Source organism: Lactobacillus sp. M0396, assembly GCF_016101625.1.
Classification (GTDB): Bacteria; Bacillota; Bacilli; order Lactobacillales; family Lactobacillaceae; genus Lactobacillus; species Lactobacillus huangpiensis.
Map to the genome: position 1 here is coordinate 1 of NZ_JACFQE010000007.1, position 57,671 is coordinate 57,671.

At 34.5% G+C, this 57,671-nt stretch carries 47 protein-coding genes, 2 tRNA genes and 1 pseudogene; 41 read left to right on the plus strand and 9 right to left on the minus strand.

The window, feature by feature from the left end; all coding sequences use genetic code 11:
• The first annotated feature begins 216 nt into the window (after positions 1-216).
• From H3T43_RS08185 to H3T43_RS08200, 4 genes are read left to right on the plus strand one after another with little or no spacing between them, the layout of a single operon-like run.
• The gene (locus tag H3T43_RS08185) at positions 217-1,227 is read left to right on the plus strand and encodes a PTS sugar transporter subunit IIB (protein ID WP_198213875.1); all 1,011 of its coding nucleotides are present in this window, start codon (positions 217-219) and stop codon (positions 1,225-1,227) included.
• A gap of 17 nt (positions 1,228-1,244) precedes the next feature.
• Positions 1,245-2,054 carry a PTS mannose/fructose/sorbose transporter subunit IIC gene (locus H3T43_RS08190; RefSeq protein WP_034980532.1) on the plus strand — a complete coding sequence of 270 codons (810 nt, stop codon included), beginning with the start codon at positions 1,245-1,247 and terminating at the stop codon, positions 2,052-2,054.
• A gap of 27 nt (positions 2,055-2,081) precedes the next feature.
• Complete coding sequence (locus H3T43_RS08195; RefSeq protein ID WP_034980545.1) at positions 2,082-2,996, plus strand: PTS system mannose/fructose/sorbose family transporter subunit IID; 915 nt, start codon at positions 2,082-2,084, stop codon at positions 2,994-2,996.
• 6 nt (positions 2,997-3,002) lie between these two features.
• Positions 3,003-3,365 carry a DUF956 family protein gene (locus H3T43_RS08200; RefSeq protein ID WP_198213877.1) on the plus strand — a complete coding sequence of 121 codons (363 nt, stop codon included), beginning with the start codon at positions 3,003-3,005 and terminating at the stop codon, positions 3,363-3,365.
• 42 nt (positions 3,366-3,407) lie between these two features.
• Here the strand turns inward: H3T43_RS08200 and H3T43_RS08205 are convergent, their stop codons facing one another.
• Positions 3,408-4,097, minus strand: coding sequence for a B3/4 domain-containing protein (locus tag H3T43_RS08205; protein ID WP_198213879.1), 690 nt, complete (start codon positions 4,095-4,097; stop codon positions 3,408-3,410).
• A gap of 134 nt (positions 4,098-4,231) precedes the next feature.
• Positions 4,232-5,602, minus strand: coding sequence for an amino acid permease (locus H3T43_RS08210; RefSeq protein WP_198213881.1), 1,371 nt, complete (start codon positions 5,600-5,602; stop codon positions 4,232-4,234).
• A 186-nt stretch (positions 5,603-5,788) separates the two neighbouring features.
• Here H3T43_RS08210 and H3T43_RS08215 point away from each other — a divergent pair, with 186 nt between their 5' ends.
• Positions 5,789-6,337 carry a GNAT family N-acetyltransferase gene (locus tag H3T43_RS08215; RefSeq protein WP_046324362.1) on the plus strand — a complete coding sequence of 183 codons (549 nt, stop codon included), beginning with the start codon at positions 5,789-5,791 and terminating at the stop codon, positions 6,335-6,337.
• Positions 6,338-6,374: 37 nt separating this feature from the next.
• Here H3T43_RS08215 and galE read toward each other — a convergent pair whose 3' ends face one another.
• Positions 6,375-7,367 carry a UDP-glucose 4-epimerase GalE gene (gene galE, locus H3T43_RS08220; RefSeq protein ID WP_034980556.1) on the minus strand — a complete coding sequence of 331 codons (993 nt, stop codon included), beginning with the start codon at positions 7,365-7,367 and terminating at the stop codon, positions 6,375-6,377.
• A 140-nt stretch (positions 7,368-7,507) separates the two neighbouring features.
• On the opposite strand from galE, the gene H3T43_RS08225 reads away from it, so the two are divergent.
• The 7 genes from H3T43_RS08225 (at position 7,508) to H3T43_RS08255 (ending at position 14,485) form a co-directional block, all read left to right on the plus strand.
• Positions 7,508-8,266 carry an NADPH-dependent oxidoreductase gene (locus H3T43_RS08225; protein WP_046324363.1) on the plus strand — a complete coding sequence of 253 codons (759 nt, stop codon included), beginning with the start codon at positions 7,508-7,510 and terminating at the stop codon, positions 8,264-8,266.
• Between the two features lie 67 nt (positions 8,267-8,333).
• Positions 8,334-8,406 (plus strand) — tRNA-Thr (locus H3T43_RS08230).
• A 183-nt stretch (positions 8,407-8,589) separates the two neighbouring features.
• Positions 8,590-8,883 carry a HigA family addiction module antitoxin gene (locus H3T43_RS08235; RefSeq protein ID WP_046324379.1) on the plus strand — a complete coding sequence of 98 codons (294 nt, stop codon included), beginning with the start codon at positions 8,590-8,592 and terminating at the stop codon, positions 8,881-8,883.
• 198 nt (positions 8,884-9,081) lie between these two features.
• Complete coding sequence (locus H3T43_RS08240) at positions 9,082-11,850, plus strand: DNA methyltransferase (RefSeq protein WP_198213883.1); 2,769 nt, start codon at positions 9,082-9,084, stop codon at positions 11,848-11,850.
• A 276-nt stretch (positions 11,851-12,126) separates the two neighbouring features.
• The gene (locus H3T43_RS08245) at positions 12,127-12,837 is read left to right on the plus strand and encodes a uracil-DNA glycosylase family protein (protein ID WP_198213884.1); all 711 of its coding nucleotides are present in this window, start codon (positions 12,127-12,129) and stop codon (positions 12,835-12,837) included.
• Positions 12,838-12,875: 38 nt separating this feature from the next.
• Complete coding sequence (locus tag H3T43_RS08250) at positions 12,876-13,628, plus strand: hypothetical protein (RefSeq protein WP_198213885.1); 753 nt, start codon at positions 12,876-12,878, stop codon at positions 13,626-13,628.
• 119 nt (positions 13,629-13,747) lie between these two features.
• On the plus strand, positions 13,748-14,485 hold the full coding sequence (locus tag H3T43_RS08255; RefSeq protein ID WP_198213886.1) for a BspA family leucine-rich repeat surface protein: 738 nt from the start codon (positions 13,748-13,750) through the stop codon (positions 14,483-14,485).
• 126 nt (positions 14,486-14,611) lie between these two features.
• On the opposite strand, the gene H3T43_RS08260 is transcribed toward H3T43_RS08255, so the two are convergent.
• Both H3T43_RS08260 and H3T43_RS08265 read right to left on the minus strand, forming a co-directional pair.
• Positions 14,612-15,376 (minus strand): MerR family transcriptional regulator, encoded by a 765-nt coding sequence (locus H3T43_RS08260; RefSeq protein ID WP_198213887.1) that lies wholly within the window; start codon positions 15,374-15,376, stop codon positions 14,612-14,614.
• A gap of 131 nt (positions 15,377-15,507) precedes the next feature.
• On the minus strand, positions 15,508-16,470 hold the full coding sequence (locus tag H3T43_RS08265; RefSeq protein ID WP_198213888.1) for a D-2-hydroxyacid dehydrogenase: 963 nt from the start codon (positions 16,468-16,470) through the stop codon (positions 15,508-15,510).
• Positions 16,471-16,779: 309 nt separating this feature from the next.
• Between H3T43_RS08265 and H3T43_RS08270 the strand changes: the two genes are divergently transcribed.
• The 18 genes from H3T43_RS08270 (at position 16,780) to H3T43_RS08350 (ending at position 33,933) form a co-directional block, all read left to right on the plus strand.
• Entirely contained in the window at positions 16,780-17,631 is an 852-nt protein-coding gene (locus tag H3T43_RS08270) for a zinc ribbon domain-containing protein (protein ID WP_198213889.1), read from the plus strand.
• 14 nt (positions 17,632-17,645) lie between these two features.
• On the plus strand, positions 17,646-19,046 hold the full coding sequence (locus tag H3T43_RS08275; RefSeq protein ID WP_198213890.1) for a zinc ribbon domain-containing protein: 1,401 nt from the start codon (positions 17,646-17,648) through the stop codon (positions 19,044-19,046).
• A gap of 336 nt (positions 19,047-19,382) precedes the next feature.
• Positions 19,383-19,571, plus strand: coding sequence for a hypothetical protein (locus H3T43_RS09455; protein ID WP_223898755.1), 189 nt, complete (start codon positions 19,383-19,385; stop codon positions 19,569-19,571).
• Complete coding sequence (locus H3T43_RS08280) at positions 19,558-20,487, plus strand: phosphate/phosphite/phosphonate ABC transporter substrate-binding protein (RefSeq protein WP_198213892.1); 930 nt, start codon at positions 19,558-19,560, stop codon at positions 20,485-20,487. Before H3T43_RS09455 ends, H3T43_RS08280 begins: the two co-directional genes overlap by 14 nt.
• 297 nt (positions 20,488-20,784) lie before the next feature.
• Positions 20,785-21,540 (plus strand): DeoR/GlpR family DNA-binding transcription regulator, encoded by a 756-nt coding sequence (locus H3T43_RS08285; protein ID WP_198213894.1) that lies wholly within the window; start codon positions 20,785-20,787, stop codon positions 21,538-21,540.
• A gap of 24 nt (positions 21,541-21,564) precedes the next feature.
• A complete protein-coding gene (gene lacA, locus H3T43_RS08290; RefSeq protein ID WP_198213896.1) occupies positions 21,565-21,993 on the plus strand; it encodes a galactose-6-phosphate isomerase subunit LacA in 429 nt (142 codons plus the stop codon).
• 14 nt (positions 21,994-22,007) lie between these two features.
• Positions 22,008-22,583, plus strand: coding sequence for a galactose-6-phosphate isomerase subunit LacB (gene lacB, locus H3T43_RS08295; RefSeq protein ID WP_034980588.1), 576 nt, complete (start codon positions 22,008-22,010; stop codon positions 22,581-22,583).
• A gap of 335 nt (positions 22,584-22,918) precedes the next feature.
• A complete protein-coding gene (locus H3T43_RS08300; RefSeq protein ID WP_187155061.1) occupies positions 22,919-23,407 on the plus strand; it encodes a PTS sugar transporter subunit IIA in 489 nt (162 codons plus the stop codon).
• 11 nt (positions 23,408-23,418) lie between these two features.
• Entirely contained in the window at positions 23,419-23,733 is a 315-nt protein-coding gene (locus tag H3T43_RS08305; protein ID WP_034980623.1) for a PTS fructose transporter subunit IIB, read from the plus strand.
• 20 nt (positions 23,734-23,753) lie between these two features.
• A complete protein-coding gene (locus H3T43_RS08310; RefSeq protein ID WP_198213898.1) occupies positions 23,754-25,172 on the plus strand; it encodes a PTS transporter subunit IIC in 1,419 nt (472 codons plus the stop codon).
• A 24-nt stretch (positions 25,173-25,196) separates the two neighbouring features.
• Entirely contained in the window at positions 25,197-25,442 is a 246-nt protein-coding gene (locus tag H3T43_RS08315) for a hypothetical protein (RefSeq protein WP_198213899.1), read from the plus strand.
• Positions 25,443-25,530: 88 nt separating this feature from the next.
• Entirely contained in the window at positions 25,531-28,938 is a 3,408-nt protein-coding gene (locus tag H3T43_RS08320; RefSeq protein ID WP_198213900.1) for a beta-galactosidase, read from the plus strand.
• Between the two features lie 233 nt (positions 28,939-29,171).
• Positions 29,172-29,888: a GntR family transcriptional regulator gene (locus H3T43_RS08325; protein WP_198213901.1), complete on the plus strand. Its 717-nt coding sequence runs from the start codon at positions 29,172-29,174 to the stop codon at positions 29,886-29,888.
• Positions 29,889-29,913: 25 nt separating this feature from the next.
• Positions 29,914-31,080, plus strand: a complete 1,167-nt coding sequence (locus H3T43_RS08330; protein ID WP_198213903.1) for an SIS domain-containing protein — start codon at positions 29,914-29,916, stop codon at positions 31,078-31,080.
• A 163-nt stretch (positions 31,081-31,243) separates the two neighbouring features.
• Positions 31,244-31,732, plus strand: coding sequence for a PTS sugar transporter subunit IIB (locus H3T43_RS08335; protein WP_198213905.1), 489 nt, complete (start codon positions 31,244-31,246; stop codon positions 31,730-31,732).
• A 10-nt stretch (positions 31,733-31,742) separates the two neighbouring features.
• A complete protein-coding gene (locus H3T43_RS08340) occupies positions 31,743-32,666 on the plus strand; it encodes a PTS sugar transporter subunit IIC (RefSeq protein WP_198213907.1) in 924 nt (307 codons plus the stop codon).
• A complete protein-coding gene (locus H3T43_RS08345) occupies positions 32,653-33,471 on the plus strand; it encodes a PTS system mannose/fructose/sorbose family transporter subunit IID (RefSeq protein ID WP_198213909.1) in 819 nt (272 codons plus the stop codon). The genes H3T43_RS08340 and H3T43_RS08345 overlap by 14 nt, the downstream gene beginning before the upstream one ends.
• Positions 33,472-33,531: 60 nt before the next feature.
• Complete coding sequence (locus tag H3T43_RS08350) at positions 33,532-33,933, plus strand: PTS sugar transporter subunit IIA (protein ID WP_198213911.1); 402 nt, start codon at positions 33,532-33,534, stop codon at positions 33,931-33,933.
• Positions 33,934-33,991: 58 nt separating this feature from the next.
• Here the strand turns inward: H3T43_RS08350 and H3T43_RS08355 are convergent, their stop codons facing one another.
• Positions 33,992-36,010, minus strand: a complete 2,019-nt coding sequence (locus tag H3T43_RS08355; RefSeq protein WP_198213913.1) for a hypothetical protein — start codon at positions 36,008-36,010, stop codon at positions 33,992-33,994.
• A 270-nt stretch (positions 36,011-36,280) separates the two neighbouring features.
• Here H3T43_RS08355 and H3T43_RS08360 point away from each other — a divergent pair, with 270 nt between their 5' ends.
• From H3T43_RS08360 to H3T43_RS08370, 3 genes are all read left to right on the plus strand, one after another.
• Positions 36,281-41,110 carry an SLAP domain-containing protein gene (locus tag H3T43_RS08360; RefSeq protein WP_198213915.1) on the plus strand — a complete coding sequence of 1,610 codons (4,830 nt, stop codon included), beginning with the start codon at positions 36,281-36,283 and terminating at the stop codon, positions 41,108-41,110.
• Positions 41,111-41,397: 287 nt separating this feature from the next.
• Positions 41,398-44,187 (plus strand): TIM-barrel domain-containing protein, encoded by a 2,790-nt coding sequence (locus H3T43_RS08365; RefSeq protein ID WP_198213916.1) that lies wholly within the window; start codon positions 41,398-41,400, stop codon positions 44,185-44,187.
• 144 nt (positions 44,188-44,331) lie between these two features.
• Complete coding sequence (locus H3T43_RS08370) at positions 44,332-45,327, plus strand: tagatose 1,6-diphosphate aldolase (protein WP_187161120.1); 996 nt, start codon at positions 44,332-44,334, stop codon at positions 45,325-45,327.
• A gap of 53 nt (positions 45,328-45,380) precedes the next feature.
• Here H3T43_RS08370 and H3T43_RS08375 read toward each other — a convergent pair whose 3' ends face one another.
• Complete coding sequence (locus H3T43_RS08375) at positions 45,381-46,142, minus strand: MurR/RpiR family transcriptional regulator (RefSeq protein WP_109585928.1); 762 nt, start codon at positions 46,140-46,142, stop codon at positions 45,381-45,383.
• 122 nt (positions 46,143-46,264) lie between these two features.
• Here H3T43_RS08375 and pfkB point away from each other — a divergent pair, with 122 nt between their 5' ends.
• From pfkB to H3T43_RS08390, 3 genes are all read left to right on the plus strand, one after another.
• Positions 46,265-47,194: a 1-phosphofructokinase gene (pfkB, locus tag H3T43_RS08380; RefSeq protein WP_198213917.1), complete on the plus strand. Its 930-nt coding sequence runs from the start codon at positions 46,265-46,267 to the stop codon at positions 47,192-47,194.
• 1 nt (position 47,195) lies between these two features.
• Positions 47,196-49,112, plus strand: coding sequence for a fructose-specific PTS transporter subunit EIIC (locus H3T43_RS08385; RefSeq protein ID WP_198213918.1), 1,917 nt, complete (start codon positions 47,196-47,198; stop codon positions 49,110-49,112).
• Positions 49,113-49,794: 682 nt separating this feature from the next.
• A complete protein-coding gene (locus H3T43_RS08390) occupies positions 49,795-50,484 on the plus strand; it encodes a hypothetical protein (protein WP_198213919.1) in 690 nt (229 codons plus the stop codon).
• 97 nt (positions 50,485-50,581) lie between these two features.
• Here H3T43_RS08390 and H3T43_RS09640 read toward each other — a convergent pair.
• Positions 50,582-50,695, minus strand: a pseudogene (locus H3T43_RS09640) (IS3 family transposase); the annotation flags it as partial.
• Between the two features lie 1,633 nt (positions 50,696-52,328).
• Between H3T43_RS09640 and H3T43_RS08400 the strand changes: the two are divergent.
• Together H3T43_RS08400 and H3T43_RS08405 are read left to right on the plus strand one after the other, a co-directional pair.
• Positions 52,329-53,567, plus strand: coding sequence for an ABC transporter permease (locus H3T43_RS08400; protein WP_198213920.1), 1,239 nt, complete (start codon positions 52,329-52,331; stop codon positions 53,565-53,567).
• Positions 53,564-54,241 (plus strand): ABC transporter ATP-binding protein, encoded by a 678-nt coding sequence (locus tag H3T43_RS08405; protein ID WP_198213921.1) that lies wholly within the window; start codon positions 53,564-53,566, stop codon positions 54,239-54,241. The genes H3T43_RS08400 and H3T43_RS08405 overlap by 4 nt, the downstream gene beginning before the upstream one ends.
• A 465-nt stretch (positions 54,242-54,706) precedes the next feature.
• Here H3T43_RS08405 and H3T43_RS09645 read toward each other — a convergent pair whose 3' ends face one another.
• Entirely contained in the window at positions 54,707-54,823 is a 117-nt protein-coding gene (locus H3T43_RS09645) for a hypothetical protein (RefSeq protein WP_223897530.1), read from the minus strand.
• A gap of 982 nt (positions 54,824-55,805) precedes the next feature.
• On the opposite strand from H3T43_RS09645, the gene H3T43_RS08410 reads away from it, so the two are divergent.
• The 3 genes from H3T43_RS08410 (at position 55,806) to H3T43_RS08420 (ending at position 57,622) form a co-directional block, all read left to right on the plus strand.
• Entirely contained in the window at positions 55,806-56,864 is a 1,059-nt protein-coding gene (locus H3T43_RS08410; protein WP_198213922.1) for an SEC10/PgrA surface exclusion domain-containing protein, read from the plus strand.
• A gap of 81 nt (positions 56,865-56,945) precedes the next feature.
• Positions 56,946-57,461, plus strand: coding sequence for a GNAT family N-acetyltransferase (locus H3T43_RS08415; protein ID WP_198213924.1), 516 nt, complete (start codon positions 56,946-56,948; stop codon positions 57,459-57,461).
• A gap of 89 nt (positions 57,462-57,550) precedes the next feature.
• Positions 57,551-57,622: transfer RNA gene (locus H3T43_RS08420), tRNA-Gln, on the plus strand.
• Positions 57,623-57,671: the final 49 nt, after the last annotated feature.

Below are 57,671 nucleotides of genomic sequence, written 5' to 3' on the forward strand. Positions count from 1 at the left end.
ACTGTTAATCAAGATGTCGTCAGTTCGAGTCTGACAGCCGGAGCGAGCAGAGAGGAAAGAGAACCTGCGGGTTCTCTTTTTTTGTCTATTTATTAAGCATAAAGTGTTAGTCTTAGTATATTAGAAAAATGTTAGGCAATGGTTAGAAAATGTGACACAGAGCCTGTTTCACGGTACAATATTAACGGATACATTTTATCTAAAGGAGGAAATCTCATGGTAGGAATTGTTTTAGCCAGCCATGGTGGATTTGCCGATGGAATTGCGCAGTCTGCGCAAATGCTGTTTGGCGAACAAGACAATTTTGCTCATGTCATTTTGAAGCCCGATGAAGGGCCTGATGATATAAGAAGCAAAATGGAAACAGCAATTACTTCATTTGGAAATCAAGATGAAGTTCTGTTAATAGTTGATTTATGGGGAGGTACGCCATTTAATCAAGCAAATGCTTTGCTTGAAAAACATCCAAATTGGGCGGTTGTTACTGGTATGAATTTACCAATGGTTGTAGAAGCACTAACTCAGAGGATGACAAATCCTGACATTACCGCTCATCAAATTGCCACAGCGATTGTTGAGCCGGGTAAGGATGGAATAAAAACTAAACCTGCTGAATTAATGCCAAAAGGTTCTACAGAAACGAAAAAGGGATCAAATTCTGAAAATAAAGAGAGTAAGAAATCTATTCCTGAAGGTACTGTCGTTGGTGACGGTCATATTAAGTTTGTTTTAGCTCGGATCGATTCCCGATTGCTACACGGACAAGTGGCAACTGGCTGGATACCAACCATGCACCCTGATCGAGTTATCGTTGTTTCTGACAGTGTAGCAAAAGACGAAATGCGTAAAAGCATGATTCGTGAAGCTGCTCCTGCTGGTGTCAAAGCGCATACTGTTCCGTTGAAAAAGATGGTAGAGATCGCTAAGGATCCCCGTTTTGGTAACACCCATGCCTTACTGCTTTTTGAAAATCCAGAAGATGTTTTAAAAGTCATAAAAGCAGGCGTTGACATTAAGACAGTCAATGTTGGCTCAATGTCCTATAAAGTAGGCGATGTCAATGCTAACAATGTATTGTCCATGAATCAAGAAGATGTTGATACTTTCCACGAACTTGCAAAAATGGGAATCAAGTATGATGTGCGTAAAGTTCCAACTGATAAAGAGGGCAATATGGAAGCTATTTTAAATAAAGCTCAAAGTTTGCTTGATGAACAAAACAAGTAAGAGAATAGGAGTAAAAAATGAACGCTATTCAAATGATTTTAGTTGTCATAGTTGCCTTTCTTGCAGGTATGGAGGGCATCTTGGACCAATGGGAATTCCACCAACCATTGGTTGCTTGTACACTAATCGGCCTGGTAACCGGTAATCTGGTTTTAGGTGTTATCTTAGGTGGATATTTACAAATGATTGCCTTAGGCTGGGCTAACATTGGTGCTGCTGTTGCTCCTGATGCCGCTTTAGCTTCAGTAGCTTCGGCTATTATTTTGGTGCAAAGTGGACAAGGAACAAAGGGTATTGGTATGGCTACAGGTATTGCGATGCCATTAGCTGTTGCCGGACTCTTTTTGACCATGATTGTGCGGACTATTTCTACTGGTATTGTGCACATTATGGACGCAGATGCCAAAAAAGGTAATTGGCGTAAAATTAATATGTGGCAATGGATTGATGTTTGCCTGCAAGGATTGAGAATCGCTATTCCGGCTGCCTTGCTGTTAGCTATTCCAGCATCGACTGTTAAATATTGGCTGGGCTTAATGCCGGCATGGCTTAGTGATGGTATGTCAATAGGTGGTGCCATGGTTGTTGCCGTTGGTTACGCAATGGTAATCAACATGATGGCTAGTCGTGAAGTTTGGCCGTTCTTTGCTATCGGTTTTGCTTTGGCAGCTATTAAAGATCTAACTTTGATTGCTTTGGGTGCAATTGGTTTAGCAATGGCGCTCATGTACTTAGCTTTAGAGTCAAAAGGTGGCAATAACGGCAGTTCAAGTTCTGATAATGAGGGTACCGGCGATCCACTCGGCGATATCATAGATGACTATTAGAGTGATATTTAAGAGGAGGATTTTATAATGGCTGATAAAAAAATAAAATTAACTAAAGCCGACCGCTTCAAAGTTATGTGGCACTCACAATTTTTGCAAGCTTCATGGAACTACGAAAGAATGCAGAACGGTGGGTACGCATATTCACTTATTCCTGCTTTGAGAAAACTTTATCCTAAAAAAGAAGATATGGCAGCTGCTTTGCAGAGGCACCTGGTCTTCTTTAACGTTCACCCTTATCTAGTATCACCAATTCTAGGTGTTACTTTAGCCCTAGAAGAGGATAAGGCTAATGGAGCTAAAGTTGAAGATGAAGCTATTCAAGGTGTTAAGGTTGGAATGATGGGACCTTTAGCAGGTGTCGGTGACCCTGTATTCTGGTACACTGTACGACCAATTGTTGGCGCCTTAGGTGCCTCAATGGCTATTCAAGGCAACATTTTAGGACCAATTTTGTTCTTCGTTATTTGGAACGTAATTAGGTTAGCTTTCATGTGGTACACACAAGAATTTGGCTACAAAGCCGGTTCTGCAATTACTAATGATATGTCAGGTGGTCTGTTGCAAAAGGTAACCCGTGGAGCTTCCATGATGGGTATGTTCGTTTTAGGTTCCTTGATTGAGCGCTGGGTTAACATTAAGTTCACTCCGATTGTTTCAAAGACACCTGTACAAAAGGGTGGCTATATTGATTGGGGTTCACTTCCAGCTGGTGCTAAAGGGATTCAGCAGGCACTAATTGACCAAGCTAATGGCTTATCTTTAACCAAGTTTAAAATTACTACTTTACAAAACAACTTGGATAGTTTAATCCCTGGTTTAGCTGGACTGCTTTTGACTTTCCTATGTATGTGGCTGTTAAAGAAGAAAGTTTCACCGATTGTAATTATTATTGCCATCTTTGTTGTTGGTGTCGTTTTGCATGTTCTACATGTGCTTTAATCTAAAATGGTTGAATCAAGAAATACTAAAGTTGATTTAACGGCAAATGCGACTTGGTTTCGTTCGTTTTCAACATATGGTAAAGTAATGGTCGGAGATAAGGCATTTGAATTTTATAATGATCGCAATATCTCTGATTATGTCCAAATCCCGTGGCAAGAAGTTACCTATGTAGTTGCGGATGTTTATTTTCACGGACGTTATATACCACGTTTTGAAATTCGCACCCGTGCAAATGGAAAATTTATTTTCACAACACGAAATAATAAAAAAACTTTGCGCGCTATTCGTGAATATGTTCCTGCTAATAGAATGCGGCAGGCGCTGGGATTATGGCAAAAAATCAAAATAAGAATAATGCATAAATAAAAAAGTTCCTAGACAAAATTAATTGTCTAGGAATTTTTTTACTTAATTCTTGGTTTTAATACTTATTTCTCCAACAACACCTAATTCACCAGCAACTTTCTTTTGTAAAGCTTGAATTGCTTGATCAGCTCGTTCTTTTTGATCATCAGTTACTGCTTCCATGATTAAAATCGCATTAGTAGTATCTTCGGTCAACATGGTTCTCTTGCCATCGCGCCAGTTAAGTGAACGGCACACTGCACCACTATCATCATAATAAATCACTTCACCTGCTCTAGGAGGATCGCTTTTTTCAGCACCAAGTGGGTAAAAGTCTTCATTTCCTGTTGCTACGCCCAGGTGCATTTGACCTGCAATTTGATCAAGATCTTCACCACCACACGGAACAGCATATTCTAAAGAGACACTATTATAAATATCAACCAGAGGATTTATAGGATCAAAAGTCTTGTCCTGAGAAACTCGCTTCAAAAGAGCCTCAATTGATGCTCGTGCACCTTTTTTCTTCTTAAATTTGGTGAGCACATCTCGCCATTCGGCAACAACAGTATTGTCTTTAAAATCTTTTTCTGTTAAATATTGTTTAGCTTCTTCTTCAGCTTGATTGAGCATTATTTGATACTTTTCCGATTTGTCAGGGATGTGGTTATTAATGCCACTAACAACTAATGTGTAAATTTTTGCCTGTGGAAAAATTGACCAAAAAGAGTTATCAATAATTAGTTCCTGCATGAGTTACCTCCAAAAATAAAAACACCTAGCAAACTCTACTAAGACCTAAAGAGTTCGCTAAGTGCTCTCGCCCGGTGGCGATATTTCTTAATTTTTTAAATTTTAATATAAAAAGCCAGCAAATGCAAATACAATTATGCCATTTTTTCCTTGTGCCAAATTTTAGACAAGGTTGACAAGACTATAAAGATTAACAGTGCTGAAATCATAGAAATCCTGTTTTCAGGTAAGATTAACAACAATATGATCATTAAAATAAAAAAGATCAGTGTTATGTAGTCCAAAAAAGGGAAACCAGGCATTTTAAAATCTGTTAATTCTTGTGCTGGCGTTTTTTTGCGGTAGGAAATGTGGGTTAAAAGCATCAGACACCAGATAATTAAAAACATACTGGTAGATGTAGATGAAATAAAATTAAATGCCTCATTCCCAATAATTATAATAACTAAGGGAGCCAAAGCCATTAGGCAAGCGGATAAAGTCAAAGCATTCTGTGGCAGCTGTCTTCTTAGGTGACCAAATGTCTGGTTAAATTTTCCCTTACCGTTAAAAGTAACAGAAAATAGCAATCTGCCTGCACTGTATAAAATACTGTTAGTCGAGGAAACAGCAGCAGAAATAACCACAAAATTGATAATTGAGCCGGCATTGCGGATGCCAGTTGCAGCTAATGTCTGTACAAAAGGACTAGAGTTAGTTGCTACTTTATTCCATGGAATCACCACTAAAATAGCGATGATAGCAAGCACATAAAATAAAATTATTCGTAGTGGAACCTCATTAATAGCCTTTCTAATTGTTACCTTGGGGTTTTGCGCCTCTGCAGCAGTTAATCCGACTAGTTCAACTCCAACAAAGCTAAAGATAACCATCTGAAAACCGGAAAAGAACCCGGTGCTGCCTTTAGCAAAAAAGCCACCATGTGTGGATAAGTTAGTAAGAGTAACGGGTCCAAAAGAGGTTTTTCCACCAGTTATTAACAAATAGGCTACTAAAATCACGAATGCAATAACGGTCACAATTTTAATTATGGCAAAACTAAACTCCAGATTGCCAAAAAGCCGTGCAGAAAGCAAATTGATAAATAATAGAATTGCGATGGTGACTAAGCCAGGTACCCATGTAGGCAAATGGGGAAACCAGTATTGAAAATATATTCCCAAGGCTGTCATTTCTGCCATACCCAGAGTTACCCAGCTGATCCAGTAGAGATAACCTGAAATAAATCCAGTGTTTTTACCCAAGTACTTTTCAATAAAATCAATATAGGTATGCTTGGATAAGTCTGAAACTATGAGCTCACCTAAAGCCCGCATTAGTAGAAATAAGAAAATACCGACAACGACATAAATTAAAATGACACTGGGACCGGCTCGTCTAATACTATTACCTACGCCTAGAAATAAACCAGTACCAATTGTCCCACCCAGGGCAATCAATTGAATATGCGCGTTAGTCAAGGTTCGTTCGTAACCAGAACCGTTATTTTCCTCTTCTTCGCTCATTAAATCACTCCAAATACTTAAAAATTAGTTACATTATTAAATTATAGCATTATACATAAGCGTATGTTTTTAACAAAACCAAAATTTCGCTAAATTGTAAATTTTGTTATGTTAAAAAGGGCTTTATTTAAAGACAAATTGTAGTATCATATATTTTATTAAAAATAAATTAAGGAGGAAGATTTAATGTTTACCATTGGCCAATTTACTGTTAATAACTTGGATATTAGTTTGGTATTACCGGAAGTCAGTCATGCGGAAGCTTTATACGAAATTATTGTCCATGACCGTGATCAGCTGGCACATTTTTTACCTTGGGCAGGTAAGATTGCGAGTGTCAAAGATGAAGTTGATTTTATTAAGGCAATGCGAGTTGACACCGCTAATTATAAGAAACTGGTACTAGTTGTTCTTGTCAATGGCAAACCAGCGGGAATGGTTGACCTGCACAATATTAAGTTAAAAAATGAAAGCGGCGAAATTGGCTATTGGCTGGGGCAAAAATATCAGGGTAACGGAATCATGACTCAGGCCGTTAAAAAGTTAGTAGACGTGTCATTCAACCAGTTTGGATTACACAGTATTAAATTACTGGCAGATCATAATAATAAACCTAGTAGAGCCATTGCAGAGAGGCTGCACTTTGAATATGTGGCTAGGCTTAAAGATGAAGTTAAGTATCACGGTAAGTTCTGTGATATGGAGTTATATATCACATTTAATTCTAAAAACTAATCAAAAAAATTGCTGGTAAAATTTACCAGCAATTTTGTTATTTGTCTTCGTATCCTTGAGGATGAGTTTGGTGCCATTTCCATGCACTTGCCATTACATCTTCAGCGCTCTCGTGTTGTGGCTCCCAGCCTAAAATAGTTCTGGCTTTGGTTGAATCGGCAACTAAACTGTCAGGGTCACCTGCACGTCGTGGTCCCATAGTATATGGAATTTCAATATTGGTAACTTTACGAGCCGCTTGTAAGATCTCTAAGTTGGAATAACCATGAGCAGTTCCTAGGTTGAACACATCGGATTTATTGGTTTTAATTAAGTACTCTAAAGACAGCAAGTGTGCGTCGATGAGATCTTCGATTTGAACGTAATCTCTGACATTAGTGCCATCTTTAGTGTCGTAGTCATTACCAAAAATAGTAAATTTACCATCGCCACTGACAGCACTTTTTAAAATATTAGGAATTAAATGCGTTTCCGGAGAGTGATCTTCTCCAATTGACCCATCACTTGCAGCACCAGCAACGTTGAAATAGCGCAGTGCAATTGATTTGATACCATCAGCTTTATCTGCCCAATGCATGATTTTTTCCATCATTACTTTGGTTTCACCATAAGGGCTAATCGGATTAAGAGGTGAATCTTCAGTAATTGGCAATTTCTTAGGGATGCCGTAAGTTGCGGCACTTGAAGAAAAGACGAGGTAATTGACACCGGCATCTTTCATGGCTTCTAGGAGTGCGATCATACCTGAAACGTTATTATCATAGTATTTTAGTGGGTTTTGTACAGATTCAGGCACTAAAGAATATGCAGCAAAGTGCATAACTGCCTCAATTTTTTCTTGACGCAATATTTGGCTAACTAAAAACTTGTTTTCAATATCTCCATGGTAAAACTTGGCTTTAGGGTTGACTGCTTTTCTGTGTCCAGTGTACAAAGCGTCTAGGACAACAACATCATTATTTTGTTCAATTAATTTTTTAACAGCTACCGAGCCAATATACCCGGCACCGCCGATAACTAAAACGCGCATAAATTCCTCCAATTATTATATGGTAATGATCTTCTGTCTAAATTTTAGCACAGTCTGTTAATTTAAAAGACAATTATTGACAGTAAAATCATTTTGCAATACAGTTACTTTTAGTAAGATAGTTAGAAAGAAGTATCAAAATGATTCATAATTCCACAATTAACCAGCAAATTAATCATCGCTCTATCAGAAAATTTAAAGATCAAACACTAAGTGCAGAACAATTAAATACTTTGTACACCGTTTTTCAACATACAGCGACCAGCATGTTTATGCAAAATGCGACAATGCTTCATATTACTGATGAAAGTAAAAGGGCAAAAATCAGGGAATTGTGCGGACAAAAATATGTTGGTGCTGAAGGAGATTTGTTTATCTTTGTAGTTGATTTATACCGCAACCAACAAATTCGCCGCCAATTAGGTAAAGATGACGGACGTGTTCATACCACTGACATTTTCTTTCAGGGGATGGATGACACATTACTTGCTTGGCAAAATGTGGCTAATGCTGTTGAAAGTATGGATCTAGGCTATGTGCCTCTTGGCACCATTAATGATCATCCGTTAAAAATGCTAGACGTATTAGACTTGCCTAAGCTGACATTTCCAGCGTTAGGGATGCAAGTGGGTATTCCTGATCAAGAGCCGCAATTGAAACCGCGCTTGCCACTAGCATTTACAACTTTTGAAAATGAGTATCCGCGTGATTTTAAAGTGGTAGACTTGAAAGACTATGACCAAGTCGTTACCACTTACTATGACTTGCGGGATGCTAATAGACGTATTGATTCTTTTACCAAGCAAATAACTGGTGACAAGTTAAACGATAAGAGAATTGATCGTGACGAGTTGCCAGAATTGTTGCACAAGCAAGAGCTTTGCCTAGATTGGAAATAAAATAAAAGTCGCGCATTCGATTGCACGACTTTTTTTGTTTTGGTATAATTTAAACGTTGTGAAAGTTGCTGATTTAGCTCAGTTGGTAGAGCGTTTCCCTCGTAAAGAAAAGGTCGCCAGTTCGATTCTGGCAATCAGCATTTTTAAATTTCAGATAGTTCAAAACCTTTCAAAGAAGTCCTAATGGGTGAGCGCTTGAAAGGTTTTTTATATTGCACCTGTATTAAATAGATTTGGATAATCAGGTAAAACTTCAGAATAAAAACAAAATATTTTTACAAATGTAGAAATTGTTGATTATCACTAATCGAGAGTTTAATAAAATGAGTAAAATTACGAAACCCACAATTGGAGAAATACTAAAAGAAGAAATTATGAAGCCGTTGCAAATTTCTGCATATAAACTAGCAAAATTAATAGGTGTGCCTACTTCAAGAATTCAAAACATATTGCATGATAGAATTGGAATAACAGTCGATACTTCTATTAGGTTAGGTAGAGTATTTGGCGTGAGTGACAAATATTTTTTAAATTTACAGGAAGATATAGATTTTTGTAATGCTAAGATAAAAAAGGGTAAAGAATACGATCAAATAAAAAAGTACCAATCTGCATAGCTGTTTTATCCGTTGATATGTTTGAAATTTGAAATAGTCTTTTAAAATAATTGTAGGTATATAGTTATATTTCTTAGTAGGTAAAAGTTTCCTGAAATTAAATATAAAAACTGAATTTGGTCCGAATTTTTATATTCTAATAGAAACGCTATTTTGTATAATAGAATTAATTACTAGATTAGTTACAAGGATAAAATAATGGATGTTGCAACACAAAAGAAAAATGCAAAAAAATTTATTAATGATTGGAAAAATCGTGGGCGTGAAAAGCAAGATAGTCAGTCATTCTGGTTAGCATTGTTACATAATGTGTTAGATGTAGAAAAACCAGAAAATTTTATTCATTTTGAGGAAAAGGTGCATCTTGAACACGATAGTTTTATTGATGCATATATTGATCAGACTCATGTGATGATTGAGCAAAAGGGTAGTAATAAAAACTTAGATAAGCCAATCAGACAATCTGATAAAACATCTCTCACTCCCTTTCAACAAGCACAGAGATATTCTGCTGGATTGCCATATTCAAAACGACCTAGATGGATTGTAACTTGCAATTTTAAGGAATTTCGAGTTTACGACATGGAACATCCTAATTCTGAACCTGATAAAATTGAGCTAAAAAATCTTGAGAATGAATATTATCGCTTGGATTTCTTAGTTGATAAAAGTAATCAAAATTTGGAAAAAGAAAAACAAGTTTCAATAGAAGCCGGGGAATTAGTTGGCCAAATTTATGATGAATTATTAAAGCAATACAAGGATCCTGACAGTGAATTTTCTCAAAAAAGTATTAATCAGCTTTGTGTGAGAATTGTTTTTTGTCTTTATGCAGAAGATGCCGGAATTTTTGGTCGTAGAAATATGTTTCACGATTACCTAAAGGATTTTGACGCTCATCACTTTCGATCAGCATTAATCAATCTTTTTAAAGTTTTGGACACAAAAGTAGAAAATAGAGATCCTTATTTAGCTGATGATGAACCTGTACTTGCAGAATTTCCTTACGTTAATGGCGGGATGTTTTCAGATGAGAAAATTGAAATACCTTCTTTTACTGATGAATTAAGAGACTTATTACTTAATAAAGCTAGTAATGAATTTGATTGGTCTGAAATAAGTCCAACTATTTTTGGAGCAGTTTTTGAATCTACTTTAAACCCAGAAACTAGACGTCAAGGTGGAATGCATTATACTTCTGTTGAGAATATACATAAAGTGATAGATCCCTTATTTCTTGACGATTTAAAAGATGAATTCAATGAAATTAAGAAAACTAAGCAGCCAGCAACACTAAAGAAAAAAGCGAAAGCTTTCCAAGATAAAATTGCTAACTTAACCTTTTTCGACCCTGCCTGTGGATCTGGTAATTTTTTGACAGAAACATATTTACAACTTAGAAAGCTAGAAAATGAAGCAATTAAGTTAATATATGGTGATAATGTTCAGTTGGATGTAGGACAACAAATAGTAGAAGTTACTATTCAAAACTTTTATGGAATAGAAATAAATGACTTTGCTGTATCTGTGGCAAAAACTGCTCTTTGGATTGCTGAAAGCCAAATGTTAGAAGAAACAAAAGAAATTGTTTATGCTAATTGGGATTTTTTACCTTTAAAGACTTATTCGCATATTCATGAGGGAAATGCACTAACAATGGATTGGAATGTAGTGCTGCCCAATTATGCTTGCCATTATATTATGGGAAATCCTCCGTTTATAGGTACTAAGTACGAAAATAAAAACCAAAAAACAGATATAAATAATTTAAATCATAATTTAAAAGGAATTGATTATGTTTCAGGCTGGTACTATAAAGCAATTGAATATATTCAAGATACTAAAATCGAATGCTGCTATGTGTCGACCAACTCTATAACTCAAGGCCAACAAGTTGCTATATTATGGTCAATACTTTTAAAATTAGGCATAAAGATAAATTTTGCATATAGAACTTTTATTTGGACTAGTGAGGCAAGCCAAAAGGCTCATGTTCATTGTGTTATTATAGGTTTTTCTTTGTTTGATAGGAAAAAGAAATTTTTATACGAAAATGGCTTAGTTTCTAATGTGTCCACAATTAATCCATATCTTGTGGATGGTCCAAATATATTGATTAAGTCAAGAAGCAAACCTCTTTCAAATGTATTAAAGATGATAAAAGGGAGTCAGCCTACGGATGGTGGAAATTTAATTTTAAATGAATCAGAAAAATCAGAATTAATTAAAAGTGAGCCTAAGTCCAAAAAATATATAAGAAGGTATATGGGTGCGAATGATTTAATAAAAGACAAGTGTAGATATTGTTTATGGTTAAAAGATTGTACACCAAATGATTTAAAAAATATGCCATTAATTTTAAAAAGATTGAAATTAGTACAAAGTTCAAGATTGAATAGTAAAAAGGCAGCAACACAAAAATGGGCGAAATTGCCATCATTGTTTACTGAAGATAGGCAACCAAATAATGATTATTTAATGGTGCCAGTAGTTTCTTCTGAGCAAAGAAGATATATACCTATGGCTTTTGTGAGTAAGGATGTTATAGCAAATACTAACGCACAGATGATTCCCAATGCTGGTTTATATGAATTTGCTATTCTTGAATCAAATATGCATATGGGCTGGATGAGAACTGTAGCTGGAAGAATGAAAAGTGATTATGCCTATTCTGCTAAAATAGTCTATAATAATTTTCCTTGGCCGAGTCCTACTGATAAACAAAAGGAAAAGATAACAAATACCGCACAAGAAATTTTAGACGCTCGTGCTTTATATCCTAAAGATTCACTTGCCGATTTATATGATCCATTAACTATGCCACCTGAACTTCTAAAGGCTCACCAAAACAATGATCGTGCAGTAATGGAAGCGTATGGGTTGCCAGTTAAGACTACAACAGAAAGTGATGCTGTCGCCTTTTTATTTGATTTATATAGCAAACTCATTAAAAGTAAAGATAATTAATACCTAACTATTTTACCTTTTACAAAACTTTAGCTCAAAAAAAGAGTGATTGTTTGAATTATCAAAGATTCAACAGCTTGCAAGTCAATACTGAGTAGAAAGTAAAGGATTGATCCATAATGATGGGTTAATCCCTTATTTTTCTTTAGCCCCGTATTTAAAAAGATCAATGCTATGGTAAACAACATACTTTTTCAAAATTATCCGTAATTATGCGAACATATGTACTATAATTTGCTTATATAATTTTGTAACTTTATATGATAGCAGGCATTTATGAAACAAAAACAAACTTTTTCAGATAAAGTTTTTCAATTTGATCAGGAATTAGGTAATGTAAAAATTAATTTACCTGAACTATATAAAATAATTAATCCTTATAGTGGCAGAAATAAAAAGCAAGTTTTACAAATGGTTCAAATTTTCTATCAAAAATATTTCAATGATAAAAACAAGCGGCGCTTAATACTGGGCAGTTCTCCGGCGAGAAGAGGATCGGCAATAACTGGAATTCCCTTTGAAGATGCTTTAAATCTCCAAAAAGAAACAGGAATCTCAATAGCAAATTTTCATGTTAATAATGCAGCTTCTAATTTTTTGAATAGAGTCATATATGAATACGGTGGTAGGCACAAGTTTTATCATAATTTTTATCTTAACTTTGTTTGTCCCTTAGGCATTTGCAAGATCAATTCCAAGGGTAACCAAGTAAATTGCAATTATTATGAAAACAAACAAGTTGAAGAAATGGTAACTCCTCTTATAATTTCTGCGCTTAAAACGCAAATTAGCTTTGGAATTGATACTTCCGTTTGTTACTGCATAGGCAGTGGTCAAAATTATCAAGAACTAAGCAAAATTAATAAAAATTGGGGGTTTTTTCAGAAAATAGTTCCGCTTGAACATCCACGTTTTATTACACAATATCATCCAGAAGATGAAAAGAAATATTTGCATAAATATCTGAATGCTTTGATGGGTAAATAATAAGCGTTAGTCCGAAAAATAAGTGAGGTTATCAATTTATGTCCGAAGTAATTCTTAAAAAAGCAAGAAAAATTTATCAAATGTACCAAAATGGTGATTTAGGTGATACTACTTTACCTGAAGATAGCAACCCGCACCTAGATCCAAGTACCAATGAAAATGCGCTCTATTTCACGTTGCCAATGGCTTTAAATTATCAGAGAAATTCCTATACTTTGTGGGAAAATGCCTTGAAGACATATGAAGATACCGAAACTAGTTTTGTTTTTATACCGGCAAAAGTTATTACTGCTGGGTATGGAGCAGTGCAAAAAGGTTTGACTAAGTATCGGCTTGCTTTGCAAAAGAACAAGCAGACAGACATTTGGCTTAAATTATGTCAAACGTTTATAGAGCTTTCTGATGGTAGTGTTATTAAATTCACTAACAGCTTGGATAATGATGTGAATAAAATAAGGCATTTTATGCAAAAAGATGCCAAGAAAAAGTTCCCGTATTTGTCTGGTAATAAGCTTTGTAACTATTGGCTGTATGTCCTCAGTAAATACACTGCAATTCCCTTAAAAAACACTAATAATATTTATATTGCTGCAGACAGGCATGTAATCAGAGCAAGTTACAAATTAGGCTTAATTACTAAAGAACAAATTGAAAGTTCTAAAATGCAAATTTATGTGATTAGTGCTTGGGCAAAAGAACTGCAGGGAACAGAATTTGTGCCAACCGACTTGCAAAATTCATTGTGGTTATGGAGCCGGAATGATTTTAAAGATTTGGATTCTTGCAATTGAGAGTGAAACTTGGTATGAATTAATTAGCTTTATGTTCTTTCTTATTGAAAATAAGTGCATAAAAGATATAAAATTAGTTATGGTTAAAGAAATAGTTTTTTTATGAAGGAAAGAAAAAAATGAAAGTCAATCATGATATCAAAAAAATTACCAGTAAATTACTAGTTAGTTCTGTAATTGCAGGCATTTTGAGTGGGGTTGCTATTAATGTGATTCCTGAGAAAGCAAATCTTGTTCAAAATGTTCAAGCCAAAAAGAAAAAACGCGCAAAAGGAAAGAAGAAGGTTAGGAAGGCAACAACTAATCAGGAAACTGCCAATATTAATAAAAATATTAATATTAGCAAATACTCTAAAGACAATGATTGTATTTTGAAGTTCGATCCTAGCACTAAAACATTGCATATTAAAGAAGGAGAAAATAGCGATGTACTAGGGAGTACCTCAATTTATGATACGGTTTATAATGCGGGTAAACATATTTCTAAAAGAAATATATTTAAACCAACTGATATTGAACATATAAGTATTGATAGCGATATAGCATTATCAGATTATTCTTCATATTTATTTGCCAGATTGTATAATTTACAGGACATTACTGGTCTTGATAAGGTAGACACAGGAACTGTTAGAGATATCAGTTATATGTTTTTCAAAGATAAAAAATTGACCCGGCTTGACCTAAGTAGCTGGGATGTGAGTTCAGTATACTCCTCAGATAATATGTTTTCTGGAGATACATCTTTGACTGAAATTAATTTGACAGGCTGGGGAGATACTTTGTCTGATTTTGCATTTGATGGCCTTGATACCACAAAAGTCAAAATTATTGGTTTTGATGACGATGACGATTAAATCGCATGTAAAGTTGTTTTACATATAAATAAATTGCTTAAACAAAAAACCTTTCAAAACAATTCTTAACGAATTTGTATTTGAAAGGTTTTATTTTGCAACTAGTTTTATATAAATTAAAGACCTTCACGCATAGTAGTCAATGATTGCTTTCAATATTCTCGCAGCGTCAGGGTTGCCTGTGGCTTCTTCATAATATTTGCTAAAACGTAGGTCACACACATACATTTGGGCGAGATTCTTGTGCGCCACTGCCGAATATTGGCCTTTAGGCCAAATTGTCAGTAAATATTCTTTATGTAAGTCGAAAAGGTGCTTGGCAGCATCTTGTTTGACACCAGCAGTATTATCAAAGTTCTTTAGTTCAGTTAAAATTTCAGCACTTAGTTTTTTGAAATGTGATAATTCATCTGCAGATAAAGAATTGAACTTTTCATTACTAAGATCTATTTGAGCGTCACCATATTTTTTCCTAATTTCCCTACCGTATTGTTTTTCATTTTTGCTAATTATTTCTGTTTTTAATGTGGCAAATTTTTCCGTATCAGTCATTTGTGCTTCTCCCTTCATTGTTGCAAGTGTCTTGTCTAAATTCCTAATCAAATTATCTAGATATTGTTGCTGAGCGACTATTTTGTCCCGCTGGTTTCGTAAAACTTGATATTGAGTTTCCGGTGAAGTCTGCATCACCTGTTTTATTTGTTCCAGTGGCAAGTCAAATAGCTTTAAAAATAGAATTTTTTGCAATTGGTCAACTTCGCTTTTCTCATAATAGCGATAATTGTTTTCGGGATTCCTACGCGCTTTTAAAAGTCCCTGTTTATCGTAATATCTTAAAGTTCGTGATGAAATGCCAGCTAGTTTTGCTAGTTCATTGATAGAATACGACATGTTTAAAATCTCCTCACTTGCAAAATTAAGTATATTGGTTGACGCAGCGTTAAGGTCAAGCACGGAAAATGATTTTTGAGAATAAAAAAGCCAGTAACTCAATCAAGATTACTGGCTTTTAACTATGATATTTAATTTACGACATTTAATTTTTCACCATTTAGAAAAGCCTGCAGATTTTCAACGACAATTCCAAGCAAACGATTGCGGGTTTCGCGTGGTGCCCAGGCAATATGAGGGGTAATGTAGCAGTTATTAGCAGAAAGAAGTGGACTGTCAGCAGGAATTGGCTCTTTTTGTGCAACATCAATTCCAGCTGCAGCAATCTTACCTTCATTTAAAGCATCGGCGACATCTTTTTCATTAATTAAACCGCCGCGAGCAGTATTAATTAAAATGACGCCATCTTTCATTTGACTAATTGCTTCTTGGTTTATCATTTCAGTGGTTGACGGTGTTTGTGGTACGTGTAGACTAATAATATCTGCTTGCCGATAAAGTTGATCAAGTTCAACCTGCTTAACGTAATCAGGTAAATCTGATTTAGGACGATGGTTCCAAAAAATCACATTCATAGAAAAGGCATGACCAATTTCTGCCACTTTTTTTGCTATATGACCGAAACCAATAAGTCCTAAAGTTTTACCGTTTAGTTCCATTAACGGTTTTGCCCAAAAAGTAAAATCAGGATTGCTGCTCCAGCGACCTTCATGGACTAATTTGTTATGTAAGCCAACTTGGCTTGTAATTTCAAGTAGCAATGCAAAAGTAAATTGGGCAACTGCATCAGTACCATATGTAGGAATGTTAGTAACGGGTATGCCAGCTTCTCGAGCTGCGGTCGTATCGACAATATTGTAACCGGTAGCAGTCACGCCAATGTATTTAACGTTGGGAGCGGTCTCAAGCACATGTTGGTCAAGTGGAGTTTTATTAGTTAAAACAATTTCAGCATCGCCAATACGTTTTAAAATTTCATCATCATCGTCCACTGGGGTACGATCGTAAAAGGTGCATTCACCTAGTTTTTCAAGAGGTGACCAATCTAAGTCTCCTGGATTTAAGGCATAACTATCTAAATTAACAATTTTCATAATATAACCTCACTTTTAATATATCTATACCTTATAGTTTACTACATATTATTGCTGTAACTATACATTATAAGATTATAGTATGATGGTGATTAAAAGAGCATTTGACAGTGTTTATAAATAATTCTAAAATTACTCTGTATTATGCATTTTAGTAATATCTCACTATTACTGACAATGAGCAAATTAAATAGTGGTGGTATGTTATTTCTTTATGGATTTTATGTCATGCAATAATCTATAAATAGTGGTATAAAATTAAAGTAGTAAATAAATATATAAAATAGTGGAATTAAGAAGGAGTTATCAATGAAAAAATGTCCTCAATGTGGCGCCTTAATGGGAAAAGACGTCAATTTTTGTACGTCTTGCGGTTATGATTTGCGTAATGTTAGTATACAAAAGGTAGAAGAGGCGCCTACTAATCCAGTTGAAAATACTGCCCAAGTAGAGCCAAAACAGACCGAACCTCAGCCTCCAGCTGCCAGTGAGCCAGTTAATTACGGAGATCAATTTCAAAATTACTGGCAATGGTGTGTTGATTCCTGGCGTAATCCAGGTACTAGTAGTCCTAATGTGGCAAGTTGGTATGGTTGGTTGACCATTTTGATTGAAGATGCCTTTGTGGTGTTGGGTCTATATTATTGTGCCAATACTATTGTTAGTACTTTGATTAACTGGGCCAACCGCATGGGAGCCAACATTAATGGCTGGGAGAATTTTCATGTTCCCTTTAACATTATGCTGGAAATATTTGTGGTGCTGGTGATATTTGAAGCAATAGTCATTGGCGGCTTTTATGCTGGTTATCGGTATGTCTATGACAGACAGCTGGGCTTTTTTGAGTTTATTAATCGTGGTGCCCATGCGTTCAACTTCAATTTGCTTATTTCTGCCGCATTCTTTTTACTAATGCTTTTAGGACTAAATAGTATTAAATTCGTAATTGCCGTATTTATCATAATGCTAGCTTTATTCTTTGCTGGCCAGCATATTATATTATTTGGCGATCAGGGAGCAGTGCATGATAAGATTTTTGGCTTCTTAATTGCTTTTGCCATTATCTTTGTATGTCTGATGATTTTAGATTCAATTATTTATAGTTCTATGGTCCATTCAATCATCAATCAAATTATGTCAATGCAAAATGGTTCAATGTAGATAGAGTGAAGGAAATGAATGATAAAAAATTTTGTCCTAATTGTGGTAAAGAGGTAAAACCGAATGCGGAATTTTGCCCTAACTGTGGTCAAAAATTACCTCAGACCCTGCATAGTAGAAAAGAATATCGCAGTCAGCAGAAAAATACTGCCGCGCAGTCAGTTGTCAATCAGCCACAAGCCATGGCAAGCTCAGTCCATCATCCCATGAAAAAAAGAAATAAGGTCTTGCTAATCTGCTTGGGAGTTTTGATTGTTGCATTTGCGGCATTTTATGCTTGGGGTTCTAATCATTATCAAAGAAATAATCAGATTAATCAGATTGCAGCCAGTTTGAAAAATCCTCATTCTGATTTATCCCAATTCGTAGTTTCTGAAAATCCTAATGCTCGTGTGACAACGGCAGCTCTAAAGCCAACTCAGGAATATTATGCGGAACACTACGTTGAAGCAGATAAAATGGCTGATGCTTTTAAATACGGTAATGAATATGAAAATGTCAGCTTGGTTCAAAGCGGCCGTTACTTACTTTTATTCCCTAAATATTGTTTGCAATTAAAGACTTATACACCGCAGATTAAAACCAATCACGCCAATTCTACTATTTATGTCAACAATAAAAAATTTGGTGGTGTTGACGGAAGTGGTGAGGACTATTATAAAAAAATTGCTCCTTTATTTCCGGGTAAATACCACATTGAAGTAAAATCAGTTGCGTCTGGCCACCAGTTGTCTGCCGATAAAAGTACCACTATTTTTTCTAATAAAGAAATTAACATGAATATTAAAACTGTTAATTTCATGATTAAAAGTATCCCTTCTGCCACGATTTACATTAATGATAAAAAAGTGGGCAATCTTGATAAAAAGGGCACGAAAGTGTTTAAAGATTACCCTGTAACTGATGATATGAAGATCTATGTGGTTACTAAAGTTGATGGTAAATCTATCAAATCAGAAACTGTTGATTATGATGAAATGGGCTTTGAAGATGACGATGATAGCAGCAGTAATGTCATTAAGCCCGAATGGCCTGGCTTAATTAGTAAAGATGATGCTGAAGAGCTTTTAGAAAATGATTTTACTTCCCCAGATGAAGATGACTTTGTTGGTGGTGCTGAAAATAAAGGCTATCAGGAACTACATTCTCAAAATTCCGGTTTTGATAAGGATGACGATATCAATGAATATAATATGGAATGCTCTGTAGTTTCGATTACTCCAGCGCCAAATAATTGTAGCAGCGTAACTTACAAGATTACTTACACTTTTGAACACGATGATTTTGAACATAAGCAAGTGATGCTATACACTGGCGGACTTTTCAAACAAACTGGCGACAGCGATGACAGCAGTCAAAAGATTAAATCAATTGGCAACGGCAAAATAATTAGTGATAAAAAATACGATAATTAACGGTTTATAAAAAGTAAATACTTTAAGCTTGTTTTTTTATTGGATAAGAGAAATATATTAATATTTTATTAATCTTTATTATAAACGGAAGGTGACATTTTTATAAGCACTGCGAATTAAAGTATAGCTGGAATGGCATATCACGATGATAGCGGAACAATTTCAAGAATTTAGGATCTTAACTGTAAAGTTGAATTAAATTATTAACAATTATAAAAAGCGCTTTCTAAATTAAAATGAATAAAAGAACAATTTTTGATAATGAAACTACTGTAATAACTCTCAATATTGTGCTATTATTTTCTTAGACTAAGAAAGAGAGGCAGATTTCTCCATATGCATGTATTAACTCAAAATTATGAGCAACTTGTTATGGGGAAAGTGCGGCTTTCTTATCTAAACAATAAGTTGTTGCTGTTTTTTAATATGATCATGAACAGACCTGGCATTATCACCTTATGTGAAATGCCGGGTCTTTTTGATTGCAATATTTCCAGTTTAGGAGGAAATCATGCCAAAATTTAAAAAGTTTTTAGTAGGCGCTATTGCAGTTTTGGGTACTGCTTTTCTTGCTGGGTGCTCTAACTCAACTAAAAAGCAGGCTGATAGCGGAACGCCAAAGTCTCTCAATGTGCAGTTCGTACCTAGCGTTTCTGCCAATACGCTTGAAACTAAGGCCAAGCCATTAGAAAAAATGCTGTCAAAACGGCTGGGTATTCCAGTTCACGTTTCAGTTTCAACAAGTGGCAATGCATTGGTAGAAGCAATGAAATCTAAAAAAGTCGATGTCGGTTTTTTGCCGGGTGATGACTACGTGCAAGCACATAAACAGCATGCAGCTGATGTTTTATTACAGTCAGAGCGGTTTGGTTTGACTAGACCAGATGGCAACTGGACTAAAAAATTAGTTCATACTTTCCATTCTGAAATCTTAGTCAGAAAAGATTCTGGTATTAAGAGCTGGAAGGATCTTAAAGGTAAGAAAATTTCCATTCAAAGCCCAACCTCAACGTCTGGTTATATTTTTCCAGTAGCTGAATTAAAGGAAAAAGGACTAGATGTCCCTCGTAGCTGTAAACTAGTTACTACAACTGGACACGATCAAGCAGTTTTAAACGTTTTAAATAAAGATACAGATGCAGCTTTTGTCTTTGAAGATGCCCGTAATAACGTTATTAAGGACAACCCTAAGATTAAGTCCCAAGTAGTACCAATTTATTACACAACTGAAATTCCTAATGATACTATTTCTGTCATTCCAAGTTTGTCTAAATCATTCCGGGAAAAGTTAGCTAATGCGTTTATTGCAATTGGTAAATCTAAAGAAGGTAAAAAAGTTATAGAGCGGGTTTATTCTCATGAAGGATATGTCAAAGCCAAAGATAGTGACTATGACACTGTTCGCAAGTATGAAAAAATCGCTGAGTCAATTAAAAAGTAATTAAGCTTATAAATAATTACTAAAAAGTGCATCTTTTGTTGTTTGAACAGGAAAAGATGCATTTTTTGTGGTTAAAATATAGAATTAATATAGTTAAGAATAAGTTTTTATAATAATTTGCAATTATTGCTTTAGCAAATAGGAAAAGATTGTTTTAATGATTTTAATTAAAAAGCAACTTTTTAAGTTTATATCAAGTTATCGAACAGTTTCAAACATTGACAAACAAAAGAGAACAACTATAATAAAAAATGAACTAAGTTAGTTGCTTAATCTAGTTTAAGAAGTAGGATACTAATGTTAAAAAGTGAAAGACTGAAAACTATTTTACAAGTAGTAAAAGCCCAGAAATTTGTCACGGTTGATGAATTGGCCCAGGCTTTAAAAGTTTCTGACATGACAATTAGACGAGATCTTAATGAACTGCATAAAGCAAATAAAATTTTGCGTATTCACGGTGGTGCACAGTTATTGTCTGATCAAATCAGGACTGAAAAAAGTTATCAGCAAAAACGTGAAATTCATAGTAAAGAGAAATATGAAGTAGCAAAAAGGGCTTGTAATTTGATTCATGAAAATGATTCAATTTACGTTGGTCCTGGAACAACTTTAGAATTGCTGGTTGCTAATTTAAAAGTTAAGCATCTCAGGATTGTTACTAATTCATTACCTGTATTTGAAGCTGCCAAAAATAATATGAATGATTACGATTTAATTATGGTTGGTGGCTCATACCGAAGAATCAGTGGTGCTTTTGTAGGTGCTTTGGCCAATAATGAACTGAAAACTATGTCATTTTCTGTGGGTTTTGTTGGTGTCAATGGCATTAAAGATACTTCCTTGACGACTGCTAACTTAGAAGAGGGTCAAACCGAAGGTATTGGATTAGATCATTCACAAATTAAATTCGTGGCTGCAGATTATACTAAATTGGATCATAGTGATTTTCATCAATTTTATGATTTGAGTAATGTGGATGGTTTAATTACTAATCGGGGGATTGAGCCCGAGTTGGAAAAGCATTACAGTCAATTTACGACTATTTATAAATAGTTTTGTTTGAGAGGAGATTTGACTATGAAGGTTGTCATTGGTAGTGACAAAGCGGGTTTTGCTTTAAAGGAAAAAGTAAAAAAATACTTGGAAGCATATCGTTATGATGTTTTAGATGTTACTCCGGAACCCGCTGAGGATTTTGTTGAATCTAGTTTAAAGGTAACACATGAAGTATTAGATAATGGCATTAAAAAAGCTATTATGTTTGACGAATACGGAGTTGGCTCAGCAATGGCGTCAAATAAGGTTAAAGGCATGGTTACTGCAAATGTCAATGAAGAAAGAACCGCACATATGACTGCTATGCACAATGGCGCAAAGGCTATTGCTTTAGGTAGTGGTATTGTGGGTGAAAAATTGGCTTATTCCATCGTACAGCATTATTTGGATACTGAATATGCTGGTGGTCGCCATCAAGTTCGCTTGAATATGCTTGAAGAAATGATTTAAGGGGGGACTTAGTAATGTTAGATAATGATAGACCACAGCCAGAATTTGTTGATCCAAAGATTGATAAGCATTTAGTTATTGCTTTAGGAAATGATCATATTGTTACGTCCGTTAAAATGGCCATTTCGGATCATTTAAAAGATGAAGGATACCAAGTCATTGATGAAGGTACTCATGATAATACCAGAACCCACTATCCAATATTTGGTAAACGTGTAGCTGAGGATGTTGCCGATGGTCGCGCGGATTTGGGCATTGTTCTTTGTGGTACCGGTATTGGTATTTCAACTGCTGCAGATAAGAATGAGGGAGTTCGTGCAGCTATGGTTGGTGATGTTGCTCAAGCTGAATATGCTCGACGTGAATTGAATGCCAATGTTTTAGGCTTTGGTGGCATAGTTTTAGGACGTGACTTTATTTTTGACATTGTAGACTCATTCTTAAATGCCAAATATGAGTCTACTCCCGAAAGACAAAATCTAATTGCCAAAATAGACGGTATTGCCAAACCAAATCCTGACCAAAAGGATAACGTACACTTCTTTGATGAAGAAAATAAGAAGTGGGCTGAAGGCGTATACCACGACTAATATGTTAAATAGTATAAAGATATAGAATTATAATTTAATCGCACATAAAGCCATGATTTGAAGGTCATGGCTTTTTCTTGCTTGAAAATAAGGGAAAAAATTATGAGAAATAAATTGATGATTATGACAAAACATCGCTCGAATAACTACCTGAAGTCAAATAGTCCATTTAAACTGGTTAAAAATAGATAATCAGTTTGTTTTTTATCATATTTTTTAAAAAAGCGTTTGCATTTTTCTTTACCATTAAATATAATAGCAATAGACAAGCGAACAAAAACTAACATATTCAAACAAAAGCGAAAAACTTGTCTATTGTTAAGGAGGCCTAATTTGTGAAAGAAAATAACTTGTTCTCTGCGAATGCAGTATTTGTAAGTGATGCGTCGGATCCAACCACAATTTTTAAAGAAGTTTCAGATAAATTACTTGCTCTTAATTTGGTCAAAGACGGCTTTTTCAATGGAATTAGCCAGCGTGAACAACAATATCCGACTGGCATAGATACTTCGCCAATTGCAAAGGAATTGCCAAATATTGCTGTACCGCATACTGAAGGTGAGTTTGTTAATACATGTTTGATAGTACCTGTTGCTTTAAAAGCACCAGTACCCTTTAAAAATATGATTGTACCTGATCAAAGTTTGCCAGTAAAATTTCTGTTTATGATCTTGAATAATAATCCAGAAGGACAAGCAAACATTTTAGCACAAATTATGGACTTTCTTAGACTCACACCAGTTTCAAAGTTACAAACATTATTCAATCTTACCAAAACTGATAAAATTTATCAGTTCTTAAGTAAGAATTTTAGTCAACAGTAGGAGGGCTTTTTATGAGCAGAGAAGTAAAATTTATAGCTGCATGTGGTGCTGGGGTAAACTCATCCCACCAAATTAAGGATGCAGTTGAAGAAGAAATGAGAAAGCGTGGTTATAACGTTAAAGTTGATGCCTATATGATAAAAGATGTCAATGAAGATCTTTTATCACATTATGATGGCTATTTAACAATTGCCAAAACTGATCTTTCCTTTAAACCAAAAATTCCGTTAATTGATGCAGGAGCAATTTTGTATCGTATACCAGCTATGGCTAAACCAGTTTATGACAATGTAGAAAAAGTTGTTAAAGAAATTAATGCTGAATAAGATTTCAAGAGGAAATAAAAATGAATGGGATAATTAGTTTCGCTAACTCACTTTTTAAACCTTTAATTGATATGGGTGCTGCCACAATAATGTTAATTGTTTTAACATTAATTGCAGTACTCTTTCGTGTCAAGTTTACTAAGGCCTTAGAAGGTGGCTTGAAATTAGCTATTGCTATCACAGCGATAGGTAATGTTATGAATATGTTGACTACAGCATTTCAAAAACCAATGTTGCAATTCGTTAAGCACACTGGCATTCACATGGATATGCAAGATATGGGTTGGGCACCACTTGCTACTATAACTTGGGGTTCACCATATACCTTGTTTTATCTGTTAGTTTTAATTATTTTGAATGTTGTTCTGTTGGTATTAAACAAGACAAACACTCTTGACGTAGATATCTTTGATGTTTGGCATCTGGCATTTGATGGCTTATTCTGTGTTTATGTTGGTGCTCCTCTTTGGTTATCAACATTATTGGTACTTTTCATTGGTACAATGAAAATCATTAACTCCGACTTAATGAAGCCAACATTTAATGACTTATTAGATGCCCCTGAAGGTAACCCAATGACTACTACGCACATGAACTATATGATGAATCCTATCATAATGGTATTCAATAAGTTCTTTGATAAATGTTTGCCATGGCTTGATAAGTTTGACTTTGATTCTACTAAATTGAACGAGAAAATTGGTTTTTGGGGTAGCAGATTTGCTATTGGTGTTTACCTTGGTGTGTTCGTTTCCTTGCTAGCAGGTAATAACTTTGCAACTGAGCAGGGATGGAAAGATATGTTTACACTATCATTTATTGGTGGTTCATGTATTGAATTGTTCTCTGTAATTGGTTCATGGTTCATCGCTTCCGTTGAGCCTTTGTCTCAGGGTATTGCTGATTTTGCCACTAAGAAGTTCTCCGGTCGTACCTTTAATATTGGACTTGACTGGCCATTCTTAGCTGGTCGTTCTGAAATTTGGGCTGCCGCAAATGTATTGGCTCCAATTATGATGCTTGAAGCAATGGTTTTGCCAGGTAACAGATTAATGCCTTTAGGTGGTATCATCGCTATGGGTGTTACTCCTGCTTTGCTAGTTGTTACTCGTGGTAAAATTATTCGGATGATTATTATTGGAACAATTGAATTACCTATCTTCCTTTGGGCTGGTACTATGGTTGGTCCATTTGTTACTAACATGGCCCACTCAGTAGGTGCCGCCATTCCTGCACATACATTGGTTTCAGACACTACTATGGAAGGTCCAGTTGAAAAATTCTTAGCTTACTTAGTAGGAAATGCTTGGAAACAACAAGGAATGTTTATTGTTTATGCCTTAATTGCTTTAGCTTTATATCTTCTTTTATTCATTTGGTACGCAAAGCAAATGAAGAAGAGAAATGCAGAATATGCCGCAGCTAAAAAGGCTAAATAATCATTAATATGTTTTGGCTTAAGGGTGATCAAATTGAAAAAAACAAAAGTATCGGCTAATGAAAAGGCGAGAAGAAATCGTATTCTTTTTTGGTCATTTGTTGTAATTGTGATTAACTTGCTACAGATTTTATTTAAGAATTGGATAACAAGTCTAATTGCCATGGTTGGTACAATCTATGCCTTATATCGTATTGTTGTTTTTGATAATCCTAAAAATCGCCTTAGTCAAAAATACTATGATTGGAAAGGCAATAAGCTAAGTAAATAAATAACGCTAAATGCCATTAGGAAATTTTGTCCTGACGGCATTGTTATTCCTTAAGATTATGTTTTTTAGTAAATTAAGGAGTTAAGAAATGAAAAAAGCAAAAAAGCTTATTAATCTAATAGCTGCCTCAGTGACACTGTTTCTTGTGAGTGTTTCAACAAAGAATACTATTTTGGCTGCAGAAAACGATTTGCCCGAAATGGGTCAAAAGGCAAATGTTACTTTTGATAAGTATTCACTGATGATTAATGGAGTAAGGACTCCAATATACTCAGGAGAATTTGAATATTGGCGTTTGCCAAGTCAATCTCTATGGCTTGATGTCCTGGAAAAAATGAAATCAGAAGGGTTCAATGCAGTTACAATTTACTTTAATTGGGGTTTTCATTCACCAAAACAGGGTGTATATGATTTTTCCGGGATTCGAAATGTTGATAAGCTATTAAAAATGGCACAAGATGTTGGATTATATGTTATAGCTCGTCCAGGACCCTATATTAATGCTGAAACAGACGCAGGAGGCTTTCCAGGGTGGCTGCTAACACAAAAAGGAAGAGCCAGATCTTCAGATGCTGACTATACCCAAAGCTATAATGAATGGCTAGATCATATAGATCCCATTATTGCTAAACATCAAATTACTAATGGTGGCAATGTTATATTGTATCAAATTGAAAATGAATATACTGGTTGGAAACGTGATTCACAATACATGGAAGACTTGAAAAATAAAGTCAAAAAAGATGGCATAACCGTTCCAACATTTCATAATGACAAAAGTGGACCGCAGGGTACATGGGCTAGTGGTAAAGGAGCACCAGATATGTATGCTTTTGATCGGTATCCGGGTTTAGGTAATGTTGGAGCACTACCAAATACCTTTGAGGATCCACATACTAAAGGCTGGGGAATTAAATCACCAATCTTTTTAGCTGAATTAGGAAATGGCTGGTTTGATCCCTGGGCAGGAAAGGGTTACAGTTATTGGCGTGAACAACGTGGCACGGCTGCAGAAAATATTATTAATAAGCATATTATAGGTGAAGGTGGTACCATAATAAGTTCCTATATGACTTATGGGGGGACATCTTGGGGCTACTTGCCCTTCCCTGGCGGTTATACTTCATATGATTATGGCGCGGCAATTAATGAATATCGGCAGTTAGATGATAAAACAGCTCAACAAAAGAAAATTGGATTAATGCTACAAAGTGTTAAACCAATTGCAAAAACTGATCTGGTTTCTGAAAATACATCTTCAGACAATACATTTTATTTGATCCAAAGAGAAAATCCAGATACAAAAACAAAATTTTATTTTGTCCGGCATAATAAAACCAATTCTAACAATGATGATACTTATAATTTGCCAATAAAAACAGGAGAAATTGATACTACAGAGCCAATAAGAATAAATGGACAAAATTCTAAAGTTATAATTGCCAATTATAACTTTGGTAAACAGCATTTAGTATATTCTACTAATGAAATTTTTACTAACTTTTCTAATGGTAGTGATGATGTGGCTGTAGTATATAGTGGCAATGGTGATCAAAATAAAACAGTACTTAAATATGATTCAGAGCCAGATGTGAAAGTTAAGACAGGAAAAGTAGATGTAAAATGGGATGATAATAATAAAACTTTAAGTTTATCTAATCAATTTGATGGTCTCGCAAATGTTCAAATAACCAGCAATGAAAAATCATTACGTTTGATCATGGGATCTTATGATCAAATGAATAACTTATGGGAGAAAAAAACTGATCAAGGAACTGTTTTAATTGATGGACCTTATTTAGTTAGAACTGCCAAATCGGAAAATAAAACGCTGAATTTGAGTGGTGATAGTTCAAAAGCGGTTGAAATGAAAGTTTTTTGTCCTAAAGATATCAATGAAATAACTTGGAATGGCCAACCACTTAATACGAAAAGTAGTTCTGAATGGGAAGTTGGATCCATTCCTGGAATCGATCAAGATAAAGTTGTTTTACCAGAACTGAATAATTGGCGATATCATGATGCGACTTTCGAAGCTGATCCTAAATTTGACGACTCAAATTGGCAAACTGCCAACAAAGACAGTTCTAATAGTATAACTAATTTTACAGGTAAACATGTTTTATTTGCAGATGATTATGGCTTTCACCATGGTAATGTCTGGTATCGGGGTCACTTTAATTCAGATGGCAAAGAAAAAACTATTAAATTAAATGCAATTACGGGCAATTATGGTGCATACTCAGTTTGGCTTAATGGTCATTTTATGGGTAGCTGTGAAATGGAAAAAGACGAAAGTAAGCAAAAAGATTTTACGATTGACTCTTCATGGCTTGAAAAGGGCAAAGACAATATAATTTCTGTTTTAGTTGCAAATATGGGTCACGATGAAGACGGCAATAATAAGGATACCCAAAAAACTGCTAGAGGCCTTATAGACGCCAGCGTAGAAAGAGAAGGGGAAAATGGAGCTGACGTTACATGGAAACTTCAAGGCAATATAAATGGAGAAAATATAACTGATACAGTTAGAGGATCTTACAACCTTGGCGGACTTTATGGTGAACGTCATGGCTGGTATTTACCCGGGTTTGATTCTTCATCTTGGAAGAAAATAACTTTACCTGATCAGGTATCGTCGCCTGGAGTTGCTTGGTATAATACAGATTTTGATCTAAATATTCCCCAAAATTATGACGTACCTATTTCTTTAAAAATAAGTGATGATACTTTTGGCCCTAACGGGGCAAAATATCGAGCATATATATATATTAACGGCTGGCTTTACGGCCAATATATTAATAATGCTGGACCACAACAAGAATTTTATTTGCCTTCAGGTTTATTAAATGAACAAGGGCATAATAAAATTTCAATTGCAGTTTGGAGTCTTGATGCTCAAAGTGCAAAATTAGGTAAAGTAAGTCTCGAGGCAAAGGGGGCGTATAATACACCACATACTGTAAATGTTGAAAAGTCACCTACATATCAAGAGCTTTTCAAGAATTACGAAAATTCTGATCATAAAACAAGTAACGAAAATATTATTAGTTTACCGACGAGTAACAGTAAGGATAACAGTAATCAGTCTGCAACTGACGAAACTGTGGTAGAAAATAAGAAGCATGCAGTAAAAAAGAAAGTTATGCATAATGCATATGTGTATGATGAAAATGGTAAAAAAACCAAGGTAAAGATGATTCGCTCTGGCAAAGTAATTTTGACTTATGGGAAAATTTCCATTAAAGGTAGGAAATTTTATGTTATAAATAACAATAAGTATATTGCCGCGGGTAATATTGATGGTAGTAAAAAAGTTCTTATTCATAATGCGTATATTTATAATGAGCAGGGCAAACGAAGAAATAAAAAAGTTTTAAAAAAGAATCGTAAAATTTTGACTTTTGGCTCTCCTCGTCAGATAAGAAATAAAAAATATTATATTATTGGAATTAACAAGTATATTAAGATGAGCAATTTTGTCAAAAGGAAATAAGTTCATTAAATAATGATTCTTAAGGAGTAGCCTTTGAATAAGAAAAAAGCATTGGAATATTTTCCAATGCTTTTTATGTTCCATTAATTGCTAATATTGTTGACTAGTGTATATAAATTCAATTTTAATCAAAAGAAATTAAGTTGAATTTTCTAAAAAATCAAATTGCAATGAAACGCTTTCTTTGATAAACTTTAAGTGGTATCAACCAGTTTAATAAGGAGGGGGAATTAATGGGAAAACCACTTTATCGGCAAGTTATTTTAGACTTGGAAAAACAAATAAAAGATATGAAGCCAAATGCTAAATTACCAAGTGAGAGGCAATTACTAGTTAAATATGGTGTTAGTCGTAATACTATTAGATTGGCGTTGCAAGATCTTGAAGAAAGGGGATTAATATATCGCCTTCATGGTAAAGGTACTTTTGTTTCAAGTACTTTTCTTGATCAACCTAATATTGGTGGGATGTATTCTTTCTCAGAAGAATTAAAGCGAACAGGACAAAAAGCGTCAACCAAAAATCAAAGTTTAGAACTGATAATTCCAAATAATAATATTGCAGCACAATTAAATCTAACTTCAAATGAAAAAGCATATAAGCTTATTCGTTTGCGTCTTGCTGACAATGAGCCGCGCATTTTTAGCACCTCTTATTTACCGGAGAAATTATTTTCCGAACTTAGTTTAAACGATTTAAATGCTAAGCCACTTTATGATGTCATGAAAGAAAAATATGACCAAATTAGTGTAATGGCGTTTGAGGATGTTGAAGCTGTTTGTCTTAATCAAGAAGAAAGCAGAAATCTGGCGGAGAAGGTCGGCTCACCAAGTTTAAAGATTTTTCGCAAGACTATTAATGATAAAAATGTACCAATTGAGTTTACGATTTCTTTAGCTAGAGGCGATAAGTTTGTTTATCGTTCACGTCAATATAATGATTTATTTTAGATATTATAAAGGAAGGTAAAAATAAATGTTTTCAAAAACAGATGCAGAATTAGAAAAATTGGGTGCAAAAATTACTACCCGTGAAATTGAGCAGCAACCTGAATTATGGCAGCAAACCTGGTCTATTTATCAGAATAACAAAACTAAAATCACTGATTTTTTGAACCAAATAAATCAAAAATGGGGTAAAGTCAGAGTTATTTTTACAGGCGCCGGAACTAGTGCATATGTCGGCAATACAATCATGCCCTATTTACAAAAAAATGGCGATAGAAAAAAATACGATTTTGAAGCAATTGATACCACGAAAATTGTCTCTACTCCTGAAAATTATTTAGAAAAAGATACTCCGACAATTCTGGTTTCATTTGCACGTAGTGGCAATTCACCTGAATCCGTAGCTACTGTTGAATTAGCTAAAAAATTAGTCACGAATTTATATCAAATAGCAATTACTTGTGCTCCGGAAGGACATTTGGCGCAGGATCTAGAAGGTGATCCTACCGGCCTTGTCTTATTGATGCCTGAAAAGTCTCTAGATCAGGGCTTTGCAATGACTGGTTCGTTTTCTTGCATGAGCCTGATGGCACTACTTGTGTTTGATACTTTGACTGACGAAAAGAAAGAACATATTGTTAATCAAATTGCCCAAATGGGTAAAAGCGTCATTGACAGAGAGGAAGAAATTCAATCTTTAGTTGACATTGACTTTAATCGAATTACTTATATAGGTAGTGGTAGCTTAGGCGGTTTGGCTGAAGAAACTCGACTTAAAATTTTGGAATTAACTGCAGGGGAAGTAGCGGCTTTATTTGATACATCAATGGGATTGCGCCATGGTCCTAAGTCATTCTTAGATAAAAAGACAATTGTTTTTGATTTTGTTTCTAATAATACTTATACCAGACAATACGATTTAGATATTTTGAATGAAATTAAAGATGATCAAATTGTACCGCTGGTGATGGCTGTCGGTCAGGAAAAGGAGGGTCAGGATTTCTCAGGAAAATCTTTCATGTTTGCTGAGAAAGAATTGTTGCCTGATGCTTACTTGGCATTACCTGACGTAATGTTTGGTCAAACAATTGCTCTATTAACTTCTATTAAAGTTAATAATAAGCCCGACACGCCATCACCAACTGGTACAGTTAATCGTGTAGTTAAGGGTGTTACAATTCACGAATTCAATTAATGTGCTTTTGTTATGGGTACTAAAGGTAAAAATATGTTTTTAATAATAACCGTTTTAAATATAAAAATACATGTTGACAAAAATTGGTTGGTACCTTATCATAAAGTGTGAAAGCGTTTTATGTAATATTTAGATTTCCTTGAAAGATAAGGAGGAATAAAACATGAATATTGTGGGAGCAAGAGTTGATGAACGCTTGGTTCATGGGCAAGTGGCTAATTTATGGACACCCCAGTTGCAAGTAGAACGGATTATTGTTCTGGACGAAAAAGCAGCTAAAGATGATATTCAAAAGAGTGGTCTTAGAATGGCTACCCCAATGTCTACCAGATTGAGCGTTTTACCAACAGAAGTTGCTGCAGATCATTTAAAGAAAAACCGTTACGGTAAGCAAAGACTGTTTCTGGTAGCAAAAAAACCTGATAAATTTTTCGATTTGCTTAATATGGGTATCAAGCTTGACACCATCAATGTTGGTAATATGTCCAAACAAGATAACACTACTGAATTAACTAAGCAAGTTAATATCAATGAGCATGAAGCCGATGTTTTTAGAGAGATTTCTGGCAAAGGCGTTAACTTAATTGCCCAATTAAATCCTAGTGTTGAGTCACGGGATTTGATGAAATTAATTAATGAAAAGATGAAGTAGGAGGAGAAAAATGGCTTGGTGGCAAATATTACTGCTTACCTTGTATGCAGGATTAGAAATTTTAGATGAATTGCAAATTTATTCATCATTAAACACACCAGTTGGTGCTGGATTGATCGCCGGTCTGATCATGGGAGATCTGCCTACCGGTTTGTTTATCGGTGCGTCAATGCAGTTGACAGTTTTAGGTATCGGTACTTTTGGTGGTGCTTCAAGAATTGACGCTACTACCGGTACAGTTTTGGCAACAGCATTTTCAACTAGTATTAAAGGTATGAGTCCTCAAACAGCTATTTCTTCAATTGCTGTTCCAGTTGCTGCTATTATGATTGAATTGGACGTTTTGGCAAGATTTGCAAACACTTACTTTTCACACAGAATTGATCACTTGATTGATCAAGATAAGATTAACTATAAGGCAGTTGAAAGAAATGTTTTATATGGTGCAATTCCATGGTCACTTTCACGTGCAGTTCCTGTCTTTATTGCATTAGCCTTTGGACAAGGATTGGTACAACAAATTGCAAATGCCTTAAATGGAGACTTGTTGTGGCTGGGTAATGGTTTAACTGTTGCTGGTGCTACATTACCAGCTGTTGGTTTTGCTGTTTTGCTTCGGTACTTACCAGTTAAGAGACATGCAGCATATTTGATCCTTGGCTTTACAATTACGACTTTGTTCTCAGTTTTGTTTAGTGGAATGCAAGCTTTGGGTACAGGCCTGTCGGCTGTTAACAAAGGTTTCACCACTATTTTCAATGGCTTGCCAATGCTTGCTATTGCAATGTTAGGATTAGCTCTTGCAATCTTACATTACAAGAATATTCCTATAAATAAAGGTACTGCTCAAGTACAGAGTACTGAAAGTCAAAGTAATGATACAAGTTCAAGCTCTGATGATGATGAAGGAGAGATTACTGATGACGAACTCTAAACCAAAATATAAATTAACTGATCAAGACTTTAATCAAATTAACCGCAGATCTTTGTTTGGCTACCAGTTAGGTTGGAACTACGAAAGAATGCAGAATAGTGGTTACTTGTATACTATTTTGCCGCAATTGAGAAAAATTTATGGTGATGACACCCCCGAATTAAAGGAAATGATGAAGACTCATATGCAGTTCTTCAACACTTCTAATTTCTTTAACACTATTATTACTGGTCTAGATCTTGCTGTTGAGGAAAATGAAGGTATCGAAGGGAAAGATACTGTTACGGGTATTAAAGTTGGTCTGATGGGTTCTTTCGCCGCAATCGGTGACTCAATCTTTGCCTCTTTAATTCCAACTATTTTCGGTGCGTTGGCTGCTTCCATGGCTACTCAAGGAAACCCAGTTGGTGTATTTATTTGGGTAATTGCCTGCCTTTTGATTTGTGTCTTCCGTTGGAAGCAACTACACTTTGCCTATGATAAAGGTGTTTCTCTTGTTACTGACATGAGAGACCGTTTAAACGCTTTAACTGATTCCGCTACAGTTTTGGGTGTATTTATGGTTGGTGCACTTGTTGCCACTATGGTTAATATCAAGTTCTCTTGGGCACCACAAATCGGCAAAGTTACTATGAATGTTCAAAATAATTTGGATATGATCCTACCTAAGCTTTTACCTGCTGCTGTTGTTGGCTTTATATACTGGCTACTGGGTAAGAAAGGCATGACTTCAACCAAAGCAATCTTTATTGTTTTAGTACTTTGTATTGTTTTAGGTGGTCTTGGAGTTATTGCTAAGATATAATTCAGATATTGTAATAGCTCTAAACTAAATAGTATTGAGTATTAAATGGAAAGATAGAGAATGGCAGAAAAAGAATTAATTTTAATTAGTCATGGGAAAATGGCAGAGGGCGTAAAAGATAGTGCCGAATTGATTATGGGCAAGCAAGAACATGTGCATACAGTGTGTTTGCTCCCATCTGAAGGCCCAAATGATTTTAAGTCGAAGCTTGAAGAAAAAATTTCAGGAATGAATATCGAAGATATTACGGTTTTTGCTGATTTAATGGGTGGAACCCCAGCTAATGTAGTTAGTCGCATGATTATGGGTGGTCAAAAGATTCGTTTAATCTCGGGAATGAATTTACCACTGGTAATCGAATGGCTCAATAGTCAAATGAGTGGTGCGGAAACTGATTTTGTAACTGCTGGTAAAGCTGGAATTGTCGATGTTACTGAAATGTTGGCTAATATGAAAAAGTAAACTTATAAACAAAAATAGCGCCTAGTTTTAAAACTAGGCGCTATTTTTTATATTAAATTTAAAACAGTATTTGGATTGTCTCTAATGGTGCTAGAGTTTCATTAATAATAGCAATACCATTTTCAACATTAATGTGGACTTTTGTTTTCCTGACAGAGTTATTGACTTTCCTAATAATTGTAGCTTCATTACTTGTTAGTGGTGCAGATAAGTGCCATTTTATTTGTTGATAGCCATCTAAAGTAAAGTTGGCTAACCAAGCTTTTTGACCATCATTTTCAATAAACAGCTTAACATTTGGCGTTCCCAATAAATAGTCTACTGGCGTAACACTATCAAGTATTTGTTGCAACAGACCCTGTTTGTATGTAGTAAATTGAGATTCCCAGCCATAGCGTGTATCTTGATCCATTGGGAGTATAACGATATGCTGGTCAATAACGGCCATGACGTTACCTAATTTTTCATCAATTGCATTATAAGCAAAAGACCACACTTTTACAAAACTTTGCGGTTGATATTCAATTTTTAAATAGTTTCCTGTTTGCTGCAACATTGTAATTCGCGGACTTTCAACTCCGTCAACAATCTGTCCATCTGCCTGTTCAAAAACTTGATAGTTTGAACGAACTGGATGCCACTCGGCTTTTTCAATATGCAGTAAATTGCCTAAATTTCTGTCTAATAAAACTTGGACACATTCACCATCAAGCAACACAAAATTGTTTTTAACTAATTCATTAATTTGTGAATTTGACAAATTACGTAAAAGCTGACCAGAAATAGCAACTACTTCATTTTTCAATGAAGTTTTTTTGCTGATAGGCAGAATCGTTGTAGCAAAACCAAAAGCCCCCAAAAGACTGGCCCAATTCTTTTCGTGAGGTAAAAGTTCCTCGACATTTTTACCAGTTTTAGTTTGCAAAAAGTAACTAGAGTCTTGATCAACCAAAACTTTTATTCCTCTTAAGTGGTCTATCGGCAAGCGATTTGCTAATAGCTGGTTAACAAACGGTTTAATTTGAGCGAGCATTTCTGCATAGTGCCAACTATCATTGATACCGTTGCCCATCATGTCAAATAAATTAAGTAAAATTCCCTGGCTTCCAATTAGGGCGGAAGTAATAATCTGAAATGAGGTAAACGCATTTGACTTAACTAATGGAGAATACATATAGCTTTCCAATTCAGGGTATAGTTCGGCATTTTCCCCTAAAAATGCAGCAGTAATGCGAGTATATTCTTCAAAATATCTGCCGTATTGTAATGGTGCAACTTCATTATAAGCAGGTAAATGCGGCCGAGCTACCTTGGGATGACCTTCTCCAGCCTGTGCCTTAAATAAATTGTCCCAATCACGACCTTCAAGAGCATGCCAATCAGGATAGGAAGTCATTTGTGCCAGATCTGTCTCAGGACTAACCTTGTGAACAGCTTGTTCAATTATACGCTCGGTTTCAATCATCTCTTGACGAGCCTGATCAAGGTAAATCTGTCTTTCCTCAGTTGGTTCACCAGGCTGCAACATCTTTTTAACAAATTCTGCACGCGTTTCCTTTTTGCCTAATTTTTCGTTATATAGTTGCATGTGATAATCACAAAAGCACATTAATTTGAGGGGTGAATGGTTGTAATGACGAAAATCATCTTCCAGCCATAACCTGCGGGGATGGATGCTGGCATATTGTGCGTAGGTATTTGCTAAATATTTACGCCATGTTGGATCAGCTGGGCAAGCCATATCTTTGGCTTTATTACCATCAATATCAACAAAAGTATTAAAGCCGATTTCAGGATTAACTCGGTAGCCTCGATCTGAGTGCATAATGGTTGTCCAGGGATTTAAACTAGTTGTTACACCAATTTTAGAAAGTTCCTTTTGTAAGGGCTTTATAGCATTCAACCATACTTGAGTCTCATTTTTAGTTAAGTGACTATGGTTTAATTCTTCACCGTTTATAAAAAAGGCAACATCATCGATTTTGGCTTTTTTTACAAATTCAATTAGTTTTTCGTTTTTTGCTGGAGTATTTGCTCTTGGATCGAGCATGTATCTTAAAGTATAAATAAAAGTCATATTTGTGTACCTATATAAAACTAATAACTAAGAATAATTTTATCACAGAGATAAATAAATTTCCTTTAAAATTCAGATAAGAAAACTATACTTCAATAGTTTAAATTGTTAATTTTTCTTAAAAAATAACAAATAATATATAAATAAAATTAAAGCATGGGTGGACAAGATATTAAAAATAGCTGTTTATTTATAGAACTAAAGATAATATAATATATTTGTAAAACGCTTTCTAGATAACAAATAATAATTAACAAAAGGGGAAAAATAATGTCGAAACAAAATAATTTTAATAATACAGCAAAAATAAGAAATAAGGACAGACATAATTCTTTTAAGCGAATTGGAGTGGGTGTTGCTTCAATAGCACTAACATCGATTTCTATTGGGATTATGTATTGTCCTTCTCAAGTTGTTAGTGCCAAGGTGGTTACTCATCAGTCTACAAAAAATAAAAAGCATGTAAAGAAGAATAAGAAGATTTTAAAAAAGGCTAGAAAAAATAAGAAATCAGTTTCCGTTATAAAAACTAAAAAAGTAACTAAAAAGATCATTGCTAACAATAATGAAACAATAGAAAACGATCAAAACAATGATACTAATAGTGAAACAATAGAAAATTCTCAAAACAATAATGCTAACAAACAAACTGAAGAGACACAAAGTAAAGTAAGTACTGATGAAACTGGTCAAAATGTCATTACTAGCATTGAAAAGAAAGATAAATATTTTGAAGTTACTTATACTAATGGACAAGTAGCACGACTATATGTATTAAGTCCAAAGATGTTTCGTTATTATATAGATCCCAAGAAAGAATATGGCGATCCTGAACAATCTCAAAAAGATTTAAATGCAAAAATGCTACAAGAAGATGCTTATGGAACGGGTGGATTAGAAGCTACAAAATATGAGGAAACTGAAAATGGTTGGAAGTTGTCAACTGGTACAATTGATATTAACTTTGATAAGACAGCGGGAACTATGAGCGTAAGTAAAGGAAATAGGGTGATTTTACAAGAGGATAAGCCAATTTCTATTACTGATGATTCAAGTACACAAACACTAAAAGACGATAAAGGTAGTAATTATTTTGGTGGAGGAACTCAGAATGGTAGGTTCAATCTGACCGGTGACAAAATTCAAATTGTAAATACCAATAACTGGGTTGATCAAGGTGTAGCGTCTCCTAATCCATTTTACTGGTCATCTAAGGGATATGGTGTCGTGCGTAATACTTTTGCACCAGGTAGTTATGACTTTGATAGCATGTCAGATGGAAATATAGCAACAACTCATAATGAAAATAGATTTGATGCAATTTATTTCTTTGATGACTCCTCTTACGACCTGATTCATGATTACCAAGAGCTAACTGGATTACCTGCTTTGACACCAATCTATGGTTTCTACGAAGCGCACCTAAACGCATATAACCGTGATTACTGGGTTGAAGTTCCCGAAGGAACTTCTGGTGCCATAAAATATCCAGATGGAAAATACTATAAGGAATATCAGCCTGCTGATCTTCCGGCTGATTTAAAGGATAAAGCAATTCGCGAAACTTTAAATGGTGAAAATGGAGGAACTAGTTATCAATTCAGTGCACGGGCAATGATTGATCAATATTTATCTCATGATATGCCCATTGGTTGGTTCTTACCTAATGACGGCTATGGCGCAGGTTATGGTCAAACTGACTCGTTAGAGGGCAATCTAGCAAATTTAGCAGAATTTATTGATTATGCTAATTCGAAAGGGCTGCAAGTAGGTTTGTGGACTCAGCAAAATCTATCACCTGTTGATCCTGCAAATCCTAAGCCTAGTGACCGCGACTTTGAAAAAGAAATTCAAAATGGTGTTACTGCATTAAAAACTGATGTGGCTTGGGTAGGTTATGGTTATTCCTTTGGCCTTAATGCAACTCAAACTGCTGCAAGCATGATTAACAAGATTAAGGGTGATCTTTTACGACCATTTATTATTACTGTGGACGGTTGGGCTGGTACGCAAAATACGGCAGCTGTTTGGACAGGTGATGAAACAGGAGGAGAATGGGAATATATTCGTTTCCAAATACCTACGTATATTGGATCAGGACTTTCAGGTCAACCTAACTCTGCATCAGATATGGATGGCATTTTTGGTGGTGAAAATCCAATTGTTAACGCTAGGGAATATGAATGGAAAGCATTTACTCCGATTCAATTAAATATGGATGGCTGGGGTTATAATCCTAAAAATCCATTTGCATTTGATGAAAATACTACTAATATTAATAGAGCTTACTTGAAACAAAAATCAATGTTAATGCCATATATTTATAGTATAGCTGCAGATTCAACTTTTGCTGGCAAGCCAATGGTTAGAGCAATGTTTCTTGATTACCCAGATTATCCTGAGGCCTACACTAATTTGGTAAAATATCAATATCTTTGGGGTGATAATTTCCTGGTTGCGCCGATTTATCAAAACACGGCAAGTGATGAAAAAGGAAATGATGTTCGTAATGGAATATATTTACCTGATAAAAACCAAATATGGATTGACTATTATACTGGAAAAGAATATCAAGGTGGTCAAGTTCTTAATGATTTTGCTGCTCCAATTTGGAAATTGCCTGTTTTTGTTAAGGCAGGAGCTATTATTCCAGTTGCACCAGCAACGAATACGCCAAAAGATTATCTAAATCTGAAAGAGAATAGACGTGAATTTGAAATTTATCCTTCTGGAAATAGTAATTTTACTGTTTATGATGATGACGGAATTTCTGCACAATACAAAAATGAAAAATACACACGAACTCAGATTCATTCTGCGCTAGATGGCTCTAAGCTGACAATTACAGTCGATCCTACAAAGGGTACTTATCAAGGTATGAATCCTAATAAGACTACAGAATTTGATATCAGAACTAAGTCTAACCCTACTACTATTACTGTTAAGATAGGTTCAAAGGATGTCAAACTACGGCAAGCAAGTGACCTAGAGGATTATCAGAAATCTACTAATGTTTATTTCCTAGATAATTCTTATTTAACAAATTCATATTTGAAAGATATGGGTGAAGGTCTTAAACAAAGCTTTTTACGTATTAAACTTGATAAAACTGATGTTACTCAAAATGGAATTGTAGTGTCACTTGACGGTATCAGTGAAGATGCAAATCCTGTAAATAAAATTCCTGATGAAAGCTCGGAAGTAAAAGTCCCTTCGGATATTAAACAAGATTCTGATAAGACTACACAAAATACTATTGCTATATCATGGACTCCAGTTGACGGAAGTCAAAGTTATAACTTAAAAGTTGATAATGTTTTGTATACTAACATTAAGAAACCGGAATTTATATTAACTGACCTAAAGCCAAATTCACAGCATACATTCCAAGTACAGACTGTAACTGAAACAGCTGTTTCTCCTTGGAGTGATATTCAAACATTTAAGTCAAATGAAGATGAACTTAAAAATGCTGTGAAAGTTACTTATGTCAATACAGAGTCAAATATTAAAGGTACTAATATCTGGCAATCTGGTACACCTGGTGAAAATTTATTTGACGGCGATCTAACTAGTCAAGCACATACCAATTGGTTTACATCGGGTCCAGAACAAGATGCTACACCAATGACTATTACAACTCATTTGGATGGAATTACTGATCTTGACCGTTTTGTTTATGTACCAAGAGATGATGGTGGTAAAAACGGCATGATAAAGGCCATGAATATTCAAACTAGCGTTGATGGCATTCATTGGAAAGAAGCAGGAAGTGGTTCAAACTGGTCTTATGATAAAGATAAAAAGGAAATAAAATTTGCACCTGGTACAAAGGCTTATTGGGTAAAATTTATAATCCCACAAAACAGCACATATAATAAATTTGTCTCTGGTCAAGAATTTTTGCTTTACAAAAAAGATGGTACTAAAGCTGTACTTCCTGGAGATATTAATAATGATGGCGTAATAGATGATAATGATGTAACTTCCTTGTCCAATTATGCGGGAGAGACGCGTGGTAAAGATAATGATTTTGATGGCTATGTTGAAAATGGTGATCTTAATCAAAACGGAATGATTGATGCGTTTGATATCAATTATGTTTTGACTCAATTAGGAAATCCACCAGCAAATATTGATGAAAGTGCCAAAGTTACCCCTTCAGGTAAGCTTACTATTTCTACAGATAAAAACAGCTATAATGAAGGTGATACAGTCACTGTAACTATTAGTGCAAGTAATTTGAAAAATGTCAATACTCTGTCTGCTAGACTGCCATATAGTTCGCAAGAATTAAAATTTGAAGGCATTCAAAATGGAAGCCTAACAGGAAGTATGACAAGTTTCTCTAAGAATAAGACTCATTCAGATAATAGCACGGATATATTTGTAATTTATGGTAATAGAGGAGAAGCACCACTGCTTAATGGTTATGGAACTGTTGCCACAATTAAGTTTACTGCGTTAAAACCATTGAACGGGAAAACTATTACTTTTGGTCTTAAAGATCAAATGCTGGTGAACAAGGGGTCTTTGGAATATGAGCCTGAAGATACTGAAGCAATTAGCATTAAAGTTAAAGAAAAAGCTGAGAATCAGCATAATGATACAGGTAACTCTGGCAATACAGGTAATATCACAAATAGCAATATCACTTCTCCAACAGCAAATACATCGGATCAGACAGAACCAAATAAGGACAAGGATAAAGAAAACACAGACAATAATAAATTTAAGACAAGTAAAGTCTTGATGCATAATGCATATATTTATGATGAAAACAGTCAAAGAAAAGATGAAAGTGTTCTAAAAGCTGGCTCTAAGGTAATGGTCCTTGGTAAAAAAGTGATTAATAATAAAGAATACTATGATTTAGGAAATAGTCGCTTTATAGCAGCTGGCAATATTGATGGATTGGATCGCAAACTTCGTCATAATTCATACATATACAATAGGAAGGGAAAGAGAGTAGGACATAAAGTTTTGAAAAAGGGTAAGAAAGTAGAAACTTATGGTAGTGCAATAAAGATAGGATTTAAGAAGTACTACACAATAGGTAAAAACAAATATGTAAAGAAAGTTAATTTCTACTCTATATAATATAAAAACTAAATTAAATCTATCAATTTTTTAATTACTTAAGTTCCTAAGCGACTAAAATGTTCCCCATAATTAGAATCACTAATTATGGGGTTTTATTTTTCTAACTAGTAAGAGAAAAAATGTTATGACAAAAACTTATCATAAATCTATTTATCCTTACGCAAATTTAGCTTATAATCAGCTTTATCAAACATTTTAAGAAAGATTAATTTTCTTCTAATATGAAGGAGGAGAGAAAAATTAATAAAGCAAGAGTTACACAAAAAAATGTAGAATCTGAAAATTTGAAATTGCAACACATCACTGAAGTAATTAGACAATCTGGTTATTTTGAGATCCACTATGCACATGGATTGACTGGTCGCCTCTACATACTTGATTCAAAAACATTCAGGTTATATATTGATCCAAGCCAGAAATTTCAAGAGCCAGAACAATCAGAAAAAGGATTGCATGCTCAAATTTTCTTGAAAGATATATATAGCGCCAAAGGAATGAATGCTACCAATCTCCATGTAACCAAAAAAGGCTGGCAAATTGATACAGGTGCAGTTGAAATCAATTTAGTTAAAAATGCCGCTACTATGAGTGTTACAAAAAAAGGTAGATTAATATTAAAAGAGGCACGGCCGATTGAACTGACAAATTCGGCAACTGTTCAAACTTTAATTGATCATAATAGTAATTACTTTGGTGGAGGCACCCAAAACGGCCGTTTCACACTAGCAGGAGAAAAAATCGAAATTGTTAATACCAATAACTGGGTTGATCAAGGTGTAGCTTCACCTAATCCTTTTTACTGGTCAACTGCCGGTTACGGTGCAATTCGCAATACTTTTAAGCCCGGACATTATGACTTTAATAGCAATTCGAACGACGAGATTACGACTGTTCATGAAGAAAATCGTTTTGATGCTATTTATTTCTTTGCCGACTCAGCATATGAATTGATTAATGCATATCATAAGCTGACTGGCAGGCCTGCCCTAACACCAGTTTTCGGTTTTTATGAAGCTCATCTAAATGCATATAACCGTGACTATTGGGTTGAGGTCAAATCTGATGAAAAAGGAGCTATCAAATACCCTGATGGCAAGTATTATCGTGAATATCAGCCAAAAGATTTACCGGCAGAATTAAAACCAAAGTCAATCAGAGAAACGTTAAATGGCGAACATGGTGGTATTTCTTATCAATTTAGTGCAAGAGCCATGCTAGAACAATATTTGCAAAATGATATGCCTTTAGGCTGGTTTTTGCCTAATGATGGTTATGGAGCTGGATATGGTCAAACTGATACATTGGCAGGCAACCTTAAGAATTTAGCTGAGTTTGTTAAATATGCTAATAGCAAAGGTGTTCAAGTAGGACTTTGGACCCAGCAAAATCTTGCCCCAGTAGATCCTGAAAATCCTAAACCAGATGATCGTGATTTTGAAAAAGAACTCGTTGCTGGTGTCACTGCACTTAAGACTGATGAGGCCTGGGTTGGTCATGGCTATTCGTTCGGCTTAAATGCCACTCAAAGTACTGCCAAGATGATTGCCAAAATCAAAGGTGATCAACTGCGACCATTTATTATTACTGTTGATGGCTGGGCAGGAACTCAAAATACCAGTACGGTTTGGACTGGAGACGAAGTAGGTGGTGAGTGGGAATATATCCGCTTCCAAATACCAACTTATATCGGCGAAGGACTTTCAGGGCAGCCTAATGTTGCGTCAGACATGGACGGCATTTTTGGAGGTCAAAAGCCAATTATTAACACTAGAGATTATCAGTGGAAAGCTTTCACCCCAATTCAATTAAATATGGATGGTTGGGGCAAGAATCCTAAAAACCCATTTGTATTTGGTGGTATTACAAATAAACTTAACCGTGCATACCTCAAACAAAAGTCAATGATGATGCCATATATTTATAGCATCGCAGCGCAAGCAACCTTTACCAGTAAACCTATGGTGCGTGCAATGTTCTTGGAATATCCTGATGTACCTCAATTTTATACTAACTTGGTTAGATACCAGTATTTGTGGGGAGAGAACTTCTTGGTTGCTCCGATTTATCAAGACACTGCCAGTGATGAAGTGGGTAACGATATCAGAAACGAAATATATTTACCAAATAAAAATCAGGTCTGGATTGATTACTTTACTGGTCAAGAATATCGTGGTGGTCAAGTAATTAATAACTTTGATGCACCATTATGGAAATTGCCTGTATTTGTTAAAGCAGGAGCAATCATTCCCGTAGCACCAGCGACGAATACACCTCAGGAATACCTTGATCTGAAAAAGCAGCGACAATTTATAGTTTATCCAAGTGGAAACAGCAGCTTTTCAGTTTATGAAGATGATGGCTTTTCTGCTAAATACCAGCAGGGCGAATATGCTCAAACCAAAGTAAGCAGTCATTTGCTGAACTCAGACCTGACTATCAAAATTGACAAAACCAAAGGTACATATGCTGGTTTTGATCCGGAAAAAGCAACAGAAGTTGATATCAGAACTAAAAAGGCACCGAAAGCGATCAAAGCTTTAGTAGGAAATCAAGAAATTAATTTGACTGAAGTAAATAGTATAGCTGAATTTCAAAATCAAGAAAATTGCTATTTCTTTGATCAAAACTACTTAGTTAACCCTTATCTAAAAGAATTTAGTACAGATTTAAATCAGACATTTTTGAGAATAAAAATAAGTCAAATTAATACTAGTCAAAACGAAATAACTAGTAAAATCGGTGGTATCGATATAAGTACAAAACCGGTTAACAGTTTGCTAGCAGAAGATGATTCTTTGACAACTCCGACTAATTTAGCACAAGATGATGAAAAAACTACTGCAGATTCCATCACGGTATCATGGCAACCTGTATCTGATTGCGATAGTTATCAGCTCAAAATTGACGATGTCTTATATACTAATATTAAAAAAGCAAGTTATACTTTAAGCAGCCTGAAGTCTGAATCTGAACATACTTTTGAGGTAAGAGCAGTTAAGGACTTAAAGGCATCTCCTTGGGGAACAAGATTTAACTGTAAAACTAAAAAAACTGACAAAGTTGAGCAGAAGTAATTTGCATAAAGCAAGGTAAATGTTTTCTGAATTATTTATAATTGTGAAAAAGTTTACTAAAATTCTTTCTTTTCTTTAAAAGGCAACTTTATCAGTATATAATAATAGTTGTGCGATTAAAGAAAATGTTAAAGGAGATATATAATGAAAACAATTTCTGCAGCAGTTGCCAAACATATGGCAAACTTGTCAACAACTGATGGTATAATCAGTGCTTTGGCAATCGATCAACGTGGCTCTTTGAAAAAGATGTTAGCAGAGGCCGCTAATAAACCTGCTGATGAAACAACTATTGTTGATTTTAAAAAAGCAGTTTCCAGTGAGTTGACTCCTTATGCTTCATCGATTTTGACTGACCCAGAATATGGTTTGCCAGCAACAAAAGTGAGAGATAAAAATTGCGGATTATTACTTTCTTATGAAAAAACCGGGTATGATACCACAGAACCTGGTAGAATGCCTGACTTAATTGCTAATCAGTCTGGATTAAGAATTAAAAATGAAGGCGGAGATGCCATTAAGTTTTTGGTTTACTATGATCCTGATGAAGGACAAGAAATTAATGATAAAAAGCAAGCTTTCGTTGAAAGAGTTGGTGCAGAAGCTAAAGCTAATGAATTACCATTCTTTTTGGAAGTTTTGACTTATGACGCAAATATCGCTGACGCTAAGAGTGAAGAATTTGCGAAAGTTAAAGCTGATAAGGTTTTGAAGACAATGAAAGAATTTTCAAAGCCTGAATATGATGTAACTGTACTTAAAGTTGAAATTCCGTTTAACATTAAATTTGTTGAAGGTTTTAATGGTGACAACAACGTTGTTTACACTCAAGAAGAAGCTAAGGATCTGCTTAAAAAGCAGTCTGAGATAACTGATTTGCCTTATATTTTCTTATCTGCTGGTGTAACCAGTGAAGAATTTATTGCTGAAATTAAAATGGCAGAAGAAGCAGGGGCTGACTTTAACGGTGTTCTCTGTGGTCGTGCTACCTGGAAGCCGGCTATCAAGCCATTTGCTGCTGAAAGTGAAACAGCCGGTAGAAAATGGTTAGCTACTCACGGCAAAGAAAATATTGAAAACTTAAATGAGGCTCTAAAGGGAGCTAAATCTTGGCGCGATAAGCTAGAAGTTGCTGAATAATTTTACCTATTAACTAAAAAGCTTTCTATACTTTGATTAGTATAGAAGGCTTTTTATTTGCTCTTGTAAAAATCGGTTCTAACTGAATAAGCATCACAAAAGATGCGGGTTATTATTTGTAGTGGTAGTCGCGATCTAACCTCATACTCGGGAAAATAATTGGTTTTAGATTTGTAGCCTATAAAGGATAAAGTTGAAAAAGGCAAAATGCTGCCTGAAGAATTAGTAGTAAAAGTCAAAATTGGGACTTCATTTTTATTTAGGGCTTTAGCTGCGGTAACCAATTCCTCAGTTTCTCCGTTAAGAGTAATAAAAATTACTAATGAATCTTTCTTGATCTTACAGGCAATCGTCTTAATAATATTTGGGTCTGAATGAAATTCGCAATATTTTCCAGTTAATTGTAATTTAACCATCATTTCGTGAGCAATTGATTCAGATAATCCACGAGCAAAGATAAAAACGATTTTAGCTTGTTTAGTCAGCGATATGCTGTCTTCAATTGTGCTGTAACTTAGGTTATGCAGCGTATTGTTCATTTCAATTTCGTTTTTAGTAATCACGCTTTTAATTTTATCGTCAGCATCATTTAACACACTAAAAGTAGAATTTGAATTGCTTTTTAGTTTCAAAGATTCGCGGTAAGAGGTGTAACCACTGTAACCCATTTTTTGCATGGTGCGCACAATTGTTGCAGTCGAGACATTTGCAAATTGACTTAGTTTTACTATCGACATATTGGCAATCTTTTGGGGATTATTTTCTACGATATTCCAGAGATGTAATTCTGCTGAGGAAAGTTCTTTATTTGGCATATATGTGCTCCTTTTGTAAATATTTTCCCATTAATTATAGTAAACGCTATCAATTTGGAAAAACGTTACACTTTTTAACTTCTATAATAATAATGCAAAAGGCAAAAAAAGGGGAGAAATCTTTGATTTACACAATAACGTTGAATCCAGCGATTGATTTGGTAATTGTAACCAAAAAGCTGGAACCAAAGGTAGTTAATAGAACTGAAAAATTTGAATTGCAACCCAATGGTAAAGGGGTCAATGTTTCGTTCGTTTTAAAGAAATTAGGCATTGACAGTGTAGCTACTGGTATTGGTGGCGGCTTTACATTAGATTATGTCATTTCAGGTTTAAAGGAAAAGGGGATTCAAACCAATTTCTTGAAGGTAAAAGATCCAACCAGAGTTAATGTTTTTACGGATGTTTTAGATGAAAAAACAGAGTACAAACAAGTTAACCCAGGTCCAGAAGTCAGCTTGGAAAAACAAAACCAATTTTTGGATTATCTTGAAAGCACGCTAACTAAGGATGATATGGTAGTTGTTTCCGGCAGTTTTTCTCGGGGAATTAAACCTCACTATTTAGTACAACTGGCTCAATTAGTTCAAAAACAGGGGGCAAAATTCGTAGTTGACAGTAGTTACCTTGAAGTAATCGATACTTTAAAATATCAACCGTTTTTACTTAAACCCAATGACGCAGAACTGTCAGCTTTCTTTAATTATGAGGGTGAAATGACAGACGAGAAAACAGTCGCTTTTGCTCAAAAGCTAGTTAAACTGGGTTGCCAAAATGTGTTGGTTTCTTTAGGTGCTAATGGAGCAGCTTTTATTAATGAACGGCATATCCTGTTTGCCAATGCTCCTAAAATACAAGTGGTTAATTCAGCTTGTGCAGGGGATACAATGCTTGGTACCTTCATTGCCTTTTTGGAAAAGAAAAAACCTATTAGTGAGGCTCTCAAAATAGCTGTAGCTGCAGGAAGCGATACGGCTAGTCGCACTGGACTGACAGATTTTTCTTTAGATAATTTATTACCACAAATTTCAGTAACAGAAAGGATGAATTAAAGTGGCTAAATATGATTTAGTTGGTGCAACTGGTTGTGCAACTGGCGTTGCCCATACGTTTATGGCAGAAGAAGCGCTGGAAAAAGCTGCAGAAAAGCTTGGCTATACCATCAAAATTGAAACACACGGTCAAACTGGTATCGAAAATAATTTAACAAGTGCAGAAATTGCAGATGCGCAAGCCGTAATTGTTGCCTCAGATATTGATGTTGGACTGGATCGTTTTGCAGGCAAACGCCTAGTTGTAGTTCCAGTTGCAAGAGGTGTCAAAGAACCAAATGATTTAATTAAGAAAGCATTAGCAGCTCCTATTTATAAAGAAGGACAAACAGCTAAAGGTGCAAATACTGATAATGTTGGGAATCAAAAACTGGGTAATAAGATTTATACATCTTTAATGAATGGTGTATCTCATATGTTGCCATTTGTTGTTGCCGGTGGGGTTTTGATAGCTATCTCTTTTTTCTGGGGAATTGATTCGGCTAATCCTAAAAGCAATGAATATAACCAATTTGCAGCAATGTTAAACACTGTTGGTAGTACGACTATGAACTTGATGGCTCCAGTTTTAGGAGCTTATATTGCTGAGGCTTTGGCTCAACGGACCGGTTTCGTAGTCGGCCTTTCTGCCGGCTTTATCACTTTTAATGGTGGCGGTGGCTTTTTAGGGGCCATCGTTGGCGGTTATCTGGCAGCAATTGTTGTTTTAGGATTGCAGAAACTGTTCCAGCCATTGCCTGATGATAAGTTTAGAGGATTGAAATCAATCTTTCTTTTACCAGTTATTGGAGTATTAATTACAGGATCAATTATGTACCTGTTAAATACCCCAATCAAAGCACTTAATGTAGGTCTAATGTCCTGGCTTAGAGGTTTTGAAAATACTAATCCTGCGTTGCTTGGAATTATTGTTGGCATAATGTGTGCAGCAGACTTTGGTGGTCCTATTAATAAGGCTGCCTATGTTACAGGGACGGTATTACTGGCTCAAGGAAACTACTACTTTATGGCAGGAGTTTCTGCTGCTTGTATTGCTCCACCACTTGCAACAGGTTTTGCTGTCTTAATGAATCCCAAAGCATATTCTAAAAGTGAAAAAGCAGCAGGTTATGTCAACTTTTTACTGGGATCAACTCATATTACTGAAGGTGCAATTCCATTTGCTGCTAAACACCCGTTATGGAATATCCCTGCTTTTATGATTGGTTCTTCAGTTGCGTCAGTTTTAACTTATATAACCAAGATTAGTGTACCTGCTCCTCACGGTGGCTTTATTGTTTTGCCATTAGTTAATAAACCATTCTTATGGGTATTGTGGATTCTGATTGGATCAGCTATTTCCGGCGCATTGCTAGCTCTAATCGCAGGCAGATTTGCTAAAAAAGATGCTTTAGCAACGGCTACTGACTCTACAATTGCATCTAGTGTTGATAAAACTAATCAACAAGCAGAAAACAAAGTAGAAAGTTTTGATCCGAGTGATATTCTTGATTTACAAAATATTAAAGTTGATGTTGATGTTGCAAGTCGTGAAGATGCACTCAAATATTTAGCAGATTTTGCCGTCAAAAACAACTTGGCTAATGACAGCGAAGCTGTTTACAATAGTTACGTTAAGCGTGAAAAAGAAGGCTCTACGGGGATGACGGACGGTTTTGCCATTCCTCATGCTCAGTCAGCAGCAATTGCCAAGTCTTCAATGATCGTTTTAAAACTCAAACAACCGATTGATTGGCAATCATTAGATGGTAAGAAGATTGATACGGTCATTTCTTTTCTGATACCACAAGTCGATAGTAATGCTCATCTGCAATACTTATCCAATACTGCCAAGCTTTTGACTCACGCAGACTTTATTGCAAAGTTAAAAGCAGCCAATACGCCTGCAGAAATTCAAAGTTTGTTTGAAAATAATTAATAAATAAAAAAGCATTAGGCTAAATGAAGTGAGGTCCGTAAGTTTTCTAACTTACGAACCTCATTTCGTTTGCACTTTTAAATTTTATAATCGAACCTATTCATATTAATTTACAGGTAGCTGCTATTCAAAAAGCACAAAAAAAGAAAGCATATTAATGCTTCCTGGTTTAAACAATTAGTCTTCAATCTTTTTTGCTTCATTTAATGCCTTCATAATTGAAGGGTTTTTTGAATGGCAATCTTCAAGCATTTGCAAATCTTTTTCGTCTAGTGTTACTTCGAACTTACTCATTCTGTAATTTCCTTTCTACCAAATTTTAAATTAACTATATCACTTTTATAGCATAAATATGCAAAGCTAGCTAATGTTTTTCATTTATGTTGCAAAAGTGATTTCTTTTTCTTTAAAGAGTGGTTTACAAACAAATGTTCTTAAAACCAATAATTAGCTTTGTGACCCTGTTCTAATTACATTTTTTGAATTAAATAGCAGTTAACTTTGTATTACAATTGTGACATTTTTAACAATTTAGGTAATTAATTCTTAAAGGTTGAGTGATATTCTTGTTATGATTCTGCAATTTTGAGGTAGTACCATATATAGTATCAAATTGAATAATATTTTACTATACTCAATTTGAGAAATATATTATAGATTTTTGTTTAAGGAGAGAATTTTTTTGAAGGTAAAATCTATCTTAGTTAAATCAGCAGCAGTAGCAGCATTATCTGCTTCAGGTGTTGCAATTATGACTAGCGTTAAAGCAAATGACGTTCAAGCAGCTACAGTAGAAAATGATGCAGCAGTTGTAACAGTTAACTACGTTGATGGCAATTCAATTCGCGTGTGGAACAGTTACAAACATCCTGAAGCTACTGGGCAAATTTTACCAAGTAATTCTTCTTGGAAAGTCATTAAAACTGCTTACGATAAAAAGGGTCACAAGTGGTATGACTTAGGCAAGAACCAATGGGTTAAGGCTAAATACGTTAATAAAGGCTATCATCCAGTAAATGAATCTCAAAACTTTGCAACTAGCAGTCAAACAGAAAACAGTACAGTTTCTAATGCTAATAATGTAGAAACTACGAATTATACTAACAATAATGCAGCTACAAATAATAATTACACAACTGCTTCATCTGATTCAGAGGCTGGAGCAAAGTCGTGGATTGCCAGTCGTGAATCTGGTGGCTCATACAGTGCACAAAATGGTCAATATATTGGTAAATATCAGCTTTCTGCTGCATACCTTAACGGAGACTATTCAGCTGCTAACCAAGAACGTGTTGCTAACAACTACGTTACTAATCGTTACGGCTCATGGGCAGCAGCTAAACAATTCTGGCAAGCTAATGGCTGGTACTAATTAGTTAGTCAGTTTAAAAACAGAATATTTAAAAAAGTAAGCAGACACTGGTTGAAAAACTGATGTGAACACTAAAATTAGGATACTTTATTAGTTGTTAATTGAGGACTAACTGCCGATATTTAATCGGAGTTAGTCCTTTTAGTTTGATCTTACTTCTTTTCTGATTGTAATACTCAATGAAGTCACTGATTACTTCTTTAAGTTCATTGAAATTTTCAAACTACTTTTCAAAACTGTAAAACATTTCATTTGAGTTTGCCGAAGAAACTTTCTCATTATTCCCTCATTATGAAAATTGCTTTTTCGTGCCGTTGATTGGCTAAAGACATGATTTTTGAGCTACTCTTGAAATTAGGTGCTTAAGTATTGTCAACTTGCTCGTTTTCCGAGGGCTTGCTCCTTAAAGTCATTTATATAAGTCTGGTCTAAAATAGCTAGGGCATGAGGTGCAATCATTGCTAGCAAGTAAACAATATTGGCCCTTCTAACTGGATAACTTCGATTTAATTCGCCAAAATTAATTTGATAAAAATGAAAAGTGATAGATTTCAACTTTAACTTGCTTAGATAGTTTAGCAAAAAATATCTCCTAAATTTAGAGGCCTTATTAATAAAACCCAATGCTTGTTTTTAATTTAGTTTGTGTAAATTAATTTCGTTTTAACAATGTATCTCCTATTTGTTAAGTCAATAATATAACCACTTTTAATACCTGCAATAGCTAGTTATTGCATTAACTGATAGAGCAGATTTCTAATAAAGCCTAGCACGTTTTTTGAAAATTTTGTTAGTTTTATAGTTTAATTACACCGCACTTCGTCAAAACATCCATGTGCTTTCGATATATATATATATATTTCAAAAACTGACTAAAAAATTATTTACTTTTGCACAAATATATAATAGTATAGATATATAACAGCTGTTATTATTAAGCTTGTAGGAGAAATAAAATGAACATATTAGTCGTAAGAATATTATTAGTTTTATCGGAAGTATTACTTTAGTTTTCCTTAGTTTATTTTGTGTCACTACTGTAAAGGCACGTACAACTAAATTTGGAACAGCACATAGAGGTGCATGGAGTACTGAAACTTTGAATGTATATTATCATGGTGGCGTATACTTCTATCCCCACTATGCTACTCATACTAAGAAAGGATTTGCAAAATATACTAGAGGGGGTAGGACCATCACAAAAAATAAAACTTCATCCGTTGGTAACCTTGGTAAATATCGTAAACACTACCCAAAATCTGAAAAAATTCAAGTTAAGATTCATTGCTGGGACAGCTTTAATCCGCATGCACCAAAAACGAGATTTTATTATAAGTTTAAATAATTTATTATTGTAAGTAAGGTTTTGATTTATTAGTGAATAAAAATGTTTTAAAGTCAACTGATTTTTGTTATAGCTTTTTGACGGAATTATTAAACAACATTGTAATTGCATTATATATTTTGAATAATCTTGCTCCCAAGTATATTCCTGGTACTTTGCAACTGATTTTTAATAGCAATATTCTTGTCCTATTTATCCCAATATTTCTTAACACTGTCACTCTTCTCTTCATGTATCACTTAGATGAAAGTACAAGAAAAGAGAAACAAGTGCGAATTATAGTTGGGTCAACAATACGACGAATGAAGTATCAAAGCCCGTCATTATTAATGATTACTAATTTTGTTGCTGTAATTTTCACTTGCATAATAATTATGTGTATATATTCACTTTTTGAAAAATTTTACTTAATTTTTATTGTGACAAGTGCATTTAGATTAAGCATACTAGTGATTATTACTTTTATTAAAACTTAATTGATAAAAGGGAGTTCAGAATAGTGTATAGTGAATTTATTAAAAATGTATTTTTAAAGCGTGTGGTTTTAGTCCTCTTAACGTTGGTTACTATGGTGTCCTTTAGTTTTATTTCTTATACTCTCATCCGTTCTAACTTACATGTCTTACAAAGCAAGAACGATTTACAACAATTAATTAAAAAAGATGTATTTATGGGAAATGACCGAACGAGTAGTGATCAAATTGATTATATTCTTAACGAAAAAAATCTTAATCGATCGAATAAAAAGGCGCAGAAATTGTTTAATTATATTGATCATAACTATGATTATTCATCTAGTTGGTTAGATCAAATTGATATACCAAATGGATATAGAAACATAGAAATATATACAATTAATAGTAATTTCTTTAAATTTTATCCTCTTAATGTTAAAAAGGGGAGATTGTTTTCAAAATCAGATTATATTGGTAATAAAAAAGAAATACCAGTGATAGTTGGTGCAGGATTAAGGAAAGTAAAACTTGGCTCAACTTTTAAGGATTTAAATCAGCCAGTTGGGAAAAAAGAAACTTATAAAGTTATTGGCATCTTGAAGGAAAATACAAGATTACCATCAGTTTACATGCTGGATGGAAGTTATATGCTCAATAAAACTATATTTAGGCCGTTGACTGATAAAGATAAGAAACATATTAATGCAGATCAACTAACTAGAATGTACCAAGATTTATTAATCTACAATACTTCTAAAAATAAAGTTTCAAAACTATCTAAAACTATTAGAAAAGAAAACCTTGGTAATGTTAAGTTTTATTCAATAAAAGAAAACATTAAGTTTTTCTATTTGACATACAACTCAAGAGCTTTATTATACCTAGTATTATCATTGGTCATGTTGATAATTTTCATAGTATTATTCTTATGGAATATTTGGAAAAGTTTATCAGAATCAAGACAAGAAATTGCAATTAGAATTTCACTTGGGTTGAGAAAATATCATTTGTATATCATAACTTTCCTGTATCAGTTATTGCTTACAATATTTTCATTCATACCAGTTACTATCTACGCGGTTAGAAATTCCTATGTATTAGCAACAGATAGCTTTGATGATCAAACACAAATAATTTTATCATCTCCTCTTCCTAAAATAGAATTAATCAGCTTAATTCTTAGTTTTTTAATATTATTGGTTATAGGTACTTTTTCCTCCATGTTAATTATTTATAAATTTAATAAATCACCTTTAACCTTAAGAATGGGGAGCGACTCATGAGTAAAGTAGTAAATATTAAACATTTAAGTAAAAGCTTTGAAAAAAATAAATTTATTTTAAAGGATATTGATTTTTCTTTAGAAAAAGGTTCTATGACAGCATTAATTGGTGCTTCTGGTGAAGGTAAGACAACTTTTTTGAATTTGATCGGTTCACTAGATAATTCATACAATGGTCAAATTATTGTTGCAGGGCAAGATTTATCACTGTGCAACGATAAAAAATTATCACATTTACGCAATACAAAAATTGGATTTGTATTACAAGAACCAATCTTAATTCAAAGACTTTCAGTAGAACAAAATATTTTATTGCCCACAGTTTATTTGCCTTCAAAAGCAAAGAACAAAGCAAAAATTATAAGTAGAATGCATAAGTTGGCTCAATATTTAGATATAGATTCTCTCCTCCCAAGAAATCCAAATACCTTATCAGGTGGACAAAAGCAACGAGTTGTTGCTGTTAGAGCTCTAATTAATGATCCAGAAATTGTATTAGCAGATGAACCTACTGGGTCCCTAGATGAAAAAAACGCTAAAACTATCATAAGGCTGTTTAAAAAGATAAAAGATGAAGGTAAAGCAATTTTGACAGTGACGCATGATAAAGAAGTTGCTGCACTGCACGAAAATATATTTAGACTTAGTAATGGGAAAATTACGAAAGTAAATTAAAGAAAGTGGCGTAACTATGGGATTTGGAATAATGAGCCTATCTTTTATACTAGGACTGATATTAGTTATTCTCTGTTTAAAGAAGAACTTTGCTAAGGAAATTAGGTTAAGTTTATTATTTGTAGGAATTATACTGATAGCATTTGCAGTATATTTAGCTTTATAGCTCATATAAGAGAGAGATTTTCTAAAAGAAATCTTTCTCTTATTCATTTTATAGTATTAATAGTGTTTAATTTTTTTAGTTTTTAAACTTAATGATTAACTGCATATGTAAATTTATCACGGCGAATAATTTCTCGCGTTATGTGTAAAGGAAGTTGTGATCATTATAGACTAGATCCTTAATTCGCATTAATGGTGTTTTTTGTCAACACTAAGCAAAAAAGATTCTTCTCTGTTTACAACCGCAATTTTAAAAGTTCTCTTACCCTTACTAGGAATATGAAATTTGTTTTGTGAAATTTAGTATAATGGCATGTTAAGATCTCCCGTTTTAATGTTTTCAAATTTTGGACCAAGATAAATCCATTCAAGGCAGAATGGAATGTCATCGATATATCTCAAACGTTTAATTTCTATTTTTTGCTGTTCACTAGTAGTTTAGAGAAATGTATTTTGTTTATCATTACTCATAACACTTTTGATGTTACTTAGACGATTAGAAATTTTTTGCCAGTCCTAGCGGTACTGTCTGTTAAACTTGAAAATTTTTGATTTTGAATTTTAATTTCATTACTTTTGTCAGAAACAAAAGTTATTTTATCAGAAAGCTTAATAAAGTAATTTTCTTCACTTAAAATTTTAAGAGTCTTACGAACAGTCGTGAGGCTAACGAAAGTTTTAAAGCCAGTGCACAAGTAATTAAGGTAAAAAAGTAGAATAACCAGGCAAAATAAAATCAAGATTAAAAGCAAAGACGGCTCTTTATATTGAACGAATGGTTAAATTTAGGTAATGGTAAACCTGTGTTATTAGAATGCAACTACTTTCCTTTGCTTCGCTTTATTGGACTGGAAAAGGTTGACTTAAGCAAATCTTTATATTAGGTTTTACACAGCCAATATCACATAAAAGAAGTAAAGCCGCGGGACATAGCTATTAGTATTGCCATAGCAAGTTTGAGTGAAGCTAGAGTTTTGCAGAAGTCTGTTGGTTTTCGTTTTCCTTTGTTATTATCAAAAATAAGCTTTAAAGATGGAAATAAGAACATTGTACATATAGGAAAGCAGTATAATATTTCTGAGAGGTATAAATTTCAGTTGTAAGACAAAAAATAGATCAATTTTGGGAGATTTTGCAACTTAATATTTGCTTCAAAGTTTTGTATCTGGTCAATACTTCTATTTAGGTAGAGGTAACTTAATCTTAAAAAATCATTTTGGAAACTAGTATGTTTGGTAATCGACATTTACTCATAACCGCTTTTATTTAAAATAAGCTAAAAATATTACAAAATGTTTCTTAATTGAAAAAATAATTTAATTGGCAATCTCTCATAATAAGTTTAGAATTAAAATGTGTACCATAAAGAGCCAATTTAGAAAAACTCTCGAGGAAGAATATGAAGAAAAGCAAATTTGCTATTGCCGTAGTTAATATTATTTTTTTAATCACTATTCCAGGAATAACTATAGGCGAAGCTGAACAAGTAACAGCAGCCACTATCAAGGGCTATGTTAAAGTAAAAAAGAAGAAAAAAGTTCGCCTGTATAAAATTTCAGGAAAACATTCTAATTTTTATGCAGAATCTAAATACAAGTATCCATATAGTGCCAAGAAAAAAATTGGTAAGAAAAAAAGAACGGCCTATAAAATTGGTAACAATTCGCATTGGATTTTAGCTAAAGATGTTAAAGTAGTTAAAAAGAGCACCAAAAGAGTATATACCCAGGCAAGAATGAAATTACCGAAGGGTTACACTAAAACTGAGTTGCTACTCGCTTATCATGGTAAACCCAGCAAGAATTTTATTAATGCTTCAATGCAAGGGATGAAAACTAATGATTTTAGTCGTCTCAAAGTATCTGAAAGTAAAGCTGATGATGCAACTCAGGTTGACCTAAATCAGCTTACACCTAAGCAAATTGGAGATTTAACTGCTTTTTCTCTTCGCCTTATTAATGAAGCAAGGAATGATTTGAATTTATCTCCTTGGGTTGAAAGCAATGGAACTGGTAAATTAGCAGCTGATATTGCTTTGGAATATAGCAAAAATAATAAAACAATTAAAGACAGTCACTATGTTCCTGGAATTGTTCGTGCTTGTCATGCCAATGGACTTAACCTTGACGATAATTTTGTTGAAGACATGGCCGGTTTTTATAATATTAGTCCTACAATGACCATGACTGAATTAAAGAAAAGTGTTTATTTTGGCTTGAAACAAATGATTTTTGGTTACGTTGGCAGTGGTGAAGAAGAAAGATCTGACCAAAATTATTACCAGGAATGGGAACATGCTGGGGACTTGTTTAACACCCAAGGTACACTTCATGATGGTGATTACAACTATTATGGATTTAGTATTTCTCATAATGATAATATTTGTTCTATGCATTTTATTAGCGTTCCTACATATGTAGTTAAAAGTAAAAAGTATAATAGCGGTTTTCAGCCATAATAAGAGCAGTCTATGTGATAGACTGCTTTTATTGTATAATTACTTTTAAAATAAAATTTTGAAAGTAATGAGGAAAATAAAATGTTAATTTATATTCGCCTGGCTGAAAAAAAAGACTTGGACCAAATTATGAAAATTATTGATCAAGCAAAAAAATTGCTAAAAGAAGACAGCAATCCTCAGTGGCAAAATGGCTCTCCTAACCGTGAAATGCTTGCAGAAGATATTGCTTTAAAGCGTGCATATTGTCTTGTTGCCAATAAAGAGATAGCGGGAGTTGCTGTTTTGTTAACAACGGCTGATCCCAATTATAGTGAAATAGATGGTGCTTGGAAAAATAATGATGAACAATATGCCACTATTCACAGAATTGCAATTAGCACAAAATTTCGCGGTCAGCACCTCAGTCAGTTTATGATGTCAAACTTGATATCGAGAGGATTGATGCTGGGCATTCATAATTTCCGCATTGATACACATGAGGTCAATAAGCGCATGCAGAGTCTGATTAAAAGTTTAGGGTTTGAATATCGGGGAATTGTTCAGGTTGATCAAACTGAAAATGGCGCTAGAAACGCATATGAACTAAATTTATAGCAAGAAAAAAGCTGTTTTCTCTTGACTTGCAGAGCACAATTTCCTATACTATTAAATGTTGAGCATACAAGTAAAAGCTCAGATGGTATTGGGTTATAGCCAAGCGGTAAGGCACTAGTTTTTGGTACTAGTATGCGCTGGTTCGAATCCAGCTAACCCAATTGTTCTTACGAACACCCAACCCGAAAGATGATAGTTCTGAAATAAGAA

Coding starts and splice junctions, on each gene's coding strand:
- H3T43_RS08205 (WP_198213879.1), bottom strand. CDS start 4,097: ATGCAGGAACTAATTATTGATAACTCTTTTTGGTCAATTTTTCCACAG.
- H3T43_RS08325 (WP_198213901.1), top strand. CDS start 29,172: ATGGGAAAACCACTTTATCGGCAAGTTATTTTAGACTTGGAAAAACAA.
- H3T43_RS08310 (WP_198213898.1), top strand. CDS start 23,754: ATGAATGGGATAATTAGTTTCGCTAACTCACTTTTTAAACCTTTAATT.
- H3T43_RS08255 (WP_198213886.1), top strand. CDS start 13,748: ATGAAAGTCAATCATGATATCAAAAAAATTACCAGTAAATTACTAGTT.
- H3T43_RS08405 (WP_198213921.1), top strand. CDS start 53,564: ATGAGTAAAGTAGTAAATATTAAACATTTAAGTAAAAGCTTTGAAAAA.
- H3T43_RS08305 (WP_034980623.1), top strand. CDS start 23,419: ATGAGCAGAGAAGTAAAATTTATAGCTGCATGTGGTGCTGGGGTAAAC.
- H3T43_RS08285 (WP_198213894.1), top strand. CDS start 20,785: ATGTTAAAAAGTGAAAGACTGAAAACTATTTTACAAGTAGTAAAAGCC.
- H3T43_RS08215 (WP_046324362.1), top strand. CDS start 5,789: ATGTTTACCATTGGCCAATTTACTGTTAATAACTTGGATATTAGTTTG.
- H3T43_RS08225 (WP_046324363.1), top strand. CDS start 7,508: ATGATTCATAATTCCACAATTAACCAGCAAATTAATCATCGCTCTATC.
- H3T43_RS08345 (WP_198213909.1), top strand. CDS start 32,653: ATGACGAACTCTAAACCAAAATATAAATTAACTGATCAAGACTTTAAT.
- H3T43_RS08250 (WP_198213885.1), top strand. CDS start 12,876: ATGTCCGAAGTAATTCTTAAAAAAGCAAGAAAAATTTATCAAATGTAC.
- H3T43_RS08280 (WP_198213892.1), top strand. CDS start 19,558: ATGCCAAAATTTAAAAAGTTTTTAGTAGGCGCTATTGCAGTTTTGGGT.
- lacA (WP_198213896.1), top strand. CDS start 21,565: ATGAAGGTTGTCATTGGTAGTGACAAAGCGGGTTTTGCTTTAAAGGAA.
- H3T43_RS08260 (WP_198213887.1), bottom strand. CDS start 15,376: ATGTCGTATTCTATCAATGAACTAGCAAAACTAGCTGGCATTTCATCA.
- H3T43_RS08370 (WP_187161120.1), top strand. CDS start 44,332: ATGAAAACAATTTCTGCAGCAGTTGCCAAACATATGGCAAACTTGTCA.
- H3T43_RS08375 (WP_109585928.1), bottom strand. CDS start 46,142: ATGCCAAATAAAGAACTTTCCTCAGCAGAATTACATCTCTGGAATATC.
- H3T43_RS08195 (WP_034980545.1), top strand. CDS start 2,082: ATGGCTGATAAAAAAATAAAATTAACTAAAGCCGACCGCTTCAAAGTT.
- lacB (WP_034980588.1), top strand. CDS start 22,008: ATGTTAGATAATGATAGACCACAGCCAGAATTTGTTGATCCAAAGATT.
- H3T43_RS08335 (WP_198213905.1), top strand. CDS start 31,244: ATGAATATTGTGGGAGCAAGAGTTGATGAACGCTTGGTTCATGGGCAA.
- H3T43_RS08350 (WP_198213911.1), top strand. CDS start 33,532: ATGGCAGAAAAAGAATTAATTTTAATTAGTCATGGGAAAATGGCAGAG.
- H3T43_RS08270 (WP_198213889.1), top strand. CDS start 16,780: ATGAAAAAATGTCCTCAATGTGGCGCCTTAATGGGAAAAGACGTCAAT.
- H3T43_RS08355 (WP_198213913.1), bottom strand. CDS start 36,010: ATGACTTTTATTTATACTTTAAGATACATGCTCGATCCAAGAGCAAAT.
- H3T43_RS08275 (WP_198213890.1), top strand. CDS start 17,646: ATGAATGATAAAAAATTTTGTCCTAATTGTGGTAAAGAGGTAAAACCG.
- galE (WP_034980556.1), bottom strand. CDS start 7,367: ATGCGCGTTTTAGTTATCGGCGGTGCCGGGTATATTGGCTCGGTAGCT.
- H3T43_RS09455 (WP_223898755.1), top strand. CDS start 19,383: ATGCATGTATTAACTCAAAATTATGAGCAACTTGTTATGGGGAAAGTG.
- H3T43_RS08330 (WP_198213903.1), top strand. CDS start 29,914: ATGTTTTCAAAAACAGATGCAGAATTAGAAAAATTGGGTGCAAAAATT.
- H3T43_RS08240 (WP_198213883.1), top strand. CDS start 9,082: ATGGATGTTGCAACACAAAAGAAAAATGCAAAAAAATTTATTAATGAT.
- H3T43_RS08410 (WP_198213922.1), top strand. CDS start 55,806: ATGAAGAAAAGCAAATTTGCTATTGCCGTAGTTAATATTATTTTTTTA.
- H3T43_RS08415 (WP_198213924.1), top strand. CDS start 56,946: ATGTTAATTTATATTCGCCTGGCTGAAAAAAAAGACTTGGACCAAATT.
- H3T43_RS08360 (WP_198213915.1), top strand. CDS start 36,281: ATGTCGAAACAAAATAATTTTAATAATACAGCAAAAATAAGAAATAAG.
- H3T43_RS08245 (WP_198213884.1), top strand. CDS start 12,127: ATGAAACAAAAACAAACTTTTTCAGATAAAGTTTTTCAATTTGATCAG.
- H3T43_RS08200 (WP_198213877.1), top strand. CDS start 3,003: ATGGTTGAATCAAGAAATACTAAAGTTGATTTAACGGCAAATGCGACT.
- H3T43_RS08210 (WP_198213881.1), bottom strand. CDS start 5,602: ATGAGCGAAGAAGAGGAAAATAACGGTTCTGGTTACGAACGAACCTTG.
- H3T43_RS08235 (WP_046324379.1), top strand. CDS start 8,590: ATGAGTAAAATTACGAAACCCACAATTGGAGAAATACTAAAAGAAGAA.
- H3T43_RS08265 (WP_198213888.1), bottom strand. CDS start 16,470: ATGAAAATTGTTAATTTAGATAGTTATGCCTTAAATCCAGGAGACTTA.
- H3T43_RS08190 (WP_034980532.1), top strand. CDS start 1,245: ATGAACGCTATTCAAATGATTTTAGTTGTCATAGTTGCCTTTCTTGCA.
- H3T43_RS08340 (WP_198213907.1), top strand. CDS start 31,743: ATGGCTTGGTGGCAAATATTACTGCTTACCTTGTATGCAGGATTAGAA.
- H3T43_RS08320 (WP_198213900.1), top strand. CDS start 25,531: ATGAAAAAAGCAAAAAAGCTTATTAATCTAATAGCTGCCTCAGTGACA.
- H3T43_RS08185 (WP_198213875.1), top strand. CDS start 217: ATGGTAGGAATTGTTTTAGCCAGCCATGGTGGATTTGCCGATGGAATT.